Genomic DNA, 57671 nt, shown 5'->3' with positions numbered 1-57671 from the left:
TCGTGCTCAGGAGTAACACGCGTCCAGATAATCACCCTGTCTTCCAAAGGATCTCCAGAAGCCACACCATGATAAAAAGGTGCTAAGTCGGCGTCAAAATATTCTTGTTCTATGCCTTGATCTGGTCCATGGGTAAACCCATTTTGTGCCAAGGTTGTCCAGCCTATAAATAGACTTAATAATGTTAAAACTCTTTTCATCTTATTGCTTGATTAAAGTGTTTGTGTAAACTCCTTCTGTCGTAACTACCTTCACTACATAAGTTGCTGGTGCTAAATCTTGAAGATTAATCACCCCATTTGCCTGTACTTCTCCTTGGTAAACAACTTTACCTGTTAAAGCCACTATGCTTACTTGTGCTGCACCTTCAAAACCATTGAATTGAACTTGATCTTGCGCTGGGTTCGGGAACATAACAAGTTTCGCCAAAGCTTCAACTTCCACTCCACTGAAGCCCATACTTGCTTTGTTCACCAACATTAAGCGGTAACCATCTTGGAAAGGCACCAAAGTAGAACTCGCAAATTGAGAACCTAAACCTATGGCCTTAAACACTTCTTGTGTTGCTACTTCTCCAACGAGGTCTGAATTAAATCCTACAAATAATGTAAGTGTATCTCCTGTTTCTAAATTCTTCGCATAAACTTCTTGGTTACCTGGCCAAACAGCGATAGCTGGAAGTAATTGTAAAGAATCAATTTCTAAATATTGACCTTCTGTAGCTTCAGAAAGCAATTCTACTTGAAGAGGGTTCTCTAAATTATTTTGAGTAGATACTAGCTCGATAGAGTCTAACTTCTCCAAACGTGTCAATCCTCTAAATTGAGAAATTTGTCCCCACACCTTTAAAGCATCTCCTTCTTGAGGCTGGTAACTTAAGTCTGCATCCATGCTGTAGATGTTCAAACCACTACCATTCTCTAATACGTAGAAATCTATTCCGCCTAGAGAATTGTAGTTAATACCGTGCACAATACCTTCGATTAAAACATTTGCACCTAGTACTTCACTCACCCCGTTTACATCTTCACCCTGTAGATCTGCAATGGGCACTAAGGGATACTCGTAGTTCTCAATGAAAATAGTATCGTAGATATTGCTTCCTAAAAAGGCATTGGTTGGATTCACTAATTCTAAAACAAAATATTCTTGGTTTTCGAAAGGATCACTGTTTAAGATATTGAACTGGAAATAAGCAATAGAATCTGTACCCGTAGTTGGGAAAGTTACCAAGCTCTCTACGATGTTTACATCATTCATCAAATTCGTTGTTCCAGCATTTGCGATACTTACACCTACTTGCGTTAAGAAGTTGTTCTTGTTGTGTATCACCAAAGGAACCTGAACGATACCGTCTTCTTCATTAAAAATTGTAGAACTGTTTAAAAATTCTACACTCAAAATACTTGCTGTGCTTATGGCTGCAATTGAAAAATCATCTACCGCTAAACCATCATCAAAACTTGCAGAGTTGTAATCTGTCCATCTCAACCAAAGGGTATCCATGGGCTGTAAGTTCAAATTCCCGATCACACCAGAAACATCCGTTTTATTCGCAGCGGCATTTCCATTCATAGGGGTGTTTAATATTCCATCTGTAACGGGTGAGAAGAAGTTCAATAAACTAAAATCTTGGTAAGCTCCGTTTTCAATTCCAGCCGCATTTACTGCATAAGAAAAATGCAAAGTATCCGGACCAGTTGTTCTCCCCGGTCTACCCTGTCTCCACATTTCTCCAGTAAAGTTTACCTCTACATTTTCTATCACATCTGATGTTGTATTGATATAGGCTACACCGCGGTGAGATTTGTACAAACTTCCACTTCCTACAGATCCAAAAGCTCTCTCAGTAGAAGCTGAATCTCCATAACTGTATAAGTTTCCACCTCCAAATTCTCCATAAGAAATATTGTAAGTTTGATTGGCGTTCCCACCTTCTTCATGTGCATACCATCCTGATGGTAAAGTAGAAAATCCAGAATTAGCTCCATAAGCGCTTGCCATGCCATCGAAATCTTCCGTATAGTAGGTATCCATAGCGCCAAGTACGTTGAACAAAGCTGTATTTACACCACCTTGTGCACCGAACTGAACACTTAAGTTATCTACCCCCATACCGTCATCGAAACTTGCTGAATTATCATCTCTCCAACGCAACCAAATTGTATCCAAGGGTGCTATGTTTACATTTAAGGTAAAACTTAAATTTTCTCTGTTTGCTGCTAAATTCCCATCAGCTTCTATGTTAGGTGTTCCTGCTGGGTCTGCTGGACTCACAAAAAACAAAGAAGGCTCATAGGTAAATGCTGCATTATCATCAATGGCAGTAGGATTTATACTGTAGGCAAAACGTAAGGTATCTGCTCCTGTAGAACGTGTTGGGTTTCCTACTCTCCATAATTCAGCATCAAAACTAATATCTACTGAGGTAAGCACATCACTTGTTTTGTTTACGAAATAACAAGCAAAGTAAAGCTGAGGATTAGAACCACTACCAATAGTTCCCAACGCTCTATCTGTATCATTCGCTGTTCCATAACTGTATAAATCACCACCAGAGTAGTAACCATCTGAAGCTCTATAAATTTGGTCGGCACTACTCCCCGTTTCTAGGGCTACCCAACCTACTGGCAAACTCGAATAATGATTGGTTACCCCAGAGTTTGACAAGGCATCAAAATCTTGAGTATAAGATTGATTGCTTTGAAGTATTTCAATTTGTGAAAATGCTAAACTCGATGTTAAAGCACTTACTAAAAGTAAAATTTTACGCATATTTTGTGTTTTATTTTTCCTAGCGCAAAATTACCGAGGCTTTGATAGAGTGAAGTTAAGCTTCTTTTACATAGCTATGAAATTAGGTAGCGATTATTAAACTTAACATTATGCAAACATAAACAGTTTTAAGTAAAGGTTAACTCAAGGATTCATCTCTCGATAGTTCGGCTAAGCTCACTACTTCGCTGCTGCTCGAGAACCTCAATTCAAGAATTCAAGGATTCAAGGATTCAAGGATTCAAGGATTCAAGGATTCAAGGATTCAAGGATTCAAGGATTCAAATTATAAATAGTTCATTCCGCAATCTTTAAATTTTTAAATCATTAAATTTTTAAATCATTAAATTTTTAAATCATTAAATTTTTAAATCATTAAATTTTTAAATCAAAAAAAATCCCCACCACGTAAAACGCGATGGGGATTTTTGTAAAGTCTATCTTAAATTAAGCTTGAGCTTCTTCCGCTAACTTAACGAACTCGTCGAAGCTAACTTCTTTCTCAGTTAATTTAACTGTTTCTTTGAAGAAAGTAGTCAATTTTTGATCTGCTAACATATCGTAAACTCTTTGAGCTTCTTCTTGGTTAGCCAATACTTTTTGAGATACTTCTGTCAATTCTTTATCTTCTGGAGCTGGCATTCCGTACTGTGCGTACTGTTGTGCCATCAATCCTTTTGTGTATTCTAAAGCTTCAGCTTGGTCTATCTTGATGTCGTTAGACTTAAAGATTTTCCCTTGTATCAACTGCCACTTCAAGTTTTCTTGGTAACCTTCGTACTGTGCTTCAATTTCTTCCATAGAAACTGGCTTGTCTTGTGGTTGTGACATTTGAATCCAACGCTTCAAGAACGTATTTGGTAATTCAAATTCTGTTTTCGCTAATAAATCTTTAGTGATGTTACGCGCTAACAATCTATCGCTATCGTTACTCCAAACTCTTTCTAAGTCAGCAGCAATTCTTGCTCTTAATTCTTCTTCAGATTTGATTTCTCCTTCTCCGAATAATTTATCAAACAACTCTTGGTTCAATTCAGCCAATTCCATTTGTTTGATTTCGTGGATAGTGAATTGGAATTTCTTAGACAAATCAGCTAATTCTTCTTCTTTCACTCCTAACATAGCAGCAGTATCTTTACCACCTCTAGAAACTTTCTCTGGGTTCACCATGATAGCGTCTCCAACCTTAGCTCCTAATAATTTCTTACGTGTAGTTTCGTCTTCAACGAACTCCATAGAGATAGTAGATGAGTTCATCACACCACCTTCTTTGATTACGTCTTTCTTCACTAACTCTACAAACTGCCCCATTACTAAATCATTCTCAGTAACTGTTTCACCTGCAGATAACTTTCCGTAACGACGACGCATGTTGTCAACCTCTTGATCTACAACTTTATCATCAGCTTTAACTTTTACGTAATCGTATTTGTTTCTTCCTGATAATTTGATGTCGAATTCTGGTGCTAAACCAATTTCGTAAGTAAATTCGAAATCAGCTGGGTTGTTAAAGTCACCTTTAACCTCTGCATCATTCTTAGGAATTGGGTTACCTAAGATATCTAATTCGTTTTCTTGGATGTAATTGTAAAGAGCGTCGTTTACAATTTTGTTAAGTTCGTCGCCCAATACAGCAGCACCGTATTGTTTTTTGATCATTCCCATAGGAACTTTTCCTTTACGGAATCCTGGGATATTGGCTTGTTTTCTATAGTTCGAAAGTACGTCATTTACCTTCTTCTCATAGTCTTCTTTAGCAACTTCTACTTTTAAAATTGCATTTAATTCATCAACGTTCTCACGAGTTACATTCATATTGCTTCTCTTAACAATTAAACAATCATAAACAAAAAATGGCATAAGAAAACAATCTTATACCACCTTTGATTGTGCGGATGGAGGGACTCGAACCCACACACCTCGCGGCACTAGATCCTAAGTCTAGCGTGTCTACCAATTTCACCACATCCGCAGAAATTATTTTTTCCCCTTACAGTTCAAAAATAGTATTTCAAATAACGCTTCACCTATGGAAAGCGAGTGCAAAGATAATGAATTATTTTCATGACCAACAAATTGAGTCGATTTTTTTTACAATTTCTAAAAATAAACTCACCCAGCTCCAACGCGCTCATCTTTACCTTGCTAAAGCACTTGGCAAAACAAAGTTTCAAACTTATTAACAAGGGTTGGTATTGGAGAAGAGAACCATTACCTTTGTTTCCGAATTTTTTAGCAGAAAAGAATGTATTCTATAGAACCCAAAGAATTAGAAATTCCTCATTTACACCAGTTGTTATTAGGGGCTGTTGGACCAAGACCCATTGCTTTTGCTTCTACAGTAGACGCAGAAGGGAATCCCAACTTGTCTCCTTTTAGTTTCTTCAATGTATTCAGTGCGAACCCACCGATTATGGTTTTTTCTCCAGCGAGAAGTGGTAGAACCAATACAACAAAGGATACTTACGACAATGTAAAAGAGCACCCTGAATGTGTTATCAATATTGTAAACTATGATATTGTTGAACAAATGAGCTTGAGTTCTTCTCCTTATGCAAAAGGAGTTAACGAGTTTACAAAAAGTGGATTAACCCCTATCGCTTCTGATATTGTGAAGCCTTTTAGAGTAAAGGAAAGTCCCGTTCAATTTGAATGTAAGGTAAACGAAGTAATAGAATTAGGGCAAAATGGTGGTGCTGGAAACTTGGTAATCTGCGAGGTTGTTAAGATTCACGTTCGCGAGGATCTCCTTATGGAAAACAAGCGTATCGACCAGAAAAAGATAGATTTGGTAGCACGTATGGGAGGTAACTGGTACTGCCGAGCGGATGAAAATTCTATGTTCGAAATTACCAAACCTATAACAACCATAGGTATAGGTTACGATCAATTACCTGCGGATATTTTAAACAGTGAGGTATTAAGTGCTAATGATTTAGCTAAACTTGCAGGGATTGTTGAGTTACCAAACGAGACAGATGTGAATGAACACAAACTCATAGAGTTATCTGATCTTTTTGTATCTTTAGAAGAGGACCAAGCAAAGCTAGAAGTAGAGTTGCACAAATTGGCTAAAAAACAATTACAAGAAAACAATATTGAAGATGCGTGGAAAACGCTTCTTTCATTTAATAATCAATAAAAGAGACAAAACATGTTTACACTAAGTGGTACTGTTAAAGTAAAAAACGAAACACAACAGATTTCAGAGAAGTTTAAGAAGAGAGAGTTTGTAGTGACGGACGCTTCTGGAAACTATCCACAAGATATTTCTTTCCAATTAACGCAGGAGAGAGTTACACAAATGGACGATGTAAACCAAGGAGACATGGTTAATGTTTCTTTCTTTATTAGAGGTAGAGAATGGACAAGTCCAGCTGGTGAAGTAAGATACTTCAACTCACTAGACGTATGGAAAGTTGAGAAAATGGGTGCAGGAGCTCCAGCTCCAAATGGTGAACCAGCTTCAGCTTCTAGTCCAGAGACATTTGTAGAAGAAGGAGACGATGATCTTCCATTCTAAGTAACATTAGAAATTATTAAAGGCAGCTTCGGTTGCCTTTTTTTTGTGCCCAACTTTCGTAATTTCGTACAAAAGCAAAAACCATGAACCCTGAAAAAATAGAGCGCAATTTTAAGAACTACTTCCCTAGTCCTTTTAGTTTAGCCATACTCTTAAGTTTGCTCACCTTTCTACTTGCTTTACTTTTCATGGAGGACGAGCCCGGTCAAAACAAAATCATTGCCTTAAGTAATTACTGGTACGAGGGCTTGTGGGACAAAGGTGCTGGAGGATTATACTTTGCTTTTCAAATGATGTTGATTTTGGTTTTGGGACATACCCTTGCGCTATCCAAACCCTTTAACACTCTAATTCAGAAACTACTTCTATTCTGTACCAATCGCGTGAATGCTGTGGTGGTTTTAAGCAGTAGTACCATACTTCTCGGATATTTGAATTGGGGCTTGGCCCTTATCTTTGGCGCCTTATTTGCCCGTAAAATTGGTGAGTATTTTCAGCACAAAGAAAAAAGTATTAATTACGCCCTCTTAGGCGCTTGTGGATACTTGGGTCTTTTGGTCTGGCACGGTGGATTTTCGGGAAGTGCACCTACGAAAGTAATGGAAGCTGATTATCTAAAGGCTATAGGCTTTGAAAGTTTGTCCATCCCTATAGAGACCACCCTTTTTAGTCCCCTAAATATCTTTGTATGTATACTACTTTTACTGCTCATCCCCCTGGTTATGGGCTTTATTTCTAAACGCAATGCGGGTCAAATTCCTCAATTATCTACACGTGAAAAAGAGGAAACAAATTCATCTACCATTTTAAGATTAGGTTTGGCCGAAAAATTTGAATTCAAATCTTGGATCTCAAAATCTCTGGGCGTACTAATTCTACTGGTTGCGCTGCAACAAGCCATAACTTATGAAGGCAAAAGTTCTATGGGGTTTATTCAACCCAACTACATTAATTTCTGCATGTTGGGTTTGGCGCTAATTTTTCACCAAAACTTAAACTCCTTTTTAAAGGCAATAGACGACGCTATAGGTGGAGCTTCAGGCATACTCATTCAATTTCCGTTGTACTTCGGTATTTTGGGTATACTTAAAGGCAGTGGACTCATCTTTATGTTTACGGAATTCATCATCACTTTTGCGAGTGCTGATAGTTTACCCTTCTTTACATTTATCAGTGCAGGTATCGTAAATTTCTTTGTTCCTTCTGGTGGTGGACAATGGGCCATACAAGGACCTATCATCATAGAATCAGCCCAGCAACTCAATGCCGACTTACCTAAAACTGTTATGGCTATGGCTTACGGAGATGAACTCACCAACATGTTACAACCTTTTTGGGCATTACCACTTTTGGCGGTAACTAAATTGAAAGCATATCAAATACTCCCTTTTACTTTTATTCTATTTTGTATAGCCACGCTTATTTTCATGTCCGGACTACTTCTTTTTTAACTCCCTTCCTTTCCATTCCTTTTTAAGGATAAAAGAAGCTAAGAATAAAACGAAGAAATAAAAGGGTAAGATCAGAAAGAAAAGAGGTACGGCGTAAATATCTTTCTTACTGATTGCTTTGGTATATTCGCGCAAGTAAGCGATATCTATCAATGTTTTAAGTAAAAACAGTCCTAAACCATACGTGGTGAAGCTGAGAATTAAGATGAGAAAATACAAATTGATTGCCGCTAAAAGTAAGATACCTACCAATTCGTACCAACTACTTTTCGACAGCCATCTTAGTCGTTGTTGCAGACATAATTTGAGCGATGTAGGCAGGGTAGTTTCAACCGCTAAGGACGATGCGGCACTCACACCTATCATTTTATTGTGTTCTTGAAACACTGCCAACATGAAATAATCATCTCCTGAAAGATATTCTTCTCCTGAAGCTTTAGACAACAAATTCAAATAGGTCTTTCTATTGTAGAGTAAATTTGCCCCACTCGCCGTCAAAACTTTCAACTTCCTCATTCTATAACTTAATGCGTGGATAAAAAGATAATCCCATTGAAAGTATTTTAATAAGCCTTTGGTAGTTCTCAACACTACAGGAAGCACCCACATATCCCTTACAAAAAGCTCTTGTATGTTATTAAAATAGTTCTGGCCAGGTACAACATCTGCGTCCCACTGTAACACATAATTGGTTTCTGTATGATCTAGCGCCAAACGTATAGCAGCTTTTTTACCATAGTCTTTTTCGAGGTGAAGAAGTTTAACATTCAAGGGACTATCTATCAACTCATTCTTCAAAACCGACAAGGTATTGTCCGTAGAATGATCATCTACAAATATGATTTCGTAAGGTTGCTTCTCTTGCGTGTGCAAAGCGTGAATTATTCGATCTATATTGCTTGCTTCATTTCTAAAGGGAACAATTAGCGTAAGATCCTTCAAATCTATACGCTTCCCATTTTCGATTACCTTTTCCCTTTTGGAAATCACAAACACATACAGCCCTAAATATAACAGTAGGAAAAGTAAAGGTATACTATAGAATAGAAGAGTCATAAGCTTTGCGTTTATAGGTAAAATAAGCACCAACGATTGCCGGTAAACCTAAATTGACCAACCATATCAATAAAGAAGAGAAAACAATCCCCAATGAATTATCTAGTAATGGCAAAAACATGACTAGAGCCAAACTCTCTCTCACTACTAGACGGTTTAAAAACCAGGATGGTATCAAGGTCAGGTAAAAATAAAAAACAGTTGACCATAAAAAGAGTGTTTGAAAGGCTCCTTCATTTAAAGCCAGTAAAAAACATGTGTATTGAACACTTATAATTACCGTACGAAGTAAACTTAAGCCTAAAAGGCTTCCTCTATGCTTGGGGGTAATCTCTATCCTATATTCCTTCAACAACCTCCATTGTTTGAAACGAATTTTCGGTATAGAAAAATAACTTACCAAGGCAATAACTATACACGAATACAAAAGTGGTGCGGGTAAGTTAAAAGGAATCACTTCTAAAAATATTAAACCAACTCCACCTAGAATTAAAGTCGCAATAAATTGAGAAAGGTTGGCGTATAAATTTAAACTGGTATAAGCTTGTTTATTCTGAAACCAAAGTCGAGCCCCTAAAAAATTACCCAAGCGGTTCGGGGTTATCACACCCATAAAAACTGAAGCCAACACGGCCCTGAAACTGAAGTGTTCTTCCTCCTTAATTTGAGCGGCGTTCATTTTTATCTTCAACGCTTCCAAGTACCAATTCAAAGGCATTAAAAGCACACCAATAATTAATAAAAGAGGATTGTATAAGCTTAAGGATTTAATATCCGACCACTGAAAACTTGAGAACTTATCGTAAAAAATCCAAAGCAGGAGGAAGAACAAAGGGATTTGTAGCAACACTCTAATTTTCTTATTTACCTTTGGAATTCTCAAAGCAAAACATTTTATGGTTGAAGATAAGATAATTCTCGGTATAGATCCAGGTACTTCGGTGATGGGGTATGGAATTATTCATGTCAAAAACAAACAGCTTCACTTGATTACTTTTGGGGTTATCCATTTATCCAAAATAGATAACCATCCCGATAAATTAAAGAAGATATTCGATAGAGTTGACGGCATCATCACTGAGTACAAACCTGATGAGATGGCCATAGAAGCCCCTTTCTTTGGTAAAAACGTACAATCGATGTTAAAATTGGGTAGAGCGCAAGGCGTGTGTATAGCCGCCTCTTTACGCCAAAACGTACCTTTTGAAGAATATACACCTAAACGTATCAAACAAGCAATTACCGGTAGCGGAAATGCCTCAAAAGAACAAGTAGCGGGAATGTTGCAACAACTCCTTAAGATAAAAGAGTTGCCAAAGTATTTAGATGCAACTGACGGATTAGCTGCAGCCGTTTGTCATTACTTCTCGAAAGGCGTTGGTGAACACAACAAATCTAAGTCAAAAGATTGGGCATCATTTATTAAGAACAACCCCAACAGAAAGGCATAAAAAAAGCTTCCCTTAGGAAGCTTTAATTTTTTCAGCGATAGCTTTTAACTCATCTTGTGTATAGGTTAACTTCTCCTTACTGAAGTTCATATCCTGTACCGAATTAATAGGAATTAAATGTATATGTGCATGCGGTACTTCTATACCAACAACACTTACACCTACCCTCTTGCAATCAAAAGCTTTGTCCATTTTACGCGCTACAGATTTTGCAAACTGCATCATCCTACCCAACAACTCATCCTCTATGTCGAAAATATAATCCACTTCTTGTTTCGGTACCACGAGTACGTGACCTTCTGACAAGGGTTGAATATCCAAAAAAGCTAAGAACTCATCATTCTCCGCTACTTTATGACTTGGAATTTCGTTGTTAATGATTTTCGTAAAAATAGAAGCCATTATCTTTCAATATTTATGATTTCGAACTGAACGATACCATTTGGTGTTTGAACATCTGCGATATCTCCTTTCGCTTTACCAAGTAAACCTTTACCTATAGGAGATTCTACAGAAATTTTCTTCTGTTTTAAATCCGCTTCATTTTCTGCTACTAAAGTATAGGCCACTTCCATTCCGTTTTTCACGTTTTTAATGGTCACTTTAGATAAAATGAAAACTTTGTTGTTATCCATTTTTGAATCATCAATAATACGCGCATTGGCAATCACATTTTCCAACTTAGAAATTTTCATCTCCAAGATACCTTGAGCCTCTTTTGCTGCATCGTATTCTGCGTTCTCTGATAAATCTCCTTTATCTCTCGCTTCTGCAATTTGTTTAGAAATTGACGGACGTTGAACTGTTTTCATTTCATGTAGTTCATCCTTTAATTTCTTAAGACCTTCTTCTGTATAGTAACTTATTTGTGACATGATTCTTTGATAATTTTAAACAAAAAACAAGAGAGCCCAAGGGACTCTCCTGTTCAAACAAATATAATGAAATATTTTATTTTAAGCTAATCGTAACACCAAAGCTATTAATACCTCCAAACACTGGAGACATTCTGTAACAGTACTCAATTCCGATAGGAGCTTTACTTTCTCCAACCAAAGCATCTACTGAGAAACCAGCTGTTAAACCAGACAATGCACTCGTTCTGTTTTCATCAGAAAAGATATTTTTCTCCAAAACATAACCAGCTCTTACATTGAATGCAGCTTTCTCTGTTGCCATACCGTAATCTAAACCGAAACGGTACTGGTCATTACTAAAAGAGTTTGCAGTAAAAGATCCTGCAGCTGTTAATTTGTTTGTTTCTGAGAACAAGAAATCATAAGAAACACCCATTACTAATTGAGAAGGCATTTCGAAATCATTTACACGTTGCTCTAAAGTTGCAGATCCACCTGTTGTTTGGTAAACGATAGGCGTAGCCAATCCGTCTCCGTCAAACTGCATAGTTGGACCAACATTCTTTAAAGAGATACCAAACTTAACGTGATCTTGCTCACCAGTGATGTAGCGAATACCTGCATCAAAAGCAACACCCGAAGCAGACATGTTTGCCACGCTTTCAGTTAACACTTTTAAGTTAAATCCACCATAAATTGAGTTAGAGAACTCTCTTGCATAACCAACATTTACAATGTTCTGACGTGGTGTAAATACCGCCCCAGTTGGTTCTGGTAAGTTAACTGTTGTACGGTAAACATCACCATATCCAAAAGCTTGGATAGCTACAGAGATAACATCTTGATCAGATACTCTTTGTGCCAAACCTGCAGAATACAAATCGATGTTTGCACTTCCTAACCAGTTTGTGTAGTTTACTTTAATTTGTGTTTTATCTGTAAAAGCCAAACCTGCAACATTCGTAAATGTAGCTTCAAGACCATTTACAGAAGCAACACCAGCATCAGCCCAAGCCGCTGATCTTGCCCATGGGTTTACCAATAATTGAGATGCACCAGCTTCCCCAACACGGTCCTCATTTCCGGCAAATGATGCCGAGCAGGCTAAAACTGCTCCGGCTATCATTGATCCTTTAATTATTTTATTTAATATTTTCATATTCAAATCTTTTAAACGCTTCTATTAAATGTTCTCTAAATCTGGCTGACGCATTCCTCCGAAGAATTTCACAACAGTTTCACCTATTCCTTCCACTTTTACGTGAATTAAGTATACTCCTCCTGCTACTGGAATACCATTTGCATTTTTCAAATCCCAGTCAATAGACGTCATTGGGTCATCCTTTTTGTACGATCTAATTAATTTACCAGAAGTATTGTAGATACGAACCAAACATTGCTCTGGCAAGTTCGTGATCTTAACTCTTGTATCTAATTTAGAGTTCTCGTACTCAGAGAATGCATAGTAAGGGTTTGGTACAACATTAATCATATCCAATACAGAAACTAATTGTTCGTCATTGTTATTTGTTGTTGCTGTTTCACCCATATCCCATCTGTACGTTGGGTTACCACCAAAATCACCAGTTGCTGAGTAATTTCTGTACGCCTTTTGAAGTCTTAAACGAATTCTTACATCCGTGCTTAACAACTCTTGATCTTGCGCTAACATTGGGTAAGCTACCCAAGATAAGTTCTCCATCACTTTTTTGTGAGCTGCTAATGTTCCTGCCTCTAAGTTATCGTACATGAACGTTTGTGCTTGCTCGTAGTTTGGAATATCATTTAACTGACCTCCGAATACGTACACTAACTGCTGACCACCAAATCTTGGTTCACCTAAAGCATTTTGGTAAGTAGATGTTGGGTTCCAGATCATATCTCCACCATTTTCACCTGATAAGAAAGAGTTCTCTGTAAACGCCATGTTTACTCTTCTACCTGTTTCGATGTCAATAGCATATCCTGGGAACCATCCCATACCTGTAGGCTGTGCACCGTTATTTGTTGCTTCTGCATCATTGTAACCTGGGTCACCTGCTTTTCTTCCTTCTTTATCCACTGATGGACTTGCTCTTAAGGCTCCTGGCTTAGCACCACCTATAGACAAGTTTTCATCAACGTTCAATTCGATAACTGGACATCTTGTCCACTTAGACTTATCGCTAGTAATTACGATGTCAACACTTGGCTGTACAGCTGTACCCAATTTACCTTTCGCTGTGTTTTCCCACTGCGATTGTGTAAAGTAGTTGTTGATACCAATAGCAGCGTATCCACATTCGTTTGCACGAGCAAAAGAACCAGCAGTTACGATACCATCCAATAATCCAGCGTATTCTTTTTCATCATCTATCGTTACTAAATCAGCGTAACAAGCAGGATCTGTAAATCCACCTACGTAAGGATCTTCTGGAATGTAATCACCTGAAGTAATCCAGTTTGTTGGGTAGAATGCATCGTTATCCTGAACTCCTGATAACCATCTCTTAGATGAATCCGCGAACTCTATAGTCGCTTCAATTGGAGAAGTTAATTCTCTTGAATCCTGACAAATTGCGATTGGACATCTGTAGTAAGATTGATCAATCTGAACTGAAATACCCCAGTCTGGAATTAATTGTTCGTTGTTCAAGTTAATCGTTCTTTCAGATTCAATCGTTTGGATTTCACCTGTTACTTTATTCTGTCTTTCTAAGATCCAAGAAGCTGTATCAATATCACCGTAATCAACAAACTTCAAAGTGTAGATACCATCTACTAAACTTAATGGGTCAATAACTTTTACATTAATTGGAGCACCATTTGTAGTATAAGTAGGAGTTGCGAATGAAGAAGTTGGACTGTTTAAAATCGCCTCTTCAGACTCTGGAGTTAAATCAATAGATCTACCACCGTTACCTGTACCATCCAATCTTGTAATGTAAGGAGCGTCACCATAGTTCAAGTGGAATTCAGTTCCTCCTGCTTCTGGCATAGGGTTGTGTGGGATACCAATTACCGGCTTAATACCACTTCCGTCTGCTGACAAACGAGAAGAAATGTATGGCATCTGCTGACCATCTAATTTCAATGGATCAGTTGGATCATAATCTTTGTAGTTATTGTATGCGTAAGCAATAGCAATGTAGTAGTACGTCTTGTGGTTCACAAGGTTCTTTTGAGCACCTTGAGCAAACGCATCTTCTACTAATGAGAATGAGTGACGAATACCTTTGTTTTCACCATCAACTTTCTCAACTGGTGTAGAGAAACCTAATTGCTCATCAAATTCAAAGTTGATTAAACGATCTACATCATTTTCAATATCACACTGTGCTACTAAACGAGCTTTGTCAATATCACCGATATCAGAAACTGTTGCTTCGTCATCTATCATTTGGTAAATCTGGTAACCTTCGAATCTGTAGAACTTATCGTAAGGAGCATCGTTAATTGGATCAACAATGTTAATGTTATCCTCTTCTTCGTACTCTTCGTTTACGTTATTTCCGAATGGATTAGAAATCGTTAAAATCAACTCATTTTCTAATTCCTGAATTTCTAAGATAGGAGCACTTGGCGGATCTAAGATTTTGAAACAGTTATCGAATAATGCTTGTGCTTTTGTATCCGCTAATTTTACAGATTCTACTGAAGCGTAAGCATCACCTGAGAATGACTGACCAAAGATAACCCCAACAGTTAAGTTGTTTACAGCACCTGGAGTTAATGTAAATGGACCAGCTGACTGTAAGAAACGTCTATCCAATGCATCATTAGAAGCAAAGTTTCCGTCTGCATTAGTTTCTGACCAATCCCATCCTGGATCAACACCTGCTGTACCCCAGTTTAATGGATCTGAATCTCCTGGGTAAAGGTAATCTGCAGGAATTGTAGTAACACCATTAGAACCTTGGTAACCCGTACCTCCGTAGAAGTTTTGAGAACCATCTCTCCATAAACCTGTCATGTAGTTGTAGAACTGTGTTGGAGCCGTTGACAATGGGTCAGAACTACCGTTAGAACCATTGTTGTAGTAGTTAAATCTTCTCATACCGAAACGTTCGTTATCAACAATTCCGTCTGAGTATCCAATACCAATACCACCGTAAACAATACCGTTTCCGTTCAACGCTTCATTTACTGTTGGTTGAATGAATTCAGTTACACCATTGATCTCTTCAAAGTGAGGACCAACGTTATCAATACCATCTGCATCTTGGTAAGGTCCTTCAAAGAAGTCAACACCAACCGCTGGAGGGTTAGAACCATATCCTGGAGAACCACCTTGACCTGGGTCATTGTTGTTACCGTTGTAAGCAAAACCTAAACCTCTTGATACGTCACATCCTACGTAGTCATCAAAAGAGTATCCGATATCCGCATCTACATACTGAGAGAAGTAAGTATCGTACAATGTTTGTGTACCACGGTTAATCATCTCATAGTTGTAGAAAGTCATTTTATTCACTTCATCATTAGTAGCGAATGAGAATGCCTGAGCGTGGATTTCCATACCGATTGGAGCACCACCTGATTCTGTGTGAATGTTTCCTTTATCATTAAATACCCACCAGTTAGAGATATCTCCGAACAATGTTACACGTCTGTCTACTCCACAAACTACATCGTCTCTTCCTAAGATATCATCAAACCAAGGGTGATCACCTGCTGTAGGATCGTACACACCATCTCCATCTCTATCGTAGAAAGGAGCTAAGTAGAAATCCTGACCTCTCGTCACGTCACCGTGAGCTGGCCAGTTGTTAATTACGTTTTGAGCTTCTGAAGATATTTCATAAACATCCTCACAGTTAGGATCTAAATCACACTCATATTTCAAGTTGAATTTAATCACCTCTGATTTCTCAATAGTAAAGAACTTATCATATTCAATACACACATCAGGATCGATAGTTGCCGCACCGAAGTCACGGATAGCGTCATCACCTACTGGTGCATTCGGATCAAAGTTACCTGATCCAATAGTAACACTTAAAGGTCCACCCCAGAAGTCGTTACCTTGAGTTCTAAATTTCACGGCTGCTAATTTAAGCTGACCGTTAACATCTGTTCCACCCATCCAGATAGATCCAGAGAAAATTACGTGGTTACCTGATCCAACAGGCACCTCGTATGATGCACTACCCGTAGTTCTATTTTGCCATAGAGACCCACCTACTTCTATCAATGCTCTTACATCGTTAAAATCGGTGAATAATCTTGCATTCGAATTCGGACAGTTAGCTTTTGGGACAATAACAGAACCATTTCCGCCATTCCCTTGTATACTGTTTTGCTCTTCAGGTCCTAAGTATGCGTGTGCACCAAAGACGGTTCCGAGAAACAATAATGCTGATAAATAAAATTTCATAACTGTTAACTTCTTTTAATTAAAAATCAATTTTCACACCTAAACGAATAGTTCTTGGAGAAGATACGTTGTAAGGGTTATCCACTTTTAGTAAGTAATAATCTCTAAACGATTGCTCGTCTAATTGGTTTTGAATAGTGACTTCATATTGAGCATCTCCTAAGTAACCGTCATCAGTTGCTGATCCAGTTGCTCTGTATACACTCAAAATATTTTGTGCGTTAAAGATGTTTGTAACACGAACGTAAGCGTTTAAGTAAGCTTTTTTCGTTTTGTTACCTTCTTCATCTTTACCGAACTCTAACTCCCAGTTTTTATCTAACTGTAAGTCTAATCTGTATGTCCATGGTTTTCTAGAACCGTTCATTGTTCCTTGTAATGTAGGTGCACCTGGTGCAGAACTTACAGAAGCGTAAACTTGTTGAGACGCTGAGTAAGGAGTTCCAGAGTTAATGTTTGTAACAATGTTTAAACCTGCATTTTCTAAGAAGTGAACGTTATTGATAACTGGTCCTTCACCTTTTCCATATCTGTAATCAAATGTGATTGCGAAAGCATGTCTTTGATCGAAAGAGTAAGGGAAGATAGTTCTTAAGTTAGGCTGTCCAGAGTTAACTAAACTTAAAGCCGTTTGAGAACTTGATCCAGTACCGTCTGCGAACTGTAATGTGTAGTTAGCTGTCATTCTTACGTTTCCTGTTCTTCTCAAATCGTAAGCGATAGTAACACCTTTTACAGTACCGAAGTCACGGTTACCATAAGTCTTGTAAGTATTCGGGTATGCTTCGAAAACGTTTCTTACCTGAACTTGATCTCTTTGCTCACGGTAGAATGCATTAATTTTCAAAGATGAAGTTCTAGTTAATACCTGTTGGAATCCAATTGCGTAATCAATTGTTTTCTCTGGTCTTAAGTTAGAGTTATTAATAACTCCTGTAGAACTCTGAATAAATTGGTATTCTAATGGGTTAAATCTTACTCCTGAAGTTGGACGCTTTGTTAAGATGTCGTAGTTCGCGAAGAAAGAAGCTTCATCAGAAATAGGGAAAGAGAATGCAATCCTTGGCATCAAGTTAATTTGAGATGTGTAATCTTCGAATGCACTTGCGTCTGGTGTTTCTTGTCCTGGGTTTTTCAACCATGGAGCAATACCTGCAGATCCTCTTAATACACTTGGATCTTCTACAACAACACCTTCTGCATTGTACCAAGTCTCATCATTTCTAAATCCATTAATTGCTGAAGGATCGTTTACATCATTTACATAAACAACGTAATCATCTCCCATGTTAGACGGGATATTAACCCAGTCATTTCCAGTTGCTCTTGCTTCAGCTACAGTGTTCGCATTGTAGATTAAGTATTTATCTTTCAATACTGGTTGGTTCGCATCAAAGATATCTACCCTTAAACCTACGTTAAATACGATATCGTCAAAAGCAAACTTATCCATGATGTAACCTGCGATGTAAATTGGTTGGTAAGCACCAATGAATCTTTGGTAGTTTCCATTTTCATCGTAGTCGTTGAAGTAAGAATTGATGTCTGTTCTTCCACTTACTTTTTGACCTGTGTGATCGTAACCGTAGTAAGAAATGTAGCTATTTCCAGAGTTGAATAATTCGTCTGGAGAGAACATATCTAAAGAGAAAATGTTAGGATCCAATGCATCGATATCGATAAAGTCTGTACCGTCAACTGGTAAACCTAAAGCATTTCTTAAGTTGTAATCAAAGAAGTATTGCTCGTCTGCCTCTCTAGCTCCACCGTAGTTTCCTGTTCCAGAAGTGTAAGCATATCCAGAGTTTAATCTTTCGTATGTTACTTGTGGGAAAGTACCGTTGAATTCGTAAGTTGCTTGGTTTTTGTCTAATTCCGAAATGTGGAAGTTAGCGTACTGACGCGCAACTGACCAAATTCCTGCTGGGTTACCAGATCCCCATCCTCTATCCCATCTTTGTTCGTATTCGAAACCTAAAGAGATTGAGTGGTCACCAATATTTACAGATCCTGATCCAGTTACACGGAACTGCTCAGCTTCTGACTTAGAGAAACCGTTTGCTGGAGAACCAATGTTATCCCATAAACTGTAAACGTTACCTGGTAAGTCACCATTTCTTAATGCGTTACCTGCAACAATTTGGTTCAAGTTTTGGTATCTTCCTGTTGGATCGTCTGCGTATAAATCGTAGTACTGAGAAGTAATTGCAGCTAAGGCTTCATTTTCTGCAGATGGAGTAAAGTCTACTCTTACATCTTCGAAACCATTGTGAATTAAACTATCTCCTGACTGATTAAATTCGTAAGATGGTCTTCTTGTAGTTGTAAATGTACCTACGTGACCGTATTTGAATACATCAAACTTGTGGTTGTCATCAAAAGACTGACGCGTTGAGTTCGAGTAGTCAACCATTAAAGAGTAGAATGCACTCTTCACTTTAGAAGAAGAACCTTCAGTATCGTTAACAAAACGTTGTGTAAACCTACCGTAAACTCTCCAGTCTAACGCTGTGTAAGTTCCAAAGTTTGTAAAGTTCAATAAAGAAGCATTTCTAGAGTAGTTCTTCCCTGTATTGTAGTTCAAAGATCCACCGAATGTTAAGTTTACAGATGGTCCGGTATTAACATCGATCTTCAAAGCAGATGTTAACGATCTACTTCTAGCATTCATTCTGTATTTAGTCAACTCAAAATCATCTGCTCTTAAAAAGTTAGCGTTATGGAAGTTACCAACTCCTTGTCCTGATGGACGTAAAGGATTTGCCAACAACTCTTCTCTAACATCCTGCTTAATACGGTAAGAACCTCCGCTTAAAGGTCTACCATCTAAAATGTCTGTATAGTTTAAAGAAACCAAGAATCCTAAGATAGGATCTGTCTTCTCTCCATTTTCGTCTTTACGCATCAAAAGTGGACCAGATAATAAACCTTCCACTAAGTTGTAACCGTAGTTATCTAAACCTATAACTTTTCCATCGTAACCACTTGGGTCTTGACCATGAAAATAAAACCCTGAAGAAACTGCTTCAATTGACCCGAAGTAACGCGCCGATGGTCCTCTTGTTGTTACAGAGATAATCCCCCCTGTTGCATCCCCGTAGTTTGCTGGAAGACCACCTGTAATTACAGATACTTCCTGAATCGCACTTTTAGGTAAAGAAGATGAACCACGTACTTTAATACCATCAATGTAGAAGTAAGTTGCATCAGAACGAGAACCACGAACAGAAATATCTCCTGATCCTTCATCCGTGTTTACCCCTCCAACTGTACCAGCAACACCAGCAGCAGAACGAACAGGTAATCTCGAGATGTCCTCTCTTGTTACTGTAGCTCCTGAAGCACCACCATCTTTATCGATCAATGGTACAGAGTAAGCAACAATCTCTACTTCCTCCAAATCTTGGATTTCACTCGGCTTACTCATCTCGGTTTCATCCAAGAACGTAATTTTATCCCCTGTAATGATTACACTAGTCAATCTTAAAGGAGAATAACCTTCACTAGATCTGAATTCAACATCGTAAGTTCCAGGGTTAATCGAGTTAATCTGGAATTTTCCGTCAAAATCAGTTTGCGCACCACCTTTCACTTGGTCCGCTTGAATTAATACTACCTTAACGAAGGGCAGCGTTTCTTTCGTATCCCGGTCAATAACGGAACCTTTCAGGGTACCCAGACCTGTCTGACCGAAGCTGTAAGCCACTGTCAGTAAGATACTTGTCAATAACAAGTTGAGTTTTCTAAACATAAGAACAGTTTAATTTATTATACTTTCTTTTAGCAACAAAGCAGTAAATATAGGAAAAATAGCCGTGATACGTTAAATTAAGCTAAAAATCGAGGGCTTTTTTGACAATTTACTGTTAACAAAGATAAGGAGAGAATTTCGCCTAAATTTTAGAAAGAAATTCACATTACCTTAATAATATACAGGTCTATTCTTCGTCTTTAAACCACGAAGAATACTTCTTGTAATTTTGAGCTATGCGCTGAACTTCACCTTCAAATAGTTCTGGTGAAATTGCTTTTACTTTTTTGGCTGGGACTCCTGCATACACAGATCCTTTCTCTACACGTGTTCCCTCTAACAAAACTGCTCCCGCCGCAATGATGGACCCAGACTCTATGTAACAATTGTCCATAACGATAGAGCCCATACCTATTAATACATCTGATTCTACAGTACAACCATGAACCAAGGCATTATGTCCTATACTCACGCGATCTCCGATAAAAGTCTTGGTTTTTTCATAGGTACAATGAATAACTGCACCGTCTTGAACATTTACCAAATCACCGAGTACTATACTGTTAACATCTCCACGGATAACAGCGTTAAACCAAATGGAACAATCTTTCCCGGTTACAACATCGCCAACCACGGTTGCGTTTTCTGCCAACCAGTTATCTGCACCGAATTGTGGTGACTTACCTCTACATGCTTTTACAAGCGCCATATCTATAATGTAAAATGATTTACTTTTTGATCTCCCCAGTCATTTTCCTTGAGGTACGACTTGAAGTCTTCTGAATTTTCTGAAGAATAAAATTGAAGCGTTGTTCCTCTATTTAATCGAGTACTAATCTCGGTATGTCGATTCAAATAATCCTCTAGACGTTCAGCTACAATTTCACCTTGGGTTACTAACTGAATGTGAGCAGGGATAATAGACCTTAGATAGTTATAGATTAAGGGGTAATGTGTACATCCCAAAACTATGGTATCCACTTTCGGGTGTGCCTCAAGAAAAACATCTATATCCTTTTTAAAAATAGCTTCTCCCTCCTTAGTAGTATGCTGATTCGCTTCAATAATAGGCACCCATAAAGGACATGCCTGTTGTACCACTTTTACACCTGGGGTGAATTTTTCTATTTCTATCTTGTAAGATTCTGATTTGACTGTACCCGTAGTGGCCAGAACACCTACCACCTTTGTTTTACTTAATTCTCCAACCATCTCCGTGCTTGGTCGTAAAACACCTAAAACTTTTTTACCCGGATATTTTATAGGTAAGACTTTCTGTTGTATCGTTCTTAACGCTTGTGCACTTGCTGTATTACAAGCTAAAATGATGATTTCACATCCTTGAGCAAACAAAAACTCTACACATTCTAAGGTATATTGATATACAACTTCAAAGGAACGTGTTCCATAAGGAGCCCTTGCATTATCACCCAAATAAATGTAATCGTATTGTGGCAAACGTTTTTGAAACTCTTTCAATATGGTTAGTCCACCGTATCCAGAGTCAAAAACACCAATGTATCCTTTGTGATTATTTTGCATAAAAAAAGTCGAGCAATAATTTACTCGACTCAAAGTTATTTAAAATTTCTTTTCTATTGTCCACCAGTAGCTGGAGCTGTTTCCGTACCAGTAGTTTTAGGTACATCCAACTTCAACACTTCAGCAATCACTAGATTGGTAACATCCTTACCACCTGCAAACAACACAGAATTTTTGTCTAGAACGTAATCAATCTTATTCGCTTTTGCTACATTTTCAATAGCCTCGTTCATCAATTCGTTTAACGGTGCCATTTTCTTTTGATAAAAACTTTGCAAGTCAGCATCATAATTCTGACTCTTCTTATCTAAAGCCGCACTCATTTCTTGGATTCTTTTCTCTTCACGCTGACGTAATACTGGAGAAAGATTTGCTCCTTCTACTTGGTATCTTTGGTATGCCTCTTGTAATTTCAATTGATCCTCTTCCAATTCTTTCGCGTAGTACTCTCTTAACTCACTAATATCCTTCTGTGCTTGAATTGCAGATGGCATTGTATCGAATACAGCTGCATAATCACAATGTGCTACACTTTGAGCAGATACCAATCCTGTAAATAACAATGCTACAAACGCTACTAATAATCTTTTCATCATTTTCTTTCTTAATTTATCTATTTAATGCTAACGCCTAATTCTCTTAAAACTCTTTTACTTAGATCGTATTTAGGGTCTGCAAATATAAGGTTTGATTGATTTGCTTTATCAAATACAAACGCATATTTACCGGCATTAGCAATTTTTTCAAGAGCCTCAAATACTTTATCTTGTATGGGCTGAATCAATTCTTTTCTTTTCGCAAACAAATCTCCATTAACACCAAAACGCAATTGCTGCAATTCCAAAGTTTCGTTCTCTAAAGTTTCTATCTCTAACTTACGTGCTTCTCTTTCTTCGTCAGGAAGTACTGCCTCTACTCTATCAAACTCGTCTTTCTTCTTTTTGATAACAACGTATCTATCCTGGATCTCTTTTTGCCAACGAGCAGCAAACTTATCTAATTTCTCCTTGGCTTCTTGATACTCTGGCATGTTCTCCAAAATGAAATCAGAATCAATGTATCCATACTTCTGACCATACGAAGCAAAGGCCGTGCCAATAACCAATAAAAGTGATAAAGCTAAAGTTCTCATAATTTTTAATTTGACAGTCGAACGACGAAAATAATATTTTTATTGTGATAGATTAAAGATCTCCGATGTTCGTTCCTATCGTAAACTGGAATACACCTGGCATTTGACCATTCGCTCGTAAAATATCATTTCCTTTTCTGTAACCGTCACTGTGAGGATCAAGTGCATCCAGTCCCCAACCATAACTAAAGCCTAACATACCTATCATAGGAATATTCACATTTAATCCAAGACCTACAGATCTTTTCACATTAAATGGATTAAATCTATCCAAGGCAGTATACGTATTACCTGCTTCAGCAAAACCATATACCCAGAACATTGCTGATGGATTTAAAGAAATTGGGTATCTCAACTCAACAGAGTACTTCGCAATCATAGGGTCTGCAATTGTAGAACTTACAACAGTACTCGTAGTTCCGTAACCTCTTAACGAAATAATTTCTGTACCATTTACTTGTGCGTTCACACCTCCGGTTAATCCACTTCCTCCTAAACTGAATCTATCAAAAGGAGATAACCCTTTACTTTGGCTGTAAGCTCCCATGAATCCAATTCCGAATCTTGGCGCCAATACTAATTTTTTATCAGTTGTTAATGGAAGGTACCATTCACCTGTCATTTTCAATTTGTAGAATTCATTGAATTTCACTAAATCTTGTTGTGAGTACGATGAGTAATCATCCACACCATCAAACATAGAATACGGTAAAGACGCTTTGGCTGTAAAGGTCAACCTAGAACCCGATCTTGGATAGATAGGTGCGTCTATGGAGTTACGCGATAAAACATACTGTGCGTAAATGTTATTTGAGTATCCATTTGAGATAGCTAACAAATTGTAATTCCTTACATCGTAGTATTTATAACCTAATTCATAGTAGGCTGTAAAGTAATCATCCGGAATTTTCTTTCTTCTCTGTAAACCTACACCAAGTCCTGTAATCGAGATACCTTGGTAATCTTTATCTGCTCGAGATAAATTTCCACTCAATGAGTAAGAGTTGTTGTTCATCCAGAAACTTAAAGCATTTGGTTTTTTACCACCTAACCACGGCTCTGTAAAAGAGAAACTGTAGGCTTGGTAGAACATACCATTGGTTTGTGCTCTCAATGATAAACGCTGACCATCTCCAGTTGGCAATGGCGACCATGCAGATTTATCAAAGAAATTTTGAACAGAGAAGTTATTAAATGAGAGTCCAGCCGTTAAGATTAAAGTATTGGCACCATAACCTCCAGACAATTCGATTTGATCCGATGATTTTTCATTTACCACTACCTCTATATCTACCGTACCATCTTGTGGATTAGGAATAGGAATGAAATCCATTTTTTCTTGATCGAAGTACCCTAATTGCATCAATTCTCTTTGGGTACGAATGATGTCATTTCTATTGAACAAGTCACCCGGCTTCATTCTCAACTCACGTCTGATTACGTGCTCGTTTGTTTTGAAATTACCTTTTATAAAAATATCTCCAATAGTTGCTTCTTTCCCTTCAATGATTCTTAACTCATAGTTGATGTGGTTGTCCACCACTCCTTTTTCTATAGGAATAATTTGAAAGAACAAGTGACCTCTATCCATATAAAGCGAGGTAATATCTCTCGACTCCATGCTTTGGAACAAGCGCTGTTCTAATAGCGTTTTATTGTAAACATCTCCGTATTTAATTCCTAGAACAGTATCTAAATAACCCGTTCTATACTTTGCGTTTCCAACCCACGTAATGTTTCCGAAGTAATACTTCTCACCTTCATCAATTTTAATATCCACCCCAAGGTGTTTTTCATCGATAATGTAAACGCTATCACTTACGATTTCGGCATCACGCAAACCTTCCTCTTGCAATTTATTGGTAAGGGCAAGTTTATCTCTTTTGTAAGCTACGTCCATAAATTTCGAACGCTTGAAGAATCTCCAAAAAGCTTTTTGCTTGGTATCCTTCATGGCTCTTCTGAGCTTAGCTTCCTTTACGGTTTCAACTCCTACAATGTTTAATTCGGCAATTTTCATCTTCTCACCTTTATCTACATTGATGATGAAAATCTCTGAATTAGACATCAAAGTATCTACCTTACGAACAATGTTCGCTTTAACTAGGTAGTACCCTTTATCTTTAAAGAAATGCTCTACTTTATTTTCGGTTTGAAAGATTAGGTTCTCTGTGATGTTTTTACCCGAGAAAAGGTCGATTTCTTCTCTTATTTTATCCGCTTCCTTTTTGGTTACTCCATTGAATTTGAAACGAGATAACTTTGCACGAGGTTGAAGAATGATACTTAAATAAATCACATCTCCAATTACTTTTTCTTTAACGATTTCCACATTAGAGAAAAGTCCTTCATTCCACAACTTCTTTATGGCATTACTAATATCATCTCCAGGAATGGTAATTTTATCACCCTGACGCAAACCAGCGATTAACTTGATAGCTGTGTGATCAAAATTATCAGCACCCAGCACGTTAACAGGACCGATTTCGTATTCTTTCGGATTTTTATAATCAATATCCTGCCCGAAGGATGTGAATACTACCGCTAGGGTAAAAAGGAGTGTGACTAGTTTATGCATAAAATTATTCTGGTCTTAATTGTTCAGAAACTTTTCCGAACCTTCTTTCTCGTGATTGGTAATTAATAACGGCCTCAAATAGATTTTCTTGTTTAAAATCTGGCCATAATGTATCTATAAAATACAATTCTGAATAAGCAATTTGCCACAATAGGAAATTACTGATTCTATATTCGCCAGAGGTTCTGATCAACAACTCTGGGTCTGGAATATTTTTAGTTGACAAAGCATTAGAAATTACCTCCTCATTAATCGCTTCAGCATCTAGGCTTCCTACTTTCACTTGATTGGCAATCTTCTTTGTTGCTTCTATCATTTCCCATCTTGCACTATAATTAATAGCTAAGACAAGAACTACTCCCGTATTCTCTTTTAATCTTTCTCTTGCGGCAGCCAAACTATCTTTACAATCTGAAGGCAAACCTTCTTCATCTCCAATAATTTCGAGTCTTACGTTTTTTTCATCTAAAACGTCTACCTCGTTAGCTATGGTCTGAACCATTAAGTTCATCAAGCCATCCACCTCTTCTTTAGGACGGTTCCAGTTTTCGGTTGAAAAAGTATAAAGCGTTAAAAACTTCACCCCCAATTCATCCGCACCGTTTACAGCTTCTCTTACTGCACCCACTCCAGAATTATGTCCGTATAAACGCATCTCGCCTTGTTGTTTGGCCCATCTACCATTACCATCCATGATAATCGCGATGTGTTCTGGAATTCTTGTTTTGTCTATTTGGTTTATTAAATCCATTGGGTACAAATAATTTTATTTGCCTGAAGGGGCTAATTTAGTATATCTCTTGTAGAATAGAACAATAAATTAGATCAAGCTTAACTTTGTTTAACAAAAAAGAGGGATATGGCGAACCAGACCCCTCATCTATTGAGTTTCTTGTGTATCAATTACTCTGCTAGGATGATGATTTTATCGTTCATCATTTCCATCACTCCTCCTTTGATTTTAACACGGATAACTTTATCGTGCGATGTATCGCGTTCTATCTCTCCAGTTAAATCATTAAACTCTACATCACTATTTGCAAGATCTACTTTTACAGACCCTTCAGTAAGTGCAGAAATGATAGGGGCGTGACCTCCTAATACTTGAAAAAGTCCATCAACTCCAGGCATTTGAACTGCGTCAACTTCTCCTGTAAAGATTTTCTTTTCCGGTGTAATTATATCTAAGTGCATAGCAACTAGAATTTATATTAAAAAGGGAGATTGCTCTCCCTCTTATTTCTTATTAATTAAGCTTCAGCAAGCATTTTTTCTCCTGCAGCTCTTACCTCTTCGATATCTCCCTTCAAGTTGAAAGCAGCCTCTGGGTACTGGTCCATCTCACCATCTAAGATCATGTTAAATCCTTTGATAGTTTCGTTGATGTCTACCAACACACCTTTCAATCCTGTAAACTGCTCAGCTACGTGGAAGGGTTGAGATAAGAAACGTTGAACTCTACGCGCTCTGTGTACGATTAACTTATCTTCTTCAGACAATTCATCCATACCTAAGATCGCGATAATATCTTGTAACTCTTTGTAACGTTGTAATGTTTGCTGTACTCTCTGTGCACAAGCGTAGTGCTCTTCACCTACGATAGATGGCGTAAGAATTCTTGAAGAAGACTCTAATGGATCTACCGCTGGGTAAATACCTAACTCAGCAATCTTACGAGACAATACTGTTGTTGCATCCAAGTGAGCGAAAGTGTTCGCTGGTGCAGGGTCAGTAAGGTCATCCGCAGGTACGTAAACCGCCTGTACAGATGTAATAGAACCGTTCTTTGTAGAAGTAATACGCTCCTGCATTGCACCCATCTCAGTTGCCAATGTTGGTTGGTAACCTACCGCTGATGGCATACGTCCTAATAAGGCTGACACCTCAGAACCTGCCTGCGTGAAACGGAAGATGTTATCAACGAAGAATAAGATATCCTTACCTGCTTCATCTCCATCACCATCACGGAAGTACTCTGCTAATGTTAATCCAGACAATGCAACACGTGCACGTGCTCCTGGAGGCTCATTCATCTGACCGAATACGAAAGCAGCTTTTGAATCCTTCATCTCTTCTTTATCGATAAGAGATAAATCCCATCCACCTTCTTCCATAGACTTCATGAATCCTTCACCATACTTGATAATTCCAGACTCTAACATCTCACGTAATAAGTCGTTACCTTCTCTGGTACGCTCACCTACTCCAGCAAATACAGATAAACCTGAGTATGCTTTCGCGATGTTGTTAATCAACTCCTGGATCAATACAGTTTTACCTACTCCGGCTCCACCGAATAAACCAATCTTACCTCCTTTTGCGTATGGCTCGATCAAGTCGATTACTTTAATCCCTGTAAAAAGAACTTCAGTAGCAGTAGATAACTGATCGAAAGCTGGAGCTTCACGGTGGATAGACATACCATTTGATTTGTCTAAATCACCAATCCCATCGATTGAATCACCTACTACGTTAAATAAACGTCCTTTTACTCCATCACCAGTAGGCATTTTGATTGGGCTACCTGTAGCCACAACTTCCATACCTCTAGTAAATCCGTCAGACGAATCCATCGCAATAGTACGAACTGAGTTCTCACCTACGTGTGATTGAACCTCTAAGATTACTTTTGTTCCGTTTGCTTTTGGCACCTCAAGTGCGTCATAAATATTCGGAAGCTCTACTCCCTTCTCGAAGCTTACATCTACTACAGGTCCAATTACCTGTGATACTCTACCTTTGATATTCGACATTACAGTGTCTTTTAAGTACATTGAATTTTCAGGGCGCAAAGATATATGAATTATTTGGTTAGATAAAATTTGTTGAAAAAAAAGTTCACTTTTTCACACCCCCACCTTGATTTGGGCACAAAAATGCTGTTTATCAACTAATTTTCAATCCATTTCGGTTATTAACATCCTACTTGACATACTCTTGTTTGCGCACCAAGATATAATTCTCCTGATCCACCTTTAAATAACCTCTATCATAACAAAAGAAATACACCGCTCCTTTCTTTGTGGTGTAGGTATTTGTGTAATAGTGAAAATTGAAACCGCGCTCGGCCATCATCATTAAACTGACGGTTACTTTTCCGCTCGGATTTAATTCATCCAAGATTCTTCGGTTCTTTCTTAATATGGCATTGATGTGACGCACATACTTGTTTACTGTGCCGTTCTTTTTATTATTGTAGGCATTTCTACAATAGTCAGAACAAAATTTCTGATCCTTACGACCATTTAAGGTCTGGTTGCACTCTTTGCAAGTGCGTGTTGTAGTGGTTGTCATAAGGGTTGATTTTATTTAACAACGTTAACAAATATTAACAGCAAAAGCAAATAGACTCCAACGGCAATCTACATTTTTGTATTTAAAGACATAAAGAAGATGGAAGAAAGTACCAACACAACTTTATCACCCGCGGAAAGTATCCGCCAATTGACAGAGAAAATAAAACAAGAGATTGTTTACACCAACCTTCTAAAGGATGAAATCTCTAAGGTTATTGTTGGACAAAGCAACATGGTAGAAAAACTTTTGGTTGCTTTATTGGCCGATGGACACATACTCCTTGAAGGGGTTCCTGGATTAGCCAAAACACTTGCCATTAAAACCCTATCGGATGCGATATCTGCAGATTTTAGCAGAATTCAATTTACCCCCGATTTATTACCTGCCGATGTAACGGGTACTATGATCTATAACCAAAAAGATCAAAAATTTACGGTGAATAAAGGACCCATTTTCGCAAATTTCATTCTAGCCGATGAAATAAACAGGGCTCCGGCCAAAGTTCAATCGGCTTTATTGGAAGCCATGCAAGAAAAACAGGTTACCATAGGAGATGAAACTTTCCAACTTCCATCCCCTTTCCTGGTAATGGCTACGCAAAACCCAGTTGAACAAGAAGGAACTTACCCTTTACCCGAAGCGCAGGTAGACCGTTTTATGTTGAAAGTCTTTCTAGACTACCCCAAAAAAGAAGAAGAAAAACTCATTATACGCTCGAACATTCGCAAAGAAGGATTGAGTAAAATTGATCGCGTTTTAAAACCTGAAGATATTATACGTTTACGTGAATTGGTGAAAGACGTGTATCTGGATGAGAAAATTGAAAACTATATCGTAGACATTGTTTTTGCCACACGTAACCCTGAAGATTACGACTTGAGTAACTTGGCACCTCTTATAAGTTTTGGAGGATCGCCGAGAGCCAGCATCAATTTAGCCCGTGCAGCAAAAGCTTATGCATTCTTAAACGGTAGAGCTTATGTAATTCCGGAAGATATTCGCGCCATAGCTCCTGACGTTTTACAACACCGTATAGGGTTAACTTACGAAGCTGAAGCCGAAGAAATTGGTCCGAGAGATATCGTAGAAAAAATCTTAAACCGCATAGACGTACCTTAATGGATACGAAAGAACTTCTTAAAAAAGTAAAAACCATAGAGCTAAAAACGCGTGGTTTAACCAAACAGGTCTTTTCGGGAGAATATCATTCTGCCTTTAAAGGTCGTGGTATGGCTTTTTCTGAAGTTAGAGATTACCATTATGGTGATGATGTAAGAAGTTTAGATTGGAATGTAACTGCTCGTTTTAATTCTCCCTTCATCAAAGTTTTTGAGGAGGAACGCGAGCTTAATATCATGTTGCTGATAGACATCTCTGAGTCGAATAATTTTGGACAGAAAGAACGCACCAAAAAGGAACTCATGCTCGAAATTGTGGCCGTTCTCGCTTTCTCAGCAGTGGCGAACAATGATAAAGTGGGTGCCATTTTCATCAGCGACGAAGTTGAAAAATTCATTCCTCCCAAAAAAGGAAAAGCCCATTGCATGATGATTTTGCGTCACATGATAGATTACAAACCCAAAAGCAAGGGCACCAACATTAATGAAGGATTGAAGTACTTTAGAAATGTTATTAAAAAAAGAAGCATAGCCTTTGTGATTAGTGATTTTATCGATTACTCTGCATTTGTAGATGGACTTAAAATCGCGAACAAAAAACATGATGTGGTTGCTCTGAAAACGGAAGATCCTTTAGAAAAAGAGTTGCCTAAAATTGGTATTACCAAATTATACGATGCTGAATCTGAGAAATACAAATGGGTAAACACCTACTCTTCTTCTGCACAAGAAAAATACAAACAGGCCTATATAAAAAGGAGTAAACAATTCGAAGAAGCCATGCGAAAGGCTAGAATTGATTATGCAACTATCTCAACAGACTCACAATACTTGGAGGCATTAATCACCTTATTCCAAAGACGCGCAAAATGAGAAGTTTAATTTATATAACGCTTATACTCTTTAGTATTTCGCCTTTGTTGGCGCAACGCGCTCACATGTCTTTGAATAAATCATCCGTAGAAATAGGTGTACCCTTTGAGTTGACCTTGAGTTTTACTTACAACCAAGCTCTGGATAGCATAGTATACACGGCTGCCCAGAATGTTTTACTTGGAAAAATATCTCAGGCTAACGGTGTAAGCGTGAACAACAAAACTTACGAATTAGAAATCTCAAAAGCTTTTTCTGATACCCTCTACAAAGAAAACAACACCTATCACTGGCTAGGCAAGTATGAATTGATTGCCTGGGACTCTGCTTATGTAATGATTAATGACCAGTCAATCGTTTTTGAAGACAGTCTTTTTTATTTCAACCCTGTAATTATAGAAGTTAAAAGTCCAATAGCAGATGGTACAAAAGGCATCTATGACATCAAAGAATTTTCAACAGAATTAGAAGAAGCCAAACCCAGTTGGCTTGTTTTTCTCATCAAACATTGGTGGTGGTTAAGCATTATTCTTGTTCTTCTGTTTATACTCATCATACTCCAACTGAAGAAAGCGCCCGTTGAGGCACAAAAGAAACGTATTATCACGAAGGTGAGTCCAAAAGAAAGCGCATTAAAAGCCATCAAGGCACTCGAAGAATCTCGATTGTACGAAACAGATTTAAAGGAATACTACTACCAACTCTCCATCATTATTAGAGCATTTTTAAGTAGACATTACGCTTCAAATTTCATGGATAACACTACTCATGAAACTAAATTGGATTTAATTCACAGGGACTTGAGTGACGAAACTATATCTATTATTGTCACTCTACTATCTCAGGCAGACATGGTGAAATTTGCCAAATCTAAACCTGAGTTGGACGATATCTTACGTACAGGAAATAAAGCCAAACAAATTGTTTCAGAAATAGCAGAAATAGAATTAAAACTAGACGACAATTAAAATGCTGGCCTGGATACATATCGATTTTTGGAATTACAATTTCCTTTCTCCGCAATGGCTGTGGTTACTCCTCCTCCTTCCTTTATATTTCCTAGGTTTAATTCTTAGAAGTAGAAAGGAAAAAGGTGATTTCAAAACGAGTTTAGACATACAACAACTCGAGCGTTTAGATGGAATACTTCCTCAAGTTTTCCATTGGGGTACGCATGTATTGTTTCTATTAGGCGTCGCTTCTTTTATTATCGCTCTTGCCCAACCATTGGGCGCACCTAAAAACCAGGAAGACGAATTTTCCGAGGGTATAGACATTATCTTGGCCATGGACATTTCTGGAAGTATGATGCAAACCGACTTCCTTCCTAACCGATTAGAAGCTGCTAAAGCTGTAGCTAAAGACTTTATAGACGGTAGAAAAAATGATAGAATAGGTTTGGTAGCATACGAAGGTGAAGCCTACACAGCTTGTCCTGCAACACGTAATCATTCCTTCTTAAAAAAGTGCATAGATAAACTTCAATCTGGATATTTAATAAACGGAACCGCCATAGGAACCGGTTTAGGTACAGCTGTAACCCGTTTGCGTAGCGATAGTTTAGAATCTAAAGTAATTATACTACTCACCGATGGAGCCTCTAACAGAGGTGAATTATCGCCACTTGAAGCTGCAGAATTGGCCAAACAGAAAGACATCACAGTTTATACCATAGGTGTGGGTGGGGACCAAAATGTTGGTGGTTTCTTTAGCAGTCAGCTTTTCTCTAGCGACATAGATGAAAAAACACTAGAGAAAATTGCCGACATCACGGGAGGAAAATATTTCAGAGCCAAGGATAAGAACTCATTGATAGAAATTTACGATAAAATAGAGCAAATGGAGACCCGAAAGTTGATTGACAATTACATTCAACAAGAACCTCCCACCTTACCTCTACCTTTTATTTTAAGTGGATTAATCTGTATAACTCTTGCATGGGTGATACGTAAATTATTCTTCGAAGCAATTGGATAACAAACGATTAACATATAGACTTCAACTCATCTTCTTACCCTTGATAGGCTTTGAGCTTCTCTTTTGGGGCTTGGCATTTTGGGTCGTTGAAAATTTCGGTGGATTCACATCCTTTAGTGGTAGTGAAAGCCTTGTTTTCAAAACACCCGTTTACGGTTATTTATTCTTAGCACTCCCTTTATTTTATACCTTTATTTGGTTCACTCTGCGAAGATCTAACAAAATCAGAACTCAGATAGGTGTTAGAAATAACGGACAATTCCCTCCTATTTCCCTTACTTATACCTTACTTAAACTATTTGTTCTGCGTACGGCCTTGGTTTTTGGAATCATTGCCGCCATGCAACCTTCTTTTGGTACACAAAAAGCAAAATTGAGGGTAAACGATTCTGAAATTGTTTTTGCAGTAGACATTTCTAACTCCATGAATACAGAAGACATGAGTGGAGGAGAATCGCGATTAACGGCTGCCAAAAACGCCATTAATCAATACATTAACATGTCGGGCAGCAACAAAGTCGGTATGGTTATTTTCGCGGGAAGTGCTTATCCCCAACTACCACTCACTGCTGACATAGGCGCCGCAAAAATGTACACAGAGGAATTGCATACAGATTTGATTTCGAATCAAGGAACAAACATAGGTCTGGCCTTAAGTCTGAGTAAAGATTTTTTCACCGACAAAAAGGAAACCAAAAAGGTTATCGTATTAATTAGCGATGGAGAAGATCATGAAGGAGGAACAGATAAAATATTGCAAGAACTGGCTCAAAAAAACATAGAATTACAAGTATTAGGATTAGGATCTAGCAACGGAGGACTCATCCCTATTCCCGGAGCAAGAACCCGACAATATTTCAAAGATCAATACGGTAAAAGTGTTGTTTCAAAACTAGACAAGGGGATGATAAAGGACCTTTCTGACCGAGCAGATGGGAAATTTGTGCTCTCAGATGACGAATTCCCGAATATCCATTCACTTTTAGCAGATTTTAACACCAACGAACCAACGAATACCGTAGAATTGGAGTTAGAAATTAAAAAGAATCATTATCAGTTTTTTATGTTTGTAGCTGTGATTATGATTCTCCTGTTTTTAGGAATTCAAGAACTGGAAAAACAACAATTGAAGCGTGATTAAAATGAAATTTGTAGCTGTCTTTACTTTTCTATTTTTGGCCTGCACAGCTGGTGCACAACAATGGCGTGTAGAATTTAGAGAGGGTAATAAATTATATGAAGCAGGAAAATATCAAGAAGCTTACGACCATTTCATTTCTGCACAACAACAAGCTCCTGAAAATATAGATTTATCTAAAGAAATTTCAAGAGCAGCCTACAGAAAGGGTGAATATAAAGAGGCTGAACAAAACTTTTACAATCAATTACAGGACGCACAAACACCCGAGGACAAAGCGGCGCTTTACCACAACATGGGTAATTGCAACATGCAAGATAAAAACTATGCTGAAGCAGTAGAAAATTACAAAAATGCCTTGCGTCTCAACCCGCAAGCTTCAGAAACACGCTATAATCTCGCAGAAGCGAAAAGAAGGTTGCAACAACAAGAAAAGCAAGACCAACAAAAGCAGCAAGAAGAACAACAAAATCAAGATCAACAAGAGCAGCAGAAGGATGATCAACAGAATCAAGATCAACAAGCTCAACAAAAGCAAAATCAAGAAGGTCAACCTCAAAATCAACAACAAAGTGAGAATCAATCACAACAAAATAATAATTCCAACAACTCTTCTTCTTCCAAGTCGTCTCCGCAGCAGAGCGATAAACTTTCAAGTAAAAAAACTGAGCGCCTTTTGGATGAATTGATGAAACAAGAAATGAACACCAAACGTAAATTACGCGGTTTGGGTTCTGGAGGTAAAGAAGAACAAGTAAAATCCGGTAAACGATGGTAAAACACGTCCTTACATATTGTCTTTTGTTCATTGCTAGTTTTACACTGGCACAATCTGCTTATGTAAAGATCAAAACATCAGCGCTTAAGGTAGAAGAAAATGAACCTTTCCGCGTGGCCATAGAAAGTAACGCCTCGAGAGACTTTGACTACGACTTTCCCGATGAATTTATAGATGCTGGTGGTACTTCTACTTCACAACAATCTTATGTAGATATGAATACGCGTCAAGCTGTATTGCTCTACATGGAAACATCCACTTTCGTTATCAAGGAAAAGGGAAAATATAAGATAGGTCCTGTAAAAATTCAAACCAAAAATGGGGAAATAAGCTCTAACACAATTATCATAGAAGTAGTTGAACCTGTGAATCTAACCAGTGAAAATCCGGCGGACAATATGGATCAAAATTTCTTTGGTATTATTCAACAATCCGCCAAAGAATTATACGAAGGTCAACCTTTGATTTTATCCGCTAAATTATACGCTCAACAAGAATTATTCACCCTATTGGACTATCAGAGTTTTGTTTTTGAAGGTCCGGCAGAAGAACATTTCTTGCAAGCTCCAGGAAGTTTTCAACGTGCTGATGAAGTGGTAAACAATAAGAAGGTAGAAGTCATTTCTGGTGGTAAAGTATTACTCTTTCCAGAACAATCTGGTCACTACGATTTAGAACCGTTTAGAATTGCTTTCAATTACAGGCTTAATAATTCCAACCGCCCTCAAAGAAGCATTATTACTTCCAACCGTTCTGAAGTTCTAATCAAACCTCTTCCAAACGGTGCACCTAAGAATTTTATTGGAGCTGTAGGCCAATACAAAGTGAGTTGTACGAGTGAAGGAAAAAGCTTTAAAGTTGGTGATGTATTTGAATACAAAGTACGCATTTCAGGAGCAGGTAACTTACACAATATAGAAACGCCTCAACTCCAATTACCCAAAGGATTAACTCTTTACGGAGACCCAGAGATTCACGACTCCATCTTTTTTAATACCCGCGGTGCAGAAGGAAGTAAAACCTTCGTTTACAACGTGCAAATCTTACAAGGAAAGAGCTTTAAACTAGACGGTGTTACCATTTCTTATTTCGACCCTGAAGTAGAAAAATATATAGAAGTAAGTGGAGAACAAGTAAAATTAAAAGCCAAGGGTGAAAGTATAGCTCTGCCTGATACCAAAGAGAAAAAACAAGAAAAAGCAGAAGAACCTTTACGTACTATTTTAGTAGATGTAAGAAGTGATGAGAAAGAAAATGACTTCTACAATTCTGGTTTATTTTGGACAGGAGTAGGTGCCCCTATCTCTCTTGCTTTTGTCTTCGGTTTCTTAGTAAAATACAGAAATGAAAACGAAGAAAGCATTGCCTTAAATCAGAAAAAGAAACAAGCAAAAAAACTAGCCGTTGATGAATTGGGCAAAGCAAAAGCTGCTTTAGCAGCCAACAAACAAGAAGAATTCTACATAGAAATAGCCCACGCTTTGAAGCTCTTTATTGCTAACAAACACAATATAGACACTGCGCAAGTGACGCGTGCCTACATCGATGAGCTAAACATCAATGCAACGCAAAAACAAGGTATTAAGTCCATTTTTGACCAATGTGATGAAGCCAAATACAGCTTGTACATTGATAGGGAAAATCAAGAAATGTTGTTGAATGCTACAGCCCAAATTGTTAACGAATTAAACGAAGTTCTGTAATGCGTCAACTTCTACTTCTTTGCTTTACCCTTATGATTACACTTGCTCAAGCCAACTTTGAAAAAGGTGTAGCATTTTATCAAGACAAGCAATACAAAAAAGCCATTTCTGCCTTTCAACAAGATTGGGACAGCACGCAAAACAGCGCCAATTTATACAACTTAGGTTTATCTCATCTCATGTTGAAACAACCTGAAAAAGCCTTGTATTACTTTGAGAAAACTTTAAAATACGATCCCAATAATACAGATGCCATCTACAATGCATCTCACTTGTTTTCTGAAATGAATGAGGGAAGTTATTGGCAACATCCTTACTCTTGGATAGGTCGTTTTGTATTTAAATTCTCTTCCAATACTTGGAGTTATTTAAGTTTGTTTTTTGCGCTATTATTAGGACTTAGCATTTTTATAACTTTGCAACCTCATCAAAGAAGTCGCAAGAAAATAGGACAATTCGGAATTGTCATCACCTTTGTTTTCCTTGCCACCTCTACCCTGGCAGCCAAATTTAGTTACGAGCATTTTGTTGCCACAGAGTTTGCTTATTTACCCAAAACAGACATAGCAACCTTTATTTCACCCGGAAAAAATCCAACAGAAGTTAAGTTAGAACTCAACCAACGCTATAAGGTAAATCAACAACAAGATGATTTTCTCCAAATTCAATTAAAAACAGGAGAACGAATTTGGGTGGCTCAAAAAGATGTATTGAGTTATTAAGGCTTTACAGCTCTCGTCATTTCACGCTTACCTGGAGGTCCAGGCAAAGCCTCTATTGTAAAACCAGCTGCCTTCATGTTGCGTTTTACCTGACCTTTCGCACAATAAGTAACCAATGCGCCACCACTCGTCATTCCTTTAAACAACTTTTCAAATACAGCTACACTCCACATTTCTTCCTGCACGCGCGGACCAAAAGCATCAAAATAAACTAGGTCTATACTTTCTTCTTCAGGTAAATAATCTTCTAACTTCTGCTCTATTTTCTGCAAGGCAAAATTCGGATTGATTTCTTCCAAAATGTTCCAGGGCGTAGCATGAATTTGAGTGTAATCTTCTTTCAACTCTTTTAAAGCAGGCATAGAAACGTAGTCCATCGCTTCCAATTCTTCTTGACTCACAGGATAGGCTTCTAAACCGTGATATTCCACCTTTAAATCATGTTTACGAGCATAATCAAGCGTTATCAAAGCATTGAGTCCGGTACCAAACCCTATTTCAAGAATACGCAGCTTTCTTGCTTCCTTCTTAAACTCCAAACCATGTTGAATAAACACATGCATGGCCTCTTGCAAAGCTCCGTGGTGAGAATGATAATTCTCGTTCAACTCTGGTAAGTGTATGGTTTTAGAACCATCTCCCGTAACTATGATCTCTCGTTTCATGAGGGCAAACTTAATGAAAACTAAAAATTAATTCGGAGTAATACAATAAAGCAGGCTAATTCCAGTTTGAATATAAATTACTTTTTCATTTTAACCTTTAGGTATACTACATAAAAAAAGTCATGTACAAACTTCTAATCACACTACTTATACTTTTTGTATTATATGCCTGTCAAAAAGATGATCCTATTAATGAAAATCCAGGTAATAATATAACTACAACACATCATAATGCTTACTTCCAGGGCATCATAACTGATTCAACTACAGGTCTACCCCTAAGTGGATACAATGTTAGAGTTTATGGCCCAAGCGCTAGTCTAGACACTTTAATTGATGGCACGTATTTACTACATGTATATTGGTATGAGGGCAAATTGAGTTATCCAAAACCAAGTATGGTTCACGTTTAAATTCAAGATTCAAACTATCAAAATGTTAAGGATATTTATTTCAATGGTGATTTACTCATAGAAGACGACACGCTCGATATCGATTTCCAGGTCGCGTTGTAAGGGTCGAATAAAGTCTTTAAACCAGAATAATTTCATAGATAATGAACCGTTCAGAGAACCCTAAATTAAGAACCACATCGCAAGTCAATAAAAAGAATCCTTAGTAATTTTGGTAATGAAAGACATTTATTCTACAACAGCATTTAATATCACCCATGATGAAAAACACAACCATCTTACTCCTTTTTACTTTCGCAATTGGATTCACATCCTTCGCTCAAAATCAAAAATTTAAATTAGGTCTTAACCTATTCCCGAATTATTGTTTAGGTATTGTTAGCAGCAGTATGAATGGGGATGACGGTGTAAAACAAGTAATCCAAAACTTTGAAACTTGGAAACCTTCTATTAGCGCCTCTGTATTTGTAGAATACCAACTGAAAGAAAACGCCTTTTTAGGTTTTGGAATGGGCTATCAGAACAACGGTGAGCAAAGCAAAAAAAAAGCCCTCGTTTTTAATATAGACCCTACCACAGGTCAATCGATATTCGACCCTTCTCAACCCAGTCATGCTAAGTATAAATACAATCATCACAACCTAGAAATCCCTGTATTTTACAGACACCTTTTCAATGATAGATTTTATGGTCTTGTTGGGCTCAGTGGAATTGTGAACTTGTTTAATACGAGAACAAGTATTTACTATTACACGGAAAAACCCTCAGAAAGAAACACAAAAATCGATAACTCAACAGATTTTAGAAGACTTAATTTATCAACCAACATTGGAGTTGGCTATGATTTACTTCAAAAAGAAAAATTCACTCTATACGTTCAACCCAACATCCAATGCGCTATTTTAGGTGTTTCAAAAAATGCAATCATCAATAGAAACCCTATTTCTTTGGGATTAGCTATGGGAATAAGGTTGTAAACCACTTAAATAAAAATAAATGTTACAAACACGTTTTAAACGAGCAGAAGCTATATTAGCCAATGGAACCACATTCATTGCAGAAAGTAGTATAGCAGAACCTCAAGCTTTGATAGGAGGATTTCTCTCTCGGTTATGGACCATTTTTGGGAAACCCGACTACGTTCGTTTCGAGGGTTTTGATTACACGCTTATCGATACAGAAACAGGGTTGATTTTCACCGCATACTGCGCAGGCAGCGGTCCTGCCTACGGTGGTTTTAAAAAAGATAGAGAAGCCCTTTTACCCGTGTTAGGTACCCTTGAGGCCATCCTTTTAAAAACCCAACCCGCAGACTGTCAAATTTCTTTTGACACAGACTTTGGCATTCTAAAAAGTGGTGCGAAAGATGGAATTCCTTACGACACTTTAGAAGAATACAGCTAGATTTGTAGGGATAAAAGAACCACTCTTGTACTATGAAAATTAAACTTGACCCTACACATATTATTGAAACCTATCCTTATTTAGAAGTAGGCTCAAAAACTGTTGGTCAAAATAATGCTCCAGAAATCTTTCATCGATCTCTTCCCATTTACAAGGCTACTTATAAAGAATCGAAAGCAGACATAGATTTATTAATCATTACCTCAGATTTACAAGGAATTACAGAAGTAAACGGAAAACAATTTTTACTCGGAGAAAAACTTCCTTCCTTTTTAAAAACACTTTTAGAAATAGAATTCAGTCACTGTAAAAAAATAGGTGTAGTCTTATGCGGAGATATGTATACCTCACTTATTAAACGTGGATCTAGTGGTGATGTAAGAAAAGTTTGGAGTGAATTTAATGCACATTTCAACTGGGTTGTAGGTGTGGCTGGCAACCACGATACTTTTGGTAACGAAAAAGAAAAAGCACAATTTGAAGCGCAAGAGAACATTCATTTACTCCATAAAACAAACGTAAAAATAGACGGTTTAAAATTTGGAGGAATAAGCGGCATTATAGGTAGGCCCGATAAAATAAACAGGGTAGATGAAACTGACTTCTTAAAAAGCTTAACCCATCTATCTAAACAAGATTTGGATTTCATACTACTTCATGAAACACCTGATTTTCCGCTCCTAACTGAAATTGGAAATGAAACAATAAGAAAACACTTAGAGCAGCTACCTCCTACTCAAGTTTGTTGCGGTCATTGCCACTGGGAAAATTCTTTGGTTCAACTCCCCAACCAAACACAAGTTCTCAATGTAGATTCCAAGGTGATTTGCATGGAAATCATTTCATAGCACTATTCATTTTAGTATTTTTAGACATATAAACACTATCAACATTTTAACTCCCCATGGCGATACACCTACATCCACTATACTAGATGAGGGATGAATTTTACGTCAACCAAATTGAAAAACACTAAAAATAATCGAAGAAAAATTAGCAATACCCTAAAATCCAATGCAAAAAAAATACATCATACTCATAGAATTCATCACCATAGTAGGAGGAGTATTTCTGACTGCTTTAAACTATTTAGAAACCAGAACTTCTCCTATAGAAATTGCTATTAGTTTTGGACTATTGGCATTTGGCATAATGTTCAGATTGTGGCGAAAAGAATTTTTTACAGCACCATAAAATGATAGAAAGGAAACGAACTATCATTTCCGCATGGAGTCCTTTAAAAAACTGAATCCGTAACCAAAGCATTGACTTTTGTTATGCCTTCAAATTCTAACAAAGCACTCACAGATGTATCGAATAATTTTCATTCTCTTCTTCTATACCATCGCTTATGGACAAAGTTCTATTCATTATCTTCCTTTAACGGATAAAGATCCTAAGCTGAGCTCTTCAGATTTTCAGGCATGGGACAGCATCTTTAAGAACAAACAAATTATTGGCCTAGGTGAGAGTACACACGGTACGCATGAATTTACACCTATGCGTCACAAACTATTCAAATACTTAGTTGAGCATCATGGTTTTAATACAATTTTTATTGAGGCAGACTATAGCGCAACACAACGTTTAAATCGTTACATCAATGGTGCAGAAGACACCTTGCTAATGGCCCTAATGGAACTTCAATATTGGGCATGGAAGACAGAGGGAATGAAGGATTTTATTGTATGGTTAAGGGACTACAATAAAACAGCTCCTCATAAAATTCAACTCGTAGGGTGTGATATGCAGTCACTCGTTGACGATAAAATTGAACTCCAAAGAAACTCTACAAATGGTCTTTACAACACCCCTCTCCCGAAATTTTTAAGCACTTTGGAAAAACCTTATGAAGACAGTCTTGAAATTGCTCAAGCCTTGGAGGAATGGAATGCCTTCTGCTCAAAACAAAGGGATAGCAATATGAACTTACTTCAAAACAACATCTCTTACTTCTTACAACATAAACTTCACAAAACAGATGTTCACTTCTATAGAGACAGCTGTATGGCAGAAATGCAATTACACTATTTGAAACGTCATCCACTATCAAAGGCCATTTATATTGCCCACAATTATCACGTCTCTAGATCTTATTATCACTATGCAAATTACACTGCCAAAAAATCTTGCGGAAAATTTCTACATCAACATCTAGGAGATCAATACCTGTCTATTGCCATGACCTTTAACACGGGAAGTTTTAATGCGTTTCACTCTATAAACGACAAACTTTTATTTCAATCTCAAACCTTGAAAAACGCACATCATAAATCTGTAGAACACAGGCTAAGTAAACTCGGAAAAAAACTCCTTTTGGTTGATTATTCTTCCTTAAAAAAGGTAGATAAATTAAAAATAACCCAGCTAGGTGCCATCCTCTACAACACAGGAAAAGAAAAAAATTGGAGGTACAGATATTTAGAACCCAAACAATACGATTACATCATTTATTTTGAGGAAACTTCAGCTTCGAGAATTTTATACCTCACCAAATAAAACGATTGAAAAACCCTGTAAAAACAGGTGTTGGACAAAAATGTCGTAAACTTGTCGCAAAAAAACCGTTACAAACAAAGGCTTCTAACGCCTAGTTTTGGACCAAACTTTTATTACAAATAATTATGACCCAAATCGGCAACAAAATTAGAAACACAAGAAAACAAAAAGGTCTCTCTCAAGAGGAACTCGCAGAAGCAGCCAAGGTAAATTTGAGAACCATACAGCGTATAGAAAAAGGGGATAATGAACCCCGCGGAAAAACCCTACAACTGATTTGTGCAGCCTTGGATGTGGAAGCTGAAGAACTCCTCAATTATGGCAAAGAAAAAGACAGCAGTTACTTAACCCTAGTTCACCTTTCTGTACTTTCCTTCCTTTTCGTGCCCATAGGAAATATCATCCTCCCCCTTATACTTTGGGTGAATAAAAAAGAGAAAATAGAAGGACTCCAAACCTTGGGTAAAAACGTACTTAATTTTCAAATCAGTTGGACCACCATCAATGTTGCACTCATGATCCTTTTGATTACCTCTCCTTCTTATTTCGATTTCATTTTACTCTTGCTTCTTTTGTTGCTACTTATCAACCTTGTCTTCCCCATACTCTTTGCGATTAGGATCAATAAGGCAAAAAACAATTACCTCTACCCTAAACTCCTTCGCATTATCCGATAAAGATTATGAAGTGCGACCTAGAAGCTTTAGCTAGAAATTATTTTCTATCTTCGAGGCTAACTTTGCATGCCCCCATATGAGGTATACAAAGCACAAGAAACTCAAATTAAACACCTCGGAGATGGATTTAATTTCCAATGAAAAGTAAGATAACTATGCTTAACCGCTTCCTATCGCAAGATGATATTCGCTCCAAAGAACATAGGCAATTACTGGGTATACTACTTTTAGGTATCTTACTTCGGTTGTTGGCTTTACCCTTCACCCAGGTGGTAGATGCAGATGCTGTAAGTAGAATATTCATCGCCGAAGATTGGTTGAAAAATCCTACTTTCTTTTCAGAAGGAATTTGGCTTCCTTTCCATCACTACTTAAACGCCTTCACGCTTGCAATTTCTGGAGAACATCTATTCGGCCCAAAAATTCTACACATTCTGTTAAGCTGCCTTGTTGCAATTCCACTTTATTACTTTACCAAACGAGAATATTCGGCAAAAGGAGCTTGGTTCACTGCTTTAATTTTCATACTGATTCCGGTAGTATTTAGAAACTCTTTTTTGGCCTTGTCTGGTTTACCTCATGCCCTTTTCATTGCTGCCGCTCTGAACGCTAGTTCTAAGTCCATACGCAACACAAATATATCTGCAGCCTTAAGAGCGGGACTTTACCTAACACTAGCAGCAGGTTTTAGATATGAAGCGTGGCTTTTAATTCCCATACTCTTCCTCATTTTCACTTTATTTAGACAACATAAGTTAGGATTGTTTTTCCTGCTTACCGCAAGCATTTTCCCCTTGTTTTGGATGACGGGAAATTACCTTGCGCACGAACATATTTTGTACGGACTCCCCGGTAATTACAACAAAGACATTGTTGCTTTGCAAAATACAGATGTAAGCTTCACAGAAAAATTCAAACGCATCATCTACTTCCCTTTTATCTGGTTCTTTGCTTATTCTCCTTTCTTGGTAGTTGGACTGAGTCTTATCTTCTTCAAAAAAATAAAACAGAAAATACGCCTTACTTCTCGTATCCTTTGGACATTACCTTTTTGGGTATTCCTCATCTTTTTTGCCTATAAAGCCTACGAGGGAACTTTGTTGATGCAAAGCAGGTTCATTATTCTACTTTTACTCTTCTCCACTCCCTTTGCCTCCCTGCTCATTGAAAATGTAAAGAAGACTAAAGGGTCAAAAGTAGCACTCGTACTTTTCCTTGCTACGCTTATTCCCCTTTCCTACGTATGGATGCAAATTCCTTTTGAAAGACTCTTTGCATTCTCCTACACCCTAAAAACTTCCGTCGGAGAAATGAGGGCGGCTTCTCAAAATAGCTTCAAAGCCATTCCTCAGGTTTGGAAAAAAGAATACTTGAATTACAGTGAAAAAGTAAACGCAAATCTAAACCTAAAGAGTGGTTTTGTATTAGACTTCATTTCCTTTGAAAACACCTACTATTTAGCCTACAAATCAGAATTACCTCGTCAGCAAATACGTATTATTGAAGAAGCAGAAATTAGCCCTACCAACAAAGAAGATCTTGTCCGATTTTTTAAAACCCATCCAAATGGGGTAATGCAGTTAAAATGTAATTCACCTTTGTTTCAGGCCTTTGAATTTAACTCTTCTGGGCTTCATCTTAAATCAGACACAGATACGTTAGTGTTCACCTTACAACCTTTAGCTCAGGAAATTGGTATGGGAATTTTCACCTATAAAATTTCACCAATTGCTCAAACTCCTTTCAACGAGGAACTTTTAAATTGTCCGGAACCCAATAGCGCAGATCATTACAAATTTCTTATTCTCAACAATGATTTTTGGAAGAATGATGTACTTAGAAAAGCCAAGGAAAACAATATCACATTCGAGGAACAATTAGAGATTGATGTTCAAAAACTAATAGATACTCATCCATAAAACACGTATTAAGTCCTATTATAACTTTTCCTTAAAAATCATCTCCTTTATTTTCTGATTTCTAACTTTTTATGATTAATATTCACTAGGAATATAAAACCATCTATTGGCGTGGTGCACGTTCAGCGAAAGACAATGAAAACTATTTTATCGTATGCAAAACCTTTCAACCCAATTGAAAAAGGCTTTTGATGCCTATTTTGAAGCACCTATTGAAGCCTGGGAAGAGTTCGCAGCGCATTGCGAACCCATGATACATCGCAAAGATGAAGTCCTTAAAAAACAAGGGAATTCTGAAAAGTACTTCTACTTTATTGAAAAAGGAAGTGTAGGCGTTTTCTTGTGGAAGGAAAACAATTTTGTTTGTTTAGACTTTGCCTTTGACGGTCAATTTTGTTGTGATTATATGTCTGTACTCACAGAAGAACCCAATGATTTGGAACTAGTAGCTTTGGAAACCACCAAGGTTCATAGAATGACTGTAGAGAACTTCCGAAAATTGGGCGACAAATCTATCGGACAAATACTCATGCGTAAATCAGCAGAATCTTCTTTTGTAGACAAACAAAAACAACAAATAGATCTACTCACCAAAAGTAGTGAAGAGCGTTACCGTGAATTATGCCAACGTTTTCCCAAAGTAGAATTACGTGTAGCCCAAAAGCACATTGCTTCTTATCTGGGCATAACCCCGCAAAGTTTAAGTAGGCTTAGAAGAAAACATGCTTAAAAAAACTTTACCATAGGGTAATTTTTTCTTCCAACCTCCTTTGTAATTTTGGAAGCATGATAATTAATTATATTCAACACATCATTCTCGTATTACTGAGTCTATTGGTACTTTTTCATGTAATGGTACTTCTGAAAATTATTCCCTACAAGGTACTCTGGGGAGGGAGACTCTCAAGCGACAGAGAAATGTACAAATTTGAGCTTCCTTCGCTACTTATGAGCCTACTTTTCTTGGGGGTAATATTGATCCACTCCGATTATCTTCTGATAAAATTTCCTGAATGGGTAATGACTGCAGCATTATCCCTCATGGCCGCCCTTTTTGGCTTAAATACACTTGGGAATTTAACTTCGAAAAATAAATTCGAACGAAGGGTGTTCTCTCCCGTAACTCTTCTTTTGGCATTTGGCTGTGCTTACCTCGCACTAAAAGGCTAGGACTATTAGTTTTAGCTCAATGTGAAATTCTTAGTCATAATACTACCAACTTGTTATATTTGTCACGCAAAACTTTGTGTCAAATCAACAAGTCTCGTATGAAATTCATTCAACTACTTACTTTATTTCTCCTTTTTGCAAGCAGTTCAGCTTGGGCTAATGTTGATAGTCTCATTTTAAGTCTGGAGCACACTTCAGATGATAAACAGCGCCTCGACACTTATATTTTAATTGGAAAAAACTATGTTCACAAAGATGCTCAACTGGCTCTATTCTGGACCAATAAGGCAGAAAAGCTAGCGCGTAATATGACCAACAATTACGGCCTATACACGAGTATTAAACTGAGAAGCGAAATATACATGGAAATAAATGAGGCCGATTCTGCGCTCACATTACTCCATTCCCTGTTCGACAAAAATCTCGTTCAATCTTCATTAGACAGTGCAGATACTTATAACTTAATAGGGGTTACCCTTCAAAGCGTTGGAAGAATTGATGAAGCCTTGGAGCAACTCAATCTAGCCTTAGAAATCTATCGTGAGCAAGATTCCAAAGCAGGCTTAACCATCATTAAAATTAACATGGGAAATTGCTTTTATGAAGCAGGAAGAACCCAAGAAGCTTTGAATAATTTCAAGGAGGCCTACGAGATGGCACTTGAACTTCAAGACGAGGCTAAATTCTCAGCAGCCTTTTTGAACTACGCCATGCTCACCCTTTATTTAGAAGGAGATACAGAAAAAGTAGACCAACTATTAACTAAAGTTAAAGACAGTCCATTCATACAAAAAAATGAAAATATTCTAGCGGTCTTCTATCAAAACTTGGCTGTCTATTACTCCCAGGTAGAAGATTGGAAATCTGCCGAAAACCACTATAAACAGGCGTTAACCACCGCGCAGAATTCCGGACATAAAATTGATGCAGGTATTTACACGGGGCTCGGACAAATCTACGTTCATCAAAAAAAATATGCTGAAGCCTTACTGCAATATAATTTAGCAAAAAGCCACAGCACCAAAACTTCAGAATTGCGACTCATCTATAATGACCTTGCGAATCTATATGCCCAACTCGAGAATCTTGACAGTGCGCAACACTATTGGCAATTAACCTATGAACTTGTGCGCAAACAAGAAAATGAAAAAACGCAAGAGTTAGTTTTAAAATCTAAAAACAACCTTGAGCTCATAAAAAAAGAAAATGAAATTGAATTATTAGCAGCGCGCACGAAAAGTGAACAATTACAAAACCGTATAAACCTTGTTATCATCTTCGGCTTAATAGTACTTATTGCCCTCATCATCCTCATTACTTACCTTCTACTTCAACGTAAGAAAAAAGAGCTTGTTCTTAAAGACAAAGAACTTCAATTAAAAAAACAAAAATTAACAAGTCTGTCTTTACGCATCAACCAAAAAAACCAAGTATTAAAAGACTTTGAATCTACTGTTTCCGAAGAAGAGGATAAAAGCTCCCCCCTTGTAAACGATGCAAAAATGGCACTAAAAAACTCCTTACGCATAGATGAAGACTGGGAAGAGTTTGAACTTTTCTTCAATGATTTACATTCTGGTTTTTACGACGAATTAAAAAAACGTTATCCCAATTTAAGTAATAATGAATTAAAAATTTGCACGCTTTCCAAGCTCAGATTTTCGTTAAAAGAGATCGCTCAAACCTTATTCTTGTCCGTAGATTCTGTAAAATCTGCCCGTTACCGTATTAGAAAAAAGTTGAATATGGAAAAAGGAGAGGATTTATCTGACTTCTTAAACAACCTGAATATCTAAGCATTACAAACTAATTTCCGTCGTGACACCTATTGCACACCTGCTTTTTTAGGGACTTCATAGTCGAGAAAATACATTTGTCACCAAAATAAATTTCAAAATGTATATAACTATGAAAGCGTATTATCTCACAACTTTACTTTTGATTGCTTGTTTTTCCACTTGGGCGCAAGATTTTAGTAAACACTTTTTTATCAATGATACAACAAGACTGTATCAAGATGGGTTATCCATAACGATGGACACCAATGAAATCACCAGCGTAATTTTGAGTAACGATCAAGTTACGGATGGCATCTTAAATCAATTCTACTTCCATTTCATCCAATCAGACAACCTGGGTAATCTACAACAATTTATACATGTCAGAATGGCCGATACCGCGTACAACATTGAGCCCCATCACATCATCAAGTTAGAAAACAATTCCTTCTTAATTTCTGCTACTACTCGTCCAAAATACGGACCTGCTATAAGTCAACCTGTACTTATTAACATGGGCCAAAATGGTAGCTTAAACTGGAGCAAGAAACTGGATGTAGATTGCGGAAATGGATCAAACAACAGACTCCTTGATTTAGGAAATGGCAACATACTCTTTGTATACCACGATTTTGCTGAAGGTTTTAGACCCATTTATTGTTTAGTTGATGAAAACGGTAACTTCAGTAATTTCAATAGATTCCCTTGGCCAAGTGTAATGCCTCGAGGTTTTCATTTAAACGATGATGGCACCTTTGATGTTTTGACAACCTATGGAGATTTACTAAATATAGACACTGACCTTTCTGCCATAAACAGTAATAGAAAATACTTTAAGCAAGGCGGTGATTTCTTTAACCGATTAAGCAATGGGAACTACCTCATAGCCATTATGCAAGCTTTTGGTGAAGACCCCGTATTTATTATGACTGATGCGCAAGGAAACGTACTTTGGTCCAAACAAATCAGTACAACTTTCGGTCCTGTTCCCACCAACTACATCACTTATAACTTTGATTATATCGAAGAAACAACGGATGGTAATATAGCCATTGGTGTATGGGATATGTTCGCGAAACGTCACAATTACCTCATTCTAGACATGGAGGGAAACCTTCTTTCGAGTAGAGTTGGTAACAACATACTCAGTCACGCCACTCATCTACAAGGTGATGAAATGTACATCCTTAGTTTGGCTGATATGCTATCCGTTAACTTCATTTTAGAGAAACGTCAATACAACAAGTTTTATCCCTGTGATTATCCAGGTACGAATACAGTAACAGATGTAGATCCTATGGTAGTAACTCCTGACAGCGCTTCTCTTTTCCCTATAGCCTCTCCTACAGTTTTAGATGTTGCACTTACAGCGCAAACCGTGGCTAATGTTGTAGATTTCGGACCGCTTTGTGATTTCTCTACCGCTTCAACTTCAGACGAGACTGCAGTCGAAATCCATGTCTATCCAAATCCGAGTAACGGAATTGTTCACATAGAGAGTGAAACAGAAATTCTTCAAGTTGTTGTAAGAAATATGACTGGGCAAGAAGTTAGTGTAAGTCGTGATAACCATATAGACCTCTCGGGGTTCGAAAATGGTATCTACCTTTTAACCATCACGACAACCCATGGAAGTAGCGTACAAAAAGTGTTAAAAAACTAATACCTTACTTCCAAACACGGGTCCATTCGCATGTTGTGGACCTGTGTTTTTTTGTCTTTATCATTTTTCCTTGTTACTTTTCTGCAAACAGGTATTTCACCTATAAACTCAAGCTATGCAGAATTTAAAACTTTACTTACTAAGTGTCAGCAGTGTAATACTGCTCTACTTAAACAACCATTGTACGGTAGAAGCTGCAGAAATCAAACAGGAACAAATAACAGCAACAATAAAAAATCAAGACTCCCTTTCGGTTCAAACTGAAAGGGATGTTTTGTTTGAACGCACACAAACATTTGCCCATAAGGCGCTAGAAACAATTAAAACAAAAGGCTATAACCCAAAATTCTGTCTACTTCTTGATATGTCTATTCACTCGGGGAAGAACAGATTTTTCGTATACAATTTTGAAAAAGACACTTTAATTCACCAAGGTTTGGTAGCACACGGATGTTGCGATAAACCATGGGGTACAGATAGCACAAAACTTTCACCTCGATTTAGTAATGTTGAAAATAGTCATTGCTCCTCTTTAGGGAAATATAAAATCGGTAAACGCGGTTACAGCGATTGGGGCATACATATCAATTACAAATTACACGGACTAGACAGCACCAATTCAAACGCCTACCAAAGGTTCATCGTACTACACTCCTGGAATGCGGTAAGTAAACAAGAAAATTACCCTAGGGGAACACCCGAAGGATGGGGCTGTCCGGCAATTGAAAACTCTTTGATGAAAGAGGTTGATAGTCTCTTAAAAACCTCTGAAGCCCCTACCTTATTATGGATCTATAACTAACACCTTTTCACTATGCTTAAATACAGCTACTTTTTCGTCCTTTTCATTCTATTCGCTTTTAGTATCCAAGGTTTTAAAGAGGAACAACTCAAATATTCTCGCGTGCGCCAAGCGTATCAAGAAAAGGATACTTTAATCAATAAATGTCTTTCCGAAAAAAATCTGCAACGCGATGCTTTCCAACTTTACATAAGAGCTTTTAAAGCCGAAAAAGAGCTAGAAATTTGGGCAAAAAACGATAGTTCGTTAACCTTTACTTTATTAAAAACCATTGCCATTTGCGATACTTCTGGGCAACTGGGCCCAAAACGACAAAGAGGTGATCTACAAATTCCTGAAGGTTTTTACCACATCAACCGTTTCAATCCTTACAGTAACTTCCACCTTTCGCTCGGCATCAATTATCCCAATGCCTCCGATAAAGTTTTGGGTAATAAAAGCAAATTGGGCGGAGATATTTTCATTCACGGAGATTGCGTAACTATAGGTTGCTTGCCTTTAACCAACGACCTCATCAAAGAAGTTTACATCTATTGTGTGGAAGCCAAAAACAATGGTCAAACCAATATTCCCGTTAGCATCTTTCCAACGCGACTCAACGATACAAACTTCAACCTTTTAAAAGAAAAATATGCTAAGGATACAGACAAACTCAATTTATGGGAAGACCTCAAAAAAGGCTATGAATTGTTCAACACCTACCGTCAATTGCCCAGTATAAAGTTTTTACCCTCGGGAAGACATGAGGTGAAAATGTAGCTTATATTCAGGCAAACACCCCAAGCAGCTTGGGGTCGGGCTATCCTTCCAATCCCCAAGTTTCTTGGGGACTTTCCTGCCCTAGTTTTGCCAAGCCTTTGTTTCAAGGGCTTTCCATACTATCCCTGTTTGAAAAAATAAATTTCATAACTTTCATGTATGAAAACCACAATTTACTTCTTCACATCCATCTTCCTATTTGTTACAAGTATTTCTTTTGCTCAAGAAATTAAAGAGGATCAACACGTTTGGGACGTATTCTCTATAGCAGTTGATGCGCAAATCATTCAATTACTTCAAGTAAAAAATGATTATGACTCTATTGAAATCGTAGATGGTGATTTTGTATTCTGTACTTTAGATAATAATTCTTATTTCCACCCAGACACCTCCTTTTTAGAAGCTAATTACAACATCAAATACAAAAGAAATTCTTCACAAATAAAGCACATTAAAACAGAAGGTGTAATCGCAAAATTCCATTACTTCCCAAATGGAAACATAAGATGCGTAGATTTCATCTATAAAAAAGGCTTAAATGTTTATGAAGGCAGATGGAATTCCCTCTCATTTTTTTACGAAAAAAATACACTTATTGAATGTGTGTTAAATGAAAATAAAGAAGCCTTTACAAGCATCCGTTACTACAAATAGGACATTCAAATACGCTACCCAATATCCATAGCATCCCCATCTATTCGCTCCACTTGCACCTTCATTTTCTTTTGAATGACTTTGAAGTGGTGCTCATCTTCTGGACTGATTAAACTAATGGCCACTCCATCTGCTTCGGCTCTACCTGTCCTACCAATTCTGTGTACATAATCTTTTGGAGAACGCGGTAATTCGTAATTGATCACATAGGGTAAAAAGGCAATATCTATACCTCTTGCCAACAAATCAGTCGTAACCAAAACCCTAAGTTTACCTGTTTTAAATTCCTTCAATGTTTTATTTCGTACACCTTGGGTTTTCTTTCCGTGAATAGCTTTAGCGTCTATTCCATTCTTACGCAGTTTGTCGGCAACGTTATCTGCCTTGTAAGTAGAAGCTGTAAACACCAACACTTGGTTTAACTCTCCACTTTTGATCAAATACCTCAAGAACGGACCTTTCTTTTCTTCGGCTATGCTGTAAGATATTTGCTTGATTTGCGCTATATCCCACGTTTCAGAACTCACTTGAACCGTTACAGGATTCTTCAACAATAAACGGTGCAATCCTTCAATTTTCTCACTCAAAGTAGCAGAAAACAATAAGTTTTGACGCTTTGGTGGCAACAAGGACAAAACCTTATTGATCTCATCTTTAAAACCAAGGTTCAATAATTTATCCGCTTCATCCAAAATAAGTGTTTGCACTTTGTTGAGCTGAAGGGCATTCACGTCTATCAAGTCCAATAAACGCCCCGGAGTTGCTACAATTACATTCACCCCAAAGATGGCTTTCATTTGCGGGTTAATTGAAACACCTCCATAAATCGCCATGGTTTTCACTGGATGCGCACATGCTTTCTCAAAGCTTTGAAACACGTCTTTCACCTGTTCGGCCAACTCTCTGGTAGGCACCAAAACAAGTACTGTAGGTTGCCTATCCTTTTTAGAAGCATCTACTTTCAAATTAGAAAGCACAGGCAATACGTAACTCGCTGTTTTACCCGAACCAGTTTGGGCAATACCCAGTACATCCTTTCCTTTTAATATTTCCGGAATAGCTTTTTCTTGAATGGGAAAAGGCTGTTTGAAATTTTCCTTTTCTAACAAGGAAGTAAAAGAAGGTGCTAAACCGAGATTTTGAAAAGACATACGCTTTGAGTGTTTTTTTGTTGACAAAGATACTCCCTTTTTAATGAGTCTCAATAAATTACTGCTCCAACCCCTATCTGCTCCAATAAATAAGCATTGTGATCAATCACTAGCACATCATTATTTTGCGACAAATCCTTTAAAAGGGTGAGCAATTGGTCTATATCCGAATAATGTAAACCTATGCTGGGTTCATCTAAAATGAGGAGTTGGTTTTGTACTTTATCTTTCCTCCAATCCAACAAGGTCAAACGTTGTTTTTCTCCGGAAGACAAACTTTGAACGGCTTGGTTCATTTGTAAATGTCCCAAACCTATGTTCTGAAGTTCTTGTAAACTGGAAATAACCTTGGCTTTCGGAGATTGTCCTTGTAACCAATTAATCATTCCTTCTACATTTAAAGCCATTACTTCAGCAATGTTTTGACCTTCTACCTTAGGCTTCAATACCTCATCTGCATATCGGGTTCCCTTACATTTTTCACAAGTTTCAGCGGTACTTGCAGCTAGATCTAAACTGGTGGTAATTATCCCTTCACCTTTACAATTTTCGCAAAAACTACCTTTCGTTTTCCATGAAAAGAACTTGGCTTTCTCTCCGCTCACCTTTGCAAATACTTTTGTGATTTCCTTAAAAACATCTAAGTACTCCACAAGTAAAGTGGCTTTGTGCGTGTTTAGTTTCTTAGTTTCAAAATACTGTACCCCCTCGTAAGACTTTGGAGTAATACACGCTGAACAGTGAACGGCTTCACCTTGCGCTATACTTGGTAAAATCACTTCTTTTACCAAGGTCGTTTTTCCTACACCCGAGTTTCCTGTTAAGGCCGTTAAACCTCCTACAGGAATTTCTAGTACTTCCTTTTTAAGATTGAATTTATCGATGTTTTTCAACACCAGTTTTTCCTTTCCAGCTCGCAGTTGAAGTTCTTTCCCCTCCGCTTTCAGGTAAGGATGAATTCCATCTTGTTGTATGAATCGTTCTGGACTACCCGAGAACATCAATTCACCCCCTAAACTACCTGCCTTCGGACCAATTTCAACAAGGTAATCGGCAGCCTTCAACAGGTCTTTGTTATGTTCTATAAAAATTACTGTATTTCCTTTTGCTACAAGCTCATTTAAGATATTTTGCACATCCCCTATATTATTTTGCGACAAACCAGCAGAGGGTTCATCTAAGACATAAGTAATCCCTTTTAAAGGAGAATTTAGCTGTTGAATCAATGCCACACGTTGGTGCTCTCCACCGCTCAATGTTTTCGCTTTACGGTTCAACTGTAAATAATCGATATGCAATTGTTTGGCTTTTTTTAAGAGGCCTTTTAAATGATGAGCCAGCTGCTTTTTGAGTTGATTATCTATTTCAGAAACCTCTTCCTTTACACTTAACCAATGTTCGAATTCTTTCAAGCTTAATTGCTTTACCTCTTGAAAATTTAAAGCACCCAAGGTAAACTTCAAACGTTCTGCTTTAAGTCCGCTACCTTTACACGTAGCACATGTCTCCTCAGAAAACAAAGCCGTAAGCTGACTAATATTTTTATTCTTTCGCGTCTTATAATATTCTTCTTGTAGATAAGTAAAAAGTCCTTTCCACTCCATTTTCACCGACTGCACTCCTTCTCTGGTCTTAGTTTTAAACCTCCATTGCGCTTCCCAAATTTGGTCCGGAACTCCATTTAAGACGACCTTCTTTTGAGCTGTTGTAAGATCTTTAAAAGCTGTTGTTAAACTAAAACCAAAGGCTTTACCCACTTCTTCTAGAATGGCCATATACTGTCCAGCAGCCTGACCATAATACGCCAAAGATTTATTGTGTTCAAAAACACCTTCAGCTATACTTAGGTTAGCATCAAGCACTATTTTATTCAAATCTGGAACAAGTGCTTCACCATATCCATCGCAGACTTCGCATTTCCCTAATTCATGATTTTTAGAAAAATGAGATGCGGATAAATCTTCCCCTTCAAACTGTGCTTTGCGGGAGAATACAAAACGGAGTCGTTTATCTATATCACATTGTTGGGCTAAATCTGTTTTAGCAGAATAATTTTTCACTTTTCGTGTAACGCATATCGTTGGCGTCAGGCCTTGGATATGATCTACATCAAAAGGCATCTGCGCACCCACTCTACCCTGCTCATAACTCGAAAATTGTTGCGTCATTTCCTGCATACCATAGGCATGTAAAGTATCTATCAACAGAGAAGATTTTCCCGAACCAGAAATACCGGTAACAGCGGAAAGTTTGTGCTTTGGAAAAGAAATATTCACATCCTTTAAAAAGTGCGTTCGCGCTCCCTGAATAAGAATTTCATTTTGTGGTTCTTTAACGGGTATTTCAATTTCTTCCTCTTCAACCTTAGGGGCATTATCTACAAAAACATCCGCTTCGGATTGGAACAAAGAATGATTTTCGAAACATACAATTCCTGCTGTTTTCGCTTTTAATTGATGCAAGGCCTGCACTAACTCTTTAACATTTTGGTGATGTAGACCTATGCTTGGCTCTTCTAAAATCAGCAAGGTCTGTTTAGAAGATTTGGCAAAATACTTTGTGAGTTTAATACGTTGTGCTTCACCTCCAGACAAAGTATTCGAGGGTTGACCTAACTTTAAATACCCCAACCCAAGCTTATTCATCAATTGTAGGATGGACACGATTTTAGATTCAGTAGCAAAAAAGTCCAGTGCTTCTTTCACACTTAAATTATAGATTTCCGCACTGTTTTTTCCTTCCCAAGTAACTTCAAAAACCTCCTTGTTAAATCGCTTCCCATTACAAAGCGGACATGTTTGATTGATGTTCCCCATCACACTCATGGATAAACTAATCACTCCTGCTCCTTCACAATTAGGACATCTTCCTGCCTTATTATTGAAGGAGAAAGCACCTTTGGCCAGTTTCATTTGTTTGGCTTTTTCCGTTTTGGCCAAGAGATCTCTAATTTTATCCGCCAAACCTGTGTAAGTGGCAGGGTTACTACGTGGCGTTTTTCCTATGGGCTGATCGCTTACAGTGTGTGTATTATATCCTTTTCTTTCAGTAAATTGATCAATGAACCCCAGTACTTCCTTTGATTTCCTAGAGTATACAGACAACGAACCTTGTAATTTTTTCAACCCCTCATCTTGCTTTACGGGATTTGAGGGTTTAAGCTTCTCTTCCAACGCCAAACGTGTGGGAGAATTCAGTTTATTATCCACTAAGAACTCATCTTTACTTCCGTTAAAAATGATTTCACCGCCTTCACCTCCCGCTTTGGGTCCGAGCTCTACGATCCAATCTGCAGACTGAATAAATTTCAAATCGTGCTCAACAACCATTACTGTATTTCCTTTGGCGAGGAGTCTATCGATAATCAATCGCAAATGCTTTTGATAGGCTACCGGTAAACCAATAGATGGTTCATCAAACACATACAAAATCCCCTGTAGATTACTGTTGACTTGTTTCACCAACTTCATACGTTGGGCATCACCCGAAGATATAGCCGTGCTCGGACTACTCAATTGATAATGTTCCATCCCCAAATGAATGAGGTCATAGAGTTGCGTACATAATTTATTCACCAATACTGCCTCACCACCTTTTAATGAAAGACCTTTCAATTGTTTATAAAGTTCATTTAAGGGAAGATCCATCCATTCTCTAAAACTCAACCCTTGCCATCTGTATTTCAAATGTTCCGCTTTGATGCGTGCTCCCCTACAACTTGGGCATTCTTTTGCACTCACGAACTTCAAAATATTGGCATTCCTATCGCGCTTGAGGATATCGTACATGATGGGTAACATTCCTTTATAGTATCCTTCTTCTCTGGGTTTAGCTTTCAATCCTTCCCAGCGCAAGCGAGATTCTAAGCTATGTTTTCCGTAAAAAACTTTGAGTTTATCGCTTCCATTAGGTATGACATCTTGTTGCTCTGCTGTCAAATCTTTCCACGGAACGTCTACAGAAAATCCATGAGCATTACACACTTTGTTGAGTTCATCCACCGTTACCTGAGAATAGGTGATGTATCCATTGGGAAGTGTTGTTACGATAGCACCTTCACGCAAAGTTTTATTTGGATCCCCCACCAACTTCTTTAAATCTATGTACTCAGCTTCTCCTATCCCTCTACAGGTTTCACAAGCCCCCTTGGGATGATTGAAAGAAAACAAAGATTTACTCATGGAACCTTCTCCAGCATAGCGCGCAAAGAGTATACGGAACAAAGGTGTTAATTCAGACAAAGTCCCAAAAGTGGCATTGATGGACTGAAATCTTTTGCTTTGCTCCACTTTAATAACGGGTGGTAAGTCTTTGATTTCATCAACATCAGCAGATGGAATACGTTGCGCATTTTGTTGATTGTAAGCGGGTAAACTTTCTAAAAAATAACGGTATCCTTCATTCCCAATCACCCCCATAGCTAGAGATGATTTTCCAGACCCTGAGAGTCCGGTTACCACGATTAACTGCTTCTCCGGTAAAGTGAGGGATACATTTTTAAGATTGTTTTGCCTGGCCTTTTCTATGCGCATAAAGGATGAAAGTTTATGTGAATTGCTAAGGTAGGAAACTTAGGCTTTTAGACCTTTAGATTGTTAGACTTTTAGAGTGTGGTAGGAACTATAAAGAGCGCAGAGCTTTTCACAGAGTTCACAATGAATCCATATTTAAGGAAGGTCAAATTTCAAATTTCAAATCTCCAATTTCAAATTTCAAATCTACCCTCAGTTTTCAACATTTGGTTGATAAACAACTTTCTATTAACAACTCGTCATTTCGCAAAAAATATACTGTTAAAGCCCGTTGCGATTTTCTATATTTGTAGTCATGGAGAATGGGGAGAATAACCAGCGAATTAGTAAAGGACGTTTGCAACGTGTAAAGCAAATCAGCAACGAAATAGGAAAGGTACCACCACAGGCGATAGAATTAGAGCAGGCGGTATTGGGTGCCATGATGTTGGAGAAGAGTGCGGTGAACGACGCTATTGACGTATTGGGTACACCAGAGGCTTTTTATGATCCTAAGCATCAAGCCAT

At 37.7% G+C, this 57671-nt stretch carries 49 protein-coding genes and 1 tRNA gene (2 of these 50 cut by a window edge); 27 read left to right on the top strand and 23 right to left on the bottom strand.

The window, feature by feature from the left end:
• From BM327_RS09250 to BM327_RS09235, 4 genes are all read right to left on the bottom strand, one after another.
• A protein-coding gene (locus BM327_RS09250) for a T9SS type A sorting domain-containing protein (protein ID WP_090248697.1) crosses the window boundary here: on the bottom strand, window positions 1–200 show its 5' portion. 1714 nt of this gene lie to the left of the window's left edge; 200 of the gene's 1914 nt are visible here — the first part of the coding sequence; its start codon is at window positions 198–200; its stop codon lies beyond the left edge, outside the window.
• Window position 201: 1 nt separating this feature from the next.
• Window positions 202–2775 carry a T9SS type A sorting domain-containing protein gene (locus BM327_RS09245; RefSeq protein ID WP_090248696.1) on the bottom strand — a complete coding sequence of 858 codons (2574 nt, stop codon included), beginning with the start codon at window positions 2773–2775 and terminating at the stop codon, window positions 202–204.
• A 447-nt stretch (window positions 2776–3222) separates the two neighbouring features.
• Window positions 3223–4590, bottom strand: coding sequence for a trigger factor (gene tig, locus BM327_RS09240; RefSeq protein ID WP_170853725.1), 1368 nt, complete (start codon window positions 4588–4590; stop codon window positions 3223–3225).
• A 75-nt stretch (window positions 4591–4665) separates the two neighbouring features.
• Window positions 4666–4747: transfer RNA gene (locus tag BM327_RS09235), tRNA-Leu, on the bottom strand.
• A 273-nt stretch (window positions 4748–5020) separates the two neighbouring features.
• On the opposite strand from BM327_RS09235, the gene BM327_RS09230 reads away from it, so the two are divergent.
• The 3 genes from BM327_RS09230 to BM327_RS09220 all read left to right on the top strand — a co-directional run bounded on the left by BM327_RS09230 (window position 5021) and on the right by BM327_RS09220 (window position 7749).
• Window positions 5021–5917: a flavin reductase family protein gene (locus BM327_RS09230; RefSeq protein ID WP_090248691.1), complete on the top strand. Its 897-nt coding sequence runs from the start codon at window positions 5021–5023 to the stop codon at window positions 5915–5917.
• A gap of 12 nt (window positions 5918–5929) precedes the next feature.
• A complete protein-coding gene (locus BM327_RS09225) occupies window positions 5930–6298 on the top strand; it encodes a DUF3127 domain-containing protein (protein ID WP_090248689.1) in 369 nt (122 codons plus the stop codon).
• Window positions 6299–6381: 83 nt separating this feature from the next.
• Window positions 6382–7749 (top strand): TIGR00366 family protein, encoded by a 1368-nt coding sequence (locus BM327_RS09220; protein WP_090248687.1) that lies wholly within the window; start codon window positions 6382–6384, stop codon window positions 7747–7749.
• Here BM327_RS09220 and BM327_RS09215 read toward each other — a convergent pair.
• Complete coding sequence (locus BM327_RS09215) at window positions 7735–8805, bottom strand: glycosyltransferase (protein WP_090248685.1); 1071 nt, start codon at window positions 8803–8805, stop codon at window positions 7735–7737. The genes BM327_RS09220 and BM327_RS09215 overlap by 15 nt on opposite strands.
• Window positions 8786–9688, bottom strand: coding sequence for a hypothetical protein (locus BM327_RS09210; RefSeq protein WP_170853724.1), 903 nt, complete (start codon window positions 9686–9688; stop codon window positions 8786–8788). The genes BM327_RS09215 and BM327_RS09210 overlap by 20 nt, the downstream gene beginning before the upstream one ends.
• 13 nt (window positions 9689–9701) lie before the next feature.
• Between BM327_RS09210 and ruvC the strand changes: the two genes are divergently transcribed.
• Window positions 9702–10256 carry a crossover junction endodeoxyribonuclease RuvC gene (ruvC, locus tag BM327_RS09205; RefSeq protein WP_090248679.1) on the top strand — a complete coding sequence of 185 codons (555 nt, stop codon included), beginning with the start codon at window positions 9702–9704 and terminating at the stop codon, window positions 10254–10256.
• A 12-nt stretch (window positions 10257–10268) separates the two neighbouring features.
• Here the strand turns inward: ruvC and BM327_RS09200 are convergent, their stop codons facing one another.
• The 14 genes from BM327_RS09200 to BM327_RS09135 all read right to left on the bottom strand — a co-directional run bounded on the left by BM327_RS09200 (window position 10269) and on the right by BM327_RS09135 (window position 28766).
• Entirely contained in the window at window positions 10269–10658 is a 390-nt protein-coding gene (locus BM327_RS09200; RefSeq protein WP_090248678.1) for an HIT family protein, read from the bottom strand.
• On the bottom strand, window positions 10658–11131 hold the full coding sequence (gene greA / locus BM327_RS09195) for a transcription elongation factor GreA (RefSeq protein ID WP_090248675.1): 474 nt from the start codon (window positions 11129–11131) through the stop codon (window positions 10658–10660). Before greA ends, BM327_RS09200 begins: the two co-directional genes overlap by 1 nt.
• Before the next feature lie 76 nt (window positions 11132–11207).
• Entirely contained in the window at window positions 11208–12272 is a 1065-nt protein-coding gene (locus BM327_RS09190) for a PorV/PorQ family protein (protein WP_139230317.1), read from the bottom strand.
• 24 nt (window positions 12273–12296) lie between these two features.
• Window positions 12297–16469 carry a T9SS type A sorting domain-containing protein gene (locus tag BM327_RS09185; RefSeq protein ID WP_090248669.1) on the bottom strand — a complete coding sequence of 1391 codons (4173 nt, stop codon included), beginning with the start codon at window positions 16467–16469 and terminating at the stop codon, window positions 12297–12299.
• A gap of 19 nt (window positions 16470–16488) precedes the next feature.
• Entirely contained in the window at window positions 16489–20220 is a 3732-nt protein-coding gene (locus BM327_RS09180) for a carboxypeptidase regulatory-like domain-containing protein (RefSeq protein WP_090248667.1), read from the bottom strand.
• Window positions 20221–20407: 187 nt separating this feature from the next.
• Entirely contained in the window at window positions 20408–20929 is a 522-nt protein-coding gene (locus BM327_RS09175) for a gamma carbonic anhydrase family protein (RefSeq protein ID WP_090248662.1), read from the bottom strand.
• A 2-nt stretch (window positions 20930–20931) separates the two neighbouring features.
• The gene (gene murI, locus BM327_RS09170; protein WP_090248660.1) at window positions 20932–21762 is read right to left on the bottom strand and encodes a glutamate racemase; all 831 of its coding nucleotides are present in this window, start codon (window positions 21760–21762) and stop codon (window positions 20932–20934) included.
• 53 nt (window positions 21763–21815) lie between these two features.
• Complete coding sequence (locus BM327_RS09165; protein WP_090248658.1) at window positions 21816–22358, bottom strand: OmpH/Skp family outer membrane protein; 543 nt, start codon at window positions 22356–22358, stop codon at window positions 21816–21818.
• A 17-nt stretch (window positions 22359–22375) separates the two neighbouring features.
• A complete protein-coding gene (locus BM327_RS09160) occupies window positions 22376–22894 on the bottom strand; it encodes an OmpH/Skp family outer membrane protein (protein WP_090248655.1) in 519 nt (172 codons plus the stop codon).
• Window positions 22895–22946: 52 nt separating this feature from the next.
• On the bottom strand, window positions 22947–25472 hold the full coding sequence (bamA, locus tag BM327_RS09155; protein ID WP_090248653.1) for an outer membrane protein assembly factor BamA: 2526 nt from the start codon (window positions 25470–25472) through the stop codon (window positions 22947–22949).
• Window positions 25473–25476: 4 nt separating this feature from the next.
• Window positions 25477–26223, bottom strand: a complete 747-nt coding sequence (locus BM327_RS09150) for an isoprenyl transferase (protein WP_090248650.1) — start codon at window positions 26221–26223, stop codon at window positions 25477–25479.
• Between the two features lie 152 nt (window positions 26224–26375).
• Complete coding sequence (locus tag BM327_RS09145; protein WP_090248647.1) at window positions 26376–26666, bottom strand: F0F1 ATP synthase subunit delta/epsilon; 291 nt, start codon at window positions 26664–26666, stop codon at window positions 26376–26378.
• A 56-nt stretch (window positions 26667–26722) separates the two neighbouring features.
• Window positions 26723–28225 (bottom strand): F0F1 ATP synthase subunit beta, encoded by a 1503-nt coding sequence (atpD, locus tag BM327_RS09140; RefSeq protein ID WP_090248927.1) that lies wholly within the window; start codon window positions 28223–28225, stop codon window positions 26723–26725.
• 169 nt (window positions 28226–28394) lie between these two features.
• Window positions 28395–28766, bottom strand: a complete 372-nt coding sequence (locus BM327_RS09135) for a hypothetical protein (RefSeq protein ID WP_090248643.1) — start codon at window positions 28764–28766, stop codon at window positions 28395–28397.
• A gap of 99 nt (window positions 28767–28865) precedes the next feature.
• Between BM327_RS09135 and BM327_RS09130 the strand changes: the two genes are divergently transcribed.
• From BM327_RS09130 to BM327_RS09095, 8 genes are read left to right on the top strand one after another with little or no spacing between them, the layout of a single operon-like run.
• Complete coding sequence (locus tag BM327_RS09130) at window positions 28866–29888, top strand: AAA family ATPase (RefSeq protein ID WP_090248640.1); 1023 nt, start codon at window positions 28866–28868, stop codon at window positions 29886–29888.
• Window positions 29888–30760 carry a DUF58 domain-containing protein gene (locus BM327_RS09125; protein WP_090248638.1) on the top strand — a complete coding sequence of 291 codons (873 nt, stop codon included), beginning with the start codon at window positions 29888–29890 and terminating at the stop codon, window positions 30758–30760. The genes BM327_RS09130 and BM327_RS09125 overlap by 1 nt, the downstream gene beginning before the upstream one ends.
• Window positions 30757–31728 (top strand): hypothetical protein, encoded by a 972-nt coding sequence (locus BM327_RS09120; RefSeq protein WP_090248635.1) that lies wholly within the window; start codon window positions 30757–30759, stop codon window positions 31726–31728. The genes BM327_RS09125 and BM327_RS09120 overlap by 4 nt, the downstream gene beginning before the upstream one ends.
• A 1-nt stretch (window position 31729) precedes the next feature.
• Complete coding sequence (locus BM327_RS09115; protein WP_090248632.1) at window positions 31730–32737, top strand: vWA domain-containing protein; 1008 nt, start codon at window positions 31730–31732, stop codon at window positions 32735–32737.
• On the top strand, window positions 32730–33878 hold the full coding sequence (locus tag BM327_RS09110) for a VWA domain-containing protein (protein WP_090248630.1): 1149 nt from the start codon (window positions 32730–32732) through the stop codon (window positions 33876–33878). The genes BM327_RS09115 and BM327_RS09110 overlap by 8 nt, the downstream gene beginning before the upstream one ends.
• 1 nt (window position 33879) lies before the next feature.
• Window positions 33880–34653, top strand: coding sequence for a tetratricopeptide repeat protein (locus BM327_RS09105; protein ID WP_170853723.1), 774 nt, complete (start codon window positions 33880–33882; stop codon window positions 34651–34653).
• Entirely contained in the window at window positions 34647–36356 is a 1710-nt protein-coding gene (locus BM327_RS09100; protein WP_090248625.1) for a BatD family protein, read from the top strand. Before BM327_RS09105 ends, BM327_RS09100 begins: the two co-directional genes overlap by 7 nt.
• Complete coding sequence (locus BM327_RS09095; protein WP_090248622.1) at window positions 36356–37078, top strand: tetratricopeptide repeat protein; 723 nt, start codon at window positions 36356–36358, stop codon at window positions 37076–37078. Before BM327_RS09100 ends, BM327_RS09095 begins: the two co-directional genes overlap by 1 nt.
• On the opposite strand, the gene mnmD is transcribed toward BM327_RS09095, so the two are convergent.
• A complete protein-coding gene (gene mnmD / locus BM327_RS09090) occupies window positions 37075–37743 on the bottom strand; it encodes a tRNA (5-methylaminomethyl-2-thiouridine)(34)-methyltransferase MnmC2 (RefSeq protein WP_090248620.1) in 669 nt (222 codons plus the stop codon). The two genes, BM327_RS09095 and mnmD, sit on opposite strands and share 4 nt — an antisense overlap.
• 122 nt (window positions 37744–37865) lie before the next feature.
• Between mnmD and BM327_RS09085 the strand changes: the two genes are divergently transcribed.
• The 14 genes from BM327_RS09085 to BM327_RS09015 all read left to right on the top strand — a co-directional run bounded on the left by BM327_RS09085 (window position 37866) and on the right by BM327_RS09015 (window position 51481).
• Complete coding sequence (locus BM327_RS09085; protein ID WP_090248617.1) at window positions 37866–38156, top strand: hypothetical protein; 291 nt, start codon at window positions 37866–37868, stop codon at window positions 38154–38156.
• A gap of 257 nt (window positions 38157–38413) precedes the next feature.
• Complete coding sequence (locus BM327_RS09080; protein WP_090248615.1) at window positions 38414–39133, top strand: outer membrane beta-barrel protein; 720 nt, start codon at window positions 38414–38416, stop codon at window positions 39131–39133.
• A gap of 19 nt (window positions 39134–39152) precedes the next feature.
• Window positions 39153–39560 (top strand): hypothetical protein, encoded by a 408-nt coding sequence (locus tag BM327_RS09075; RefSeq protein WP_090248612.1) that lies wholly within the window; start codon window positions 39153–39155, stop codon window positions 39558–39560.
• A gap of 32 nt (window positions 39561–39592) precedes the next feature.
• Complete coding sequence (locus BM327_RS09070; RefSeq protein ID WP_090248608.1) at window positions 39593–40408, top strand: metallophosphoesterase family protein; 816 nt, start codon at window positions 39593–39595, stop codon at window positions 40406–40408.
• A gap of 166 nt (window positions 40409–40574) precedes the next feature.
• Window positions 40575–40754, top strand: coding sequence for a hypothetical protein (locus tag BM327_RS09065; protein ID WP_090248605.1), 180 nt, complete (start codon window positions 40575–40577; stop codon window positions 40752–40754).
• Between the two features lie 114 nt (window positions 40755–40868).
• Entirely contained in the window at window positions 40869–42059 is a 1191-nt protein-coding gene (locus BM327_RS09060; RefSeq protein WP_090248602.1) for an erythromycin esterase family protein, read from the top strand.
• A gap of 125 nt (window positions 42060–42184) precedes the next feature.
• Entirely contained in the window at window positions 42185–42736 is a 552-nt protein-coding gene (locus tag BM327_RS09055) for a helix-turn-helix domain-containing protein (protein WP_090248599.1), read from the top strand.
• Between the two features lie 137 nt (window positions 42737–42873).
• The gene (locus BM327_RS09050) at window positions 42874–44655 is read left to right on the top strand and encodes a glycosyltransferase family 39 protein (RefSeq protein ID WP_090248596.1); all 1782 of its coding nucleotides are present in this window, start codon (window positions 42874–42876) and stop codon (window positions 44653–44655) included.
• 154 nt (window positions 44656–44809) lie between these two features.
• Window positions 44810–45385, top strand: a complete 576-nt coding sequence (locus BM327_RS09045) for a Crp/Fnr family transcriptional regulator (RefSeq protein ID WP_090248594.1) — start codon at window positions 44810–44812, stop codon at window positions 45383–45385.
• Between the two features lie 538 nt (window positions 45386–45923).
• The gene (locus BM327_RS09035) at window positions 45924–47621 is read left to right on the top strand and encodes a tetratricopeptide repeat protein (RefSeq protein ID WP_090248589.1); all 1698 of its coding nucleotides are present in this window, start codon (window positions 45924–45926) and stop codon (window positions 47619–47621) included.
• A gap of 112 nt (window positions 47622–47733) precedes the next feature.
• Window positions 47734–49266, top strand: coding sequence for a T9SS type A sorting domain-containing protein (locus BM327_RS09030; RefSeq protein WP_170853722.1), 1533 nt, complete (start codon window positions 47734–47736; stop codon window positions 49264–49266).
• A 115-nt stretch (window positions 49267–49381) separates the two neighbouring features.
• Entirely contained in the window at window positions 49382–50068 is a 687-nt protein-coding gene (locus BM327_RS09025) for a murein L,D-transpeptidase catalytic domain-containing protein (protein WP_090248584.1), read from the top strand.
• 12 nt (window positions 50069–50080) lie between these two features.
• Window positions 50081–50827: a L,D-transpeptidase family protein gene (locus tag BM327_RS09020; protein ID WP_090248582.1), complete on the top strand. Its 747-nt coding sequence runs from the start codon at window positions 50081–50083 to the stop codon at window positions 50825–50827.
• Between the two features lie 159 nt (window positions 50828–50986).
• On the top strand, window positions 50987–51481 hold the full coding sequence (locus tag BM327_RS09015) for a hypothetical protein (RefSeq protein WP_090248581.1): 495 nt from the start codon (window positions 50987–50989) through the stop codon (window positions 51479–51481).
• 14 nt (window positions 51482–51495) lie between these two features.
• Here BM327_RS09015 and BM327_RS09010 read toward each other — a convergent pair whose 3' ends face one another.
• The gene (locus BM327_RS09010; protein WP_090248578.1) at window positions 51496–52632 is read right to left on the bottom strand and encodes a DEAD/DEAH box helicase; all 1137 of its coding nucleotides are present in this window, start codon (window positions 52630–52632) and stop codon (window positions 51496–51498) included.
• A gap of 50 nt (window positions 52633–52682) precedes the next feature.
• Complete coding sequence (locus BM327_RS09005) at window positions 52683–57164, bottom strand: ATP-binding cassette domain-containing protein (RefSeq protein ID WP_090248576.1); 4482 nt, start codon at window positions 57162–57164, stop codon at window positions 52683–52685.
• Between the two features lie 295 nt (window positions 57165–57459).
• Between BM327_RS09005 and dnaB the strand changes: the two genes are divergently transcribed.
• On the top strand, window positions 57460–57671 hold the 5' portion of the coding sequence (gene dnaB, locus BM327_RS09000; protein WP_090248573.1) for a replicative DNA helicase. Its footprint extends 1354 nt past the window's final position; the window shows 212 of its 1566 coding nt (coding positions 1–212); its start codon is at window positions 57460–57462; its stop codon lies beyond the right edge, outside the window.

The organism is Lishizhenia tianjinensis (genome assembly GCF_900116425.1).
Taxonomy (GTDB): domain Bacteria; phylum Bacteroidota; class Bacteroidia; order Flavobacteriales_D; family Crocinitomicaceae; genus Lishizhenia; species Lishizhenia tianjinensis.
Note: the sequence above shows the minus strand (reverse complement) of the source record. Positions and strands in the feature narration are given on the sequence as shown.

Coding starts and splice junctions, on each gene's coding strand:
- atpD (WP_090248927.1), bottom strand. CDS start 28,225: ATGTCGAATATCAAAGGTAGAGTATCACAGGTAATTGGACCTGTAGTA.
- BM327_RS09185 (WP_090248669.1), bottom strand. CDS start 16,469: ATGAAATTTTATTTATCAGCATTATTGTTTCTCGGAACCGTCTTTGGT.
- BM327_RS09045 (WP_090248594.1), top strand. CDS start 44,810: ATGCAAAACCTTTCAACCCAATTGAAAAAGGCTTTTGATGCCTATTTT.
- BM327_RS09180 (WP_090248667.1), bottom strand. CDS start 20,220: ATGTTTAGAAAACTCAACTTGTTATTGACAAGTATCTTACTGACAGTG.
- murI (WP_090248660.1), bottom strand. CDS start 21,762: ATGCAAAATAATCACAAAGGATACATTGGTGTTTTTGACTCTGGATAC.
- BM327_RS09215 (WP_090248685.1), bottom strand. CDS start 8,805: ATGACTCTTCTATTCTATAGTATACCTTTACTTTTCCTACTGTTATAT.
- BM327_RS09120 (WP_090248635.1), top strand. CDS start 30,757: ATGAGAAGTTTAATTTATATAACGCTTATACTCTTTAGTATTTCGCCT.
- BM327_RS09055 (WP_090248599.1), top strand. CDS start 42,185: ATGACCCAAATCGGCAACAAAATTAGAAACACAAGAAAACAAAAAGGT.
- BM327_RS09115 (WP_090248632.1), top strand. CDS start 31,730: ATGCTGGCCTGGATACATATCGATTTTTGGAATTACAATTTCCTTTCT.
- BM327_RS09015 (WP_090248581.1), top strand. CDS start 50,987: ATGAAAACCACAATTTACTTCTTCACATCCATCTTCCTATTTGTTACA.
- BM327_RS09130 (WP_090248640.1), top strand. CDS start 28,866: ATGGAAGAAAGTACCAACACAACTTTATCACCCGCGGAAAGTATCCGC.
- BM327_RS09095 (WP_090248622.1), top strand. CDS start 36,356: ATGCGTCAACTTCTACTTCTTTGCTTTACCCTTATGATTACACTTGCT.
- BM327_RS09085 (WP_090248617.1), top strand. CDS start 37,866: ATGTACAAACTTCTAATCACACTACTTATACTTTTTGTATTATATGCC.
- BM327_RS09025 (WP_090248584.1), top strand. CDS start 49,382: ATGCAGAATTTAAAACTTTACTTACTAAGTGTCAGCAGTGTAATACTG.
- greA (WP_090248675.1), bottom strand. CDS start 11,131: ATGTCACAAATAAGTTACTATACAGAAGAAGGTCTTAAGAAATTAAAG.
- BM327_RS09200 (WP_090248678.1), bottom strand. CDS start 10,658: ATGGCTTCTATTTTTACGAAAATCATTAACAACGAAATTCCAAGTCAT.
- ruvC (WP_090248679.1), top strand. CDS start 9,702: ATGGTTGAAGATAAGATAATTCTCGGTATAGATCCAGGTACTTCGGTG.
- BM327_RS09190 (WP_139230317.1), bottom strand. CDS start 12,272: ATGAAAATATTAAATAAAATAATTAAAGGATCAATGATAGCCGGAGCA.
- mnmD (WP_090248620.1), bottom strand. CDS start 37,743: ATGAAACGAGAGATCATAGTTACGGGAGATGGTTCTAAAACCATACAC.
- BM327_RS09230 (WP_090248691.1), top strand. CDS start 5,021: ATGTATTCTATAGAACCCAAAGAATTAGAAATTCCTCATTTACACCAG.
- BM327_RS09135 (WP_090248643.1), bottom strand. CDS start 28,766: ATGACAACCACTACAACACGCACTTGCAAAGAGTGCAACCAGACCTTA.
- BM327_RS09225 (WP_090248689.1), top strand. CDS start 5,930: ATGTTTACACTAAGTGGTACTGTTAAAGTAAAAAACGAAACACAACAG.
- BM327_RS09005 (WP_090248576.1), bottom strand. CDS start 57,164: ATGCGCATAGAAAAGGCCAGGCAAAACAATCTTAAAAATGTATCCCTC.
- BM327_RS09160 (WP_090248655.1), bottom strand. CDS start 22,894: ATGAGAACTTTAGCTTTATCACTTTTATTGGTTATTGGCACGGCCTTT.
- BM327_RS09050 (WP_090248596.1), top strand. CDS start 42,874: ATGAAAAGTAAGATAACTATGCTTAACCGCTTCCTATCGCAAGATGAT.
- BM327_RS09220 (WP_090248687.1), top strand. CDS start 6,382: ATGAACCCTGAAAAAATAGAGCGCAATTTTAAGAACTACTTCCCTAGT.
- BM327_RS09145 (WP_090248647.1), bottom strand. CDS start 26,666: ATGCACTTAGATATAATTACACCGGAAAAGAAAATCTTTACAGGAGAA.
- BM327_RS09245 (WP_090248696.1), bottom strand. CDS start 2,775: ATGCGTAAAATTTTACTTTTAGTAAGTGCTTTAACATCGAGTTTAGCA.
- BM327_RS09020 (WP_090248582.1), top strand. CDS start 50,081: ATGCTTAAATACAGCTACTTTTTCGTCCTTTTCATTCTATTCGCTTTT.
- BM327_RS09010 (WP_090248578.1), bottom strand. CDS start 52,632: ATGTCTTTTCAAAATCTCGGTTTAGCACCTTCTTTTACTTCCTTGTTA.
- BM327_RS09065 (WP_090248605.1), top strand. CDS start 40,575: ATGCAAAAAAAATACATCATACTCATAGAATTCATCACCATAGTAGGA.
- BM327_RS09100 (WP_090248625.1), top strand. CDS start 34,647: ATGGTAAAACACGTCCTTACATATTGTCTTTTGTTCATTGCTAGTTTT.
- BM327_RS09075 (WP_090248612.1), top strand. CDS start 39,153: ATGTTACAAACACGTTTTAAACGAGCAGAAGCTATATTAGCCAATGGA.
- BM327_RS09060 (WP_090248602.1), top strand. CDS start 40,869: ATGTATCGAATAATTTTCATTCTCTTCTTCTATACCATCGCTTATGGA.
- BM327_RS09150 (WP_090248650.1), bottom strand. CDS start 26,223: ATGGATTTAATAAACCAAATAGACAAAACAAGAATTCCAGAACACATC.
- BM327_RS09125 (WP_090248638.1), top strand. CDS start 29,888: ATGGATACGAAAGAACTTCTTAAAAAAGTAAAAACCATAGAGCTAAAA.
- BM327_RS09080 (WP_090248615.1), top strand. CDS start 38,414: ATGATGAAAAACACAACCATCTTACTCCTTTTTACTTTCGCAATTGGA.
- BM327_RS09105 (WP_170853723.1), top strand. CDS start 33,880: ATGAAATTTGTAGCTGTCTTTACTTTTCTATTTTTGGCCTGCACAGCT.
- BM327_RS09175 (WP_090248662.1), bottom strand. CDS start 20,929: ATGGCGCTTGTAAAAGCATGTAGAGGTAAGTCACCACAATTCGGTGCA.
- bamA (WP_090248653.1), bottom strand. CDS start 25,472: ATGCATAAACTAGTCACACTCCTTTTTACCCTAGCGGTAGTATTCACA.
- BM327_RS09030 (WP_170853722.1), top strand. CDS start 47,734: ATGAAAGCGTATTATCTCACAACTTTACTTTTGATTGCTTGTTTTTCC.
- BM327_RS09035 (WP_090248589.1), top strand. CDS start 45,924: ATGAAATTCATTCAACTACTTACTTTATTTCTCCTTTTTGCAAGCAGT.
- tig (WP_170853725.1), bottom strand. CDS start 4,590: ATGAATGTAACTCGTGAGAACGTTGATGAATTAAATGCAATTTTAAAA.
- BM327_RS09165 (WP_090248658.1), bottom strand. CDS start 22,358: ATGATGAAAAGATTATTAGTAGCGTTTGTAGCATTGTTATTTACAGGA.
- BM327_RS09070 (WP_090248608.1), top strand. CDS start 39,593: ATGAAAATTAAACTTGACCCTACACATATTATTGAAACCTATCCTTAT.